Annotated in this window: 49 protein-coding genes and 1 tRNA gene (1 of these 50 running past the window's edge); 18 read left to right on the top strand and 32 right to left on the bottom strand. The window is 42.3% G+C overall.

The features are described 5' to 3' along the window. Both ACTQ53_RS04885 and ACTQ53_RS04880 read left to right on the top strand, forming a co-directional pair. Positions 1-578 carry the 3' portion of an Rpn family recombination-promoting nuclease/putative transposase gene (locus ACTQ53_RS04885; RefSeq protein ID WP_441932266.1) on the top strand. Its footprint begins 295 nt before the window's first position, so 578 of the gene's 873 nt are visible here — the last part of the coding sequence; its start codon lies beyond the left edge, outside the window; it ends in the stop codon at positions 576-578. A 19-nt stretch (positions 579-597) separates the two neighbouring features. Further along, complete coding sequence (locus ACTQ53_RS04880) at positions 598-1,449, top strand: Rpn family recombination-promoting nuclease/putative transposase (RefSeq protein ID WP_441932265.1); 852 nt, start codon at positions 598-600, stop codon at positions 1,447-1,449. A 385-nt stretch (positions 1,450-1,834) separates the two neighbouring features. On the opposite strand, the gene ACTQ53_RS04875 is transcribed toward ACTQ53_RS04880, so the two are convergent. Genes ACTQ53_RS04875 through ACTQ53_RS04845 form a run of 7 tightly spaced genes read right to left on the bottom strand, consistent with a single transcriptional unit; the run spans position 1,835 to position 12,355 of the window. After that, a complete protein-coding gene (locus tag ACTQ53_RS04875) occupies positions 1,835-2,491 on the bottom strand; it encodes a glycoside hydrolase family 15 (RefSeq protein WP_294967656.1) in 657 nt (218 codons plus the stop codon). A gap of 9 nt (positions 2,492-2,500) precedes the next feature. Continuing rightward, entirely contained in the window at positions 2,501-4,654 is a 2,154-nt protein-coding gene (locus ACTQ53_RS04870; protein ID WP_294967658.1) for an AAA family ATPase, read from the bottom strand. Then, positions 4,651-4,878, bottom strand: coding sequence for a hypothetical protein (locus tag ACTQ53_RS04865; RefSeq protein WP_151201805.1), 228 nt, complete (start codon positions 4,876-4,878; stop codon positions 4,651-4,653). Before ACTQ53_RS04865 ends, ACTQ53_RS04870 begins: the two co-directional genes overlap by 4 nt. 20 nt (positions 4,879-4,898) lie before the next feature. Next, positions 4,899-7,124 (bottom strand): DEAD/DEAH box helicase family protein, encoded by a 2,226-nt coding sequence (locus tag ACTQ53_RS04860; RefSeq protein WP_441932264.1) that lies wholly within the window; start codon positions 7,122-7,124, stop codon positions 4,899-4,901. Positions 7,125-7,159: 35 nt separating this feature from the next. Continuing rightward, entirely contained in the window at positions 7,160-8,260 is a 1,101-nt protein-coding gene (locus ACTQ53_RS04855; protein ID WP_441932262.1) for a phosphoadenosine phosphosulfate reductase, read from the bottom strand. 29 nt (positions 8,261-8,289) lie between these two features. Continuing rightward, positions 8,290-11,505: a hypothetical protein gene (locus ACTQ53_RS04850; protein ID WP_441932261.1), complete on the bottom strand. Its 3,216-nt coding sequence runs from the start codon at positions 11,503-11,505 to the stop codon at positions 8,290-8,292. Continuing rightward, positions 11,492-12,355 (bottom strand): DUF4007 family protein, encoded by an 864-nt coding sequence (locus ACTQ53_RS04845; RefSeq protein WP_441932260.1) that lies wholly within the window; start codon positions 12,353-12,355, stop codon positions 11,492-11,494. Before ACTQ53_RS04845 ends, ACTQ53_RS04850 begins: the two co-directional genes overlap by 14 nt. Before the next feature lie 520 nt (positions 12,356-12,875). On the opposite strand from ACTQ53_RS04845, the gene ACTQ53_RS04840 reads away from it, so the two are divergent. Further along, complete coding sequence (locus ACTQ53_RS04840) at positions 12,876-13,409, top strand: hypothetical protein (protein ID WP_441932259.1); 534 nt, start codon at positions 12,876-12,878, stop codon at positions 13,407-13,409. Between the two features lie 418 nt (positions 13,410-13,827). Continuing rightward, positions 13,828-14,283 carry a DUF6078 family protein gene (locus ACTQ53_RS04835; protein WP_441932258.1) on the top strand — a complete coding sequence of 152 codons (456 nt, stop codon included), beginning with the start codon at positions 13,828-13,830 and terminating at the stop codon, positions 14,281-14,283. 557 nt (positions 14,284-14,840) lie between these two features. On the opposite strand, the gene ACTQ53_RS04830 is transcribed toward ACTQ53_RS04835, so the two are convergent. Then, positions 14,841-16,151, bottom strand: coding sequence for a S28 family serine protease (locus ACTQ53_RS04830; RefSeq protein WP_441932302.1), 1,311 nt, complete (start codon positions 16,149-16,151; stop codon positions 14,841-14,843). A 213-nt stretch (positions 16,152-16,364) separates the two neighbouring features. Between ACTQ53_RS04830 and ACTQ53_RS04825 the strand changes: the two genes are divergently transcribed. After that, a complete protein-coding gene (locus ACTQ53_RS04825; RefSeq protein WP_295347996.1) occupies positions 16,365-16,802 on the top strand; it encodes a transcriptional repressor in 438 nt (145 codons plus the stop codon). Between the two features lie 171 nt (positions 16,803-16,973). On the opposite strand, the gene ACTQ53_RS04820 is transcribed toward ACTQ53_RS04825, so the two are convergent. After that, positions 16,974-17,046, bottom strand: a tRNA-Lys gene (locus ACTQ53_RS04820). A gap of 206 nt (positions 17,047-17,252) precedes the next feature. On the opposite strand from ACTQ53_RS04820, the gene ACTQ53_RS04815 reads away from it, so the two are divergent. Both ACTQ53_RS04815 and ACTQ53_RS04810 read left to right on the top strand, forming a co-directional pair. After that, on the top strand, positions 17,253-17,621 hold the full coding sequence (locus ACTQ53_RS04815; protein WP_217761017.1) for a DMT family protein: 369 nt from the start codon (positions 17,253-17,255) through the stop codon (positions 17,619-17,621). A gap of 39 nt (positions 17,622-17,660) precedes the next feature. Further along, positions 17,661-18,944 carry an O-acetylhomoserine aminocarboxypropyltransferase/cysteine synthase family protein gene (locus tag ACTQ53_RS04810; RefSeq protein WP_294967675.1) on the top strand — a complete coding sequence of 428 codons (1,284 nt, stop codon included), beginning with the start codon at positions 17,661-17,663 and terminating at the stop codon, positions 18,942-18,944. A 164-nt stretch (positions 18,945-19,108) separates the two neighbouring features. Here the strand turns inward: ACTQ53_RS04810 and ACTQ53_RS04805 are convergent, their stop codons facing one another. After that, complete coding sequence (locus tag ACTQ53_RS04805; RefSeq protein WP_295347993.1) at positions 19,109-19,912, bottom strand: MBL fold metallo-hydrolase; 804 nt, start codon at positions 19,910-19,912, stop codon at positions 19,109-19,111. Positions 19,913-20,024: 112 nt separating this feature from the next. Here ACTQ53_RS04805 and ACTQ53_RS04800 point away from each other — a divergent pair, with 112 nt between their 5' ends. After that, positions 20,025-20,504, top strand: coding sequence for a hypothetical protein (locus ACTQ53_RS04800; RefSeq protein ID WP_294967680.1), 480 nt, complete (start codon positions 20,025-20,027; stop codon positions 20,502-20,504). Here the strand turns inward: ACTQ53_RS04800 and tamL are convergent. Then, on the bottom strand, positions 20,458-22,650 hold the full coding sequence (tamL, locus tag ACTQ53_RS04795; RefSeq protein ID WP_441932257.1) for a translocation and assembly module lipoprotein TamL: 2,193 nt from the start codon (positions 22,648-22,650) through the stop codon (positions 20,458-20,460). The genes ACTQ53_RS04800 and tamL overlap by 47 nt on opposite strands. Positions 22,651-22,803: 153 nt before the next feature. Here tamL and ACTQ53_RS04790 point away from each other — a divergent pair, with 153 nt between their 5' ends. The 3 genes from ACTQ53_RS04790 to hisB all read left to right on the top strand — a co-directional run bounded on the left by ACTQ53_RS04790 (position 22,804) and on the right by hisB (position 25,449). Further along, complete coding sequence (locus ACTQ53_RS04790) at positions 22,804-23,553, top strand: RNA methyltransferase (RefSeq protein ID WP_441932256.1); 750 nt, start codon at positions 22,804-22,806, stop codon at positions 23,551-23,553. A 113-nt stretch (positions 23,554-23,666) separates the two neighbouring features. After that, entirely contained in the window at positions 23,667-24,344 is a 678-nt protein-coding gene (locus ACTQ53_RS04785) for a hypothetical protein (RefSeq protein WP_441932255.1), read from the top strand. Positions 24,345-24,372: 28 nt separating this feature from the next. Beyond that, positions 24,373-25,449, top strand: a complete 1,077-nt coding sequence (hisB, locus tag ACTQ53_RS04780) for a bifunctional histidinol-phosphatase/imidazoleglycerol-phosphate dehydratase HisB (RefSeq protein ID WP_006849292.1) — start codon at positions 24,373-24,375, stop codon at positions 25,447-25,449. A gap of 90 nt (positions 25,450-25,539) precedes the next feature. Here the strand turns inward: hisB and ACTQ53_RS04775 are convergent, their stop codons facing one another. After that, positions 25,540-26,601: a porin gene (locus ACTQ53_RS04775; RefSeq protein ID WP_441932254.1), complete on the bottom strand. Its 1,062-nt coding sequence runs from the start codon at positions 26,599-26,601 to the stop codon at positions 25,540-25,542. A gap of 350 nt (positions 26,602-26,951) precedes the next feature. On the opposite strand from ACTQ53_RS04775, the gene ACTQ53_RS04770 reads away from it, so the two are divergent. From ACTQ53_RS04770 to ACTQ53_RS04760, 3 genes are all read left to right on the top strand, one after another. Next, on the top strand, positions 26,952-27,458 hold the full coding sequence (locus ACTQ53_RS04770; RefSeq protein ID WP_295347978.1) for an RNA polymerase sigma factor: 507 nt from the start codon (positions 26,952-26,954) through the stop codon (positions 27,456-27,458). A gap of 76 nt (positions 27,459-27,534) precedes the next feature. Then, entirely contained in the window at positions 27,535-28,530 is a 996-nt protein-coding gene (locus ACTQ53_RS04765) for a hypothetical protein (protein WP_441932253.1), read from the top strand. A gap of 14 nt (positions 28,531-28,544) precedes the next feature. Beyond that, on the top strand, positions 28,545-28,967 hold the full coding sequence (locus ACTQ53_RS04760; protein WP_441932252.1) for a hypothetical protein: 423 nt from the start codon (positions 28,545-28,547) through the stop codon (positions 28,965-28,967). Here ACTQ53_RS04760 and ACTQ53_RS04755 read toward each other — a convergent pair. Next, complete coding sequence (locus tag ACTQ53_RS04755; RefSeq protein WP_441932251.1) at positions 28,951-29,637, bottom strand: response regulator transcription factor; 687 nt, start codon at positions 29,635-29,637, stop codon at positions 28,951-28,953. The two genes, ACTQ53_RS04760 and ACTQ53_RS04755, sit on opposite strands and share 17 nt — an antisense overlap. Positions 29,638-29,671: 34 nt before the next feature. After that, the gene (locus tag ACTQ53_RS04750) at positions 29,672-31,090 is read right to left on the bottom strand and encodes a sensor histidine kinase (protein WP_294967695.1); all 1,419 of its coding nucleotides are present in this window, start codon (positions 31,088-31,090) and stop codon (positions 29,672-29,674) included. Positions 31,091-31,253: 163 nt separating this feature from the next. Between ACTQ53_RS04750 and ACTQ53_RS04745 the strand changes: the two genes are divergently transcribed. After that, on the top strand, positions 31,254-33,470 hold the full coding sequence (locus tag ACTQ53_RS04745) for an outer membrane beta-barrel protein (RefSeq protein WP_441932250.1): 2,217 nt from the start codon (positions 31,254-31,256) through the stop codon (positions 33,468-33,470). Between the two features lie 51 nt (positions 33,471-33,521). Here ACTQ53_RS04745 and ACTQ53_RS04740 read toward each other — a convergent pair whose 3' ends face one another. Beyond that, positions 33,522-33,920 (bottom strand): FKBP-type peptidyl-prolyl cis-trans isomerase, encoded by a 399-nt coding sequence (locus ACTQ53_RS04740; protein ID WP_294967699.1) that lies wholly within the window; start codon positions 33,918-33,920, stop codon positions 33,522-33,524. A 144-nt stretch (positions 33,921-34,064) separates the two neighbouring features. Here ACTQ53_RS04740 and ACTQ53_RS04735 point away from each other — a divergent pair, with 144 nt between their 5' ends. Then, positions 34,065-35,351: an NAD(P)/FAD-dependent oxidoreductase gene (locus ACTQ53_RS04735; protein ID WP_441932249.1), complete on the top strand. Its 1,287-nt coding sequence runs from the start codon at positions 34,065-34,067 to the stop codon at positions 35,349-35,351. A 1-nt stretch (position 35,352) separates the two neighbouring features. On the opposite strand, the gene ACTQ53_RS04730 is transcribed toward ACTQ53_RS04735, so the two are convergent. The 12 genes from ACTQ53_RS04730 to ACTQ53_RS04675 all read right to left on the bottom strand — a co-directional run bounded on the left by ACTQ53_RS04730 (position 35,353) and on the right by ACTQ53_RS04675 (position 50,121). Beyond that, a complete protein-coding gene (locus ACTQ53_RS04730; protein ID WP_441932247.1) occupies positions 35,353-36,369 on the bottom strand; it encodes an alpha/beta hydrolase in 1,017 nt (338 codons plus the stop codon). Positions 36,370-36,554: 185 nt separating this feature from the next. Next, complete coding sequence (locus tag ACTQ53_RS04725; RefSeq protein ID WP_294967702.1) at positions 36,555-38,669, bottom strand: outer membrane beta-barrel family protein; 2,115 nt, start codon at positions 38,667-38,669, stop codon at positions 36,555-36,557. A 481-nt stretch (positions 38,670-39,150) separates the two neighbouring features. Beyond that, positions 39,151-39,627 (bottom strand): hypothetical protein, encoded by a 477-nt coding sequence (locus tag ACTQ53_RS04720; RefSeq protein ID WP_294967704.1) that lies wholly within the window; start codon positions 39,625-39,627, stop codon positions 39,151-39,153. 12 nt (positions 39,628-39,639) lie between these two features. After that, positions 39,640-41,838 (bottom strand): peptidase domain-containing ABC transporter, encoded by a 2,199-nt coding sequence (locus ACTQ53_RS04715; RefSeq protein ID WP_218487967.1) that lies wholly within the window; start codon positions 41,836-41,838, stop codon positions 39,640-39,642. 118 nt (positions 41,839-41,956) lie between these two features. Then, positions 41,957-42,745: a hypothetical protein gene (locus tag ACTQ53_RS04710; protein WP_288770562.1), complete on the bottom strand. Its 789-nt coding sequence runs from the start codon at positions 42,743-42,745 to the stop codon at positions 41,957-41,959. 29 nt (positions 42,746-42,774) lie between these two features. Beyond that, complete coding sequence (locus ACTQ53_RS04705) at positions 42,775-44,817, bottom strand: TonB-dependent receptor (RefSeq protein WP_287580034.1); 2,043 nt, start codon at positions 44,815-44,817, stop codon at positions 42,775-42,777. Positions 44,818-44,935: 118 nt separating this feature from the next. Next, the gene (locus ACTQ53_RS04700) at positions 44,936-45,118 is read right to left on the bottom strand and encodes a hypothetical protein (protein ID WP_153140028.1); all 183 of its coding nucleotides are present in this window, start codon (positions 45,116-45,118) and stop codon (positions 44,936-44,938) included. Between the two features lie 2 nt (positions 45,119-45,120). Beyond that, on the bottom strand, positions 45,121-46,959 hold the full coding sequence (locus ACTQ53_RS04695; RefSeq protein WP_287073232.1) for a radical SAM protein: 1,839 nt from the start codon (positions 46,957-46,959) through the stop codon (positions 45,121-45,123). A gap of 376 nt (positions 46,960-47,335) precedes the next feature. Next, a complete protein-coding gene (locus ACTQ53_RS04690; RefSeq protein ID WP_294967711.1) occupies positions 47,336-48,061 on the bottom strand; it encodes a hypothetical protein in 726 nt (241 codons plus the stop codon). 35 nt (positions 48,062-48,096) lie between these two features. Then, on the bottom strand, positions 48,097-49,047 hold the full coding sequence (locus ACTQ53_RS04685) for a relaxase/mobilization nuclease domain-containing protein (protein ID WP_294967713.1): 951 nt from the start codon (positions 49,045-49,047) through the stop codon (positions 48,097-48,099). Then, entirely contained in the window at positions 49,044-49,457 is a 414-nt protein-coding gene (locus ACTQ53_RS04680) for a plasmid mobilization protein (RefSeq protein WP_294967715.1), read from the bottom strand. The genes ACTQ53_RS04685 and ACTQ53_RS04680 overlap by 4 nt, the downstream gene beginning before the upstream one ends. A 184-nt stretch (positions 49,458-49,641) precedes the next feature. Beyond that, positions 49,642-50,121: a DUF3408 domain-containing protein gene (locus ACTQ53_RS04675; protein ID WP_288770417.1), complete on the bottom strand. Its 480-nt coding sequence runs from the start codon at positions 50,119-50,121 to the stop codon at positions 49,642-49,644. Positions 50,122-50,518: 397 nt separating this feature from the next. Here ACTQ53_RS04675 and ACTQ53_RS04670 point away from each other — a divergent pair, with 397 nt between their 5' ends. After that, positions 50,519-50,830, top strand: a complete 312-nt coding sequence (locus ACTQ53_RS04670) for a helix-turn-helix domain-containing protein (RefSeq protein ID WP_008656559.1) — start codon at positions 50,519-50,521, stop codon at positions 50,828-50,830. Positions 50,831-50,912: 82 nt separating this feature from the next. Further along, complete coding sequence (locus ACTQ53_RS04665; protein ID WP_008628594.1) at positions 50,913-51,221, top strand: helix-turn-helix domain-containing protein; 309 nt, start codon at positions 50,913-50,915, stop codon at positions 51,219-51,221. A gap of 232 nt (positions 51,222-51,453) precedes the next feature. On the opposite strand, the gene ACTQ53_RS04660 is transcribed toward ACTQ53_RS04665, so the two are convergent. The 5 genes from ACTQ53_RS04660 to ACTQ53_RS04640 form a co-directional block, all read right to left on the bottom strand. Then, positions 51,454-51,816, bottom strand: a complete 363-nt coding sequence (locus ACTQ53_RS04660) for a hypothetical protein (RefSeq protein ID WP_288770415.1) — start codon at positions 51,814-51,816, stop codon at positions 51,454-51,456. Further along, positions 51,813-53,024 (bottom strand): site-specific integrase, encoded by a 1,212-nt coding sequence (locus ACTQ53_RS04655; RefSeq protein ID WP_294967719.1) that lies wholly within the window; start codon positions 53,022-53,024, stop codon positions 51,813-51,815. The genes ACTQ53_RS04660 and ACTQ53_RS04655 overlap by 4 nt, the downstream gene beginning before the upstream one ends. Positions 53,025-53,088: 64 nt before the next feature. Then, on the bottom strand, positions 53,089-54,321 hold the full coding sequence (locus ACTQ53_RS04650) for a phage integrase SAM-like domain-containing protein (protein WP_294967721.1): 1,233 nt from the start codon (positions 54,319-54,321) through the stop codon (positions 53,089-53,091). A 532-nt stretch (positions 54,322-54,853) separates the two neighbouring features. Then, positions 54,854-57,412: an outer membrane beta-barrel family protein gene (locus ACTQ53_RS04645; protein ID WP_441932245.1), complete on the bottom strand. Its 2,559-nt coding sequence runs from the start codon at positions 57,410-57,412 to the stop codon at positions 54,854-54,856. A 1-nt stretch (position 57,413) separates the two neighbouring features. Beyond that, positions 57,414-57,671 (bottom strand): DUF4974 domain-containing protein (locus tag ACTQ53_RS04640; protein ID WP_441932243.1); only part of this gene is annotated, 258 nt, incomplete at its 5' end.

The raw sequence follows: 57,671 nt of genomic DNA, 5'->3' as shown, positions 1-57,671 counted from the left end.
CTTTCCCGATTCGCGAGCAGGCATCAAAGGGGAGTGAATGGGATTTCAAGCTCAATCATGTCTATACTGTTGCGCTGCTCAACTTCTACATGAATGAGGATGCCTTCGACAAGGAGAAGATTCACCATCATGTACAGTTGTGCGATACCGCTACCCACAAGATTTTCTACGATAAGCTGGAGTTTATCTATGTAGAGATTGCCAAGTTCAACAAGAGTTTGGATGAACTGGAGACATTGTATGATAAATGGCTATATGCACTGAAGAACCTCTATAAGCTTACCCAACGCCCTAAGGAGCTGTGCGACAAGGTTTTCTACCGTCTCTTTGAGGAAGCCGAGATTGCTAAGTTCACACCTCAGGAACTGAGGGAGTATGAAGCAAGTAAGATGGCATACCGGGATATCAAGAACTCTATTGATACGGCGAAGCAAGAAGGTCTTGCGGAGGGTATGGAAAAAGGCATGAACCAGAAAGCCCTAGATATTGCCAGAAATATGCTGGCAGATGGTGTTGACATCAATCTGATCATGAAGTATTCTGGACTAACCCAGGAACAAATCGAGAAATTGAAATAAAATATAAAATGAATATCGTATGAAACAGGTAGAAGAACGATACATCAACTTGCTGACCGATTTTGGCTTCAAGCGAATTTTTGGAACGGCAATGAACAAGGATTTGCTCATCTGCTTCCTCAACAGCTTGTTTAATGGCAGACTGGTTGTGAAGGACGTGTCGTATCTGAACCCGGAGCACGTCGGTGAAGTTTATACCGACCGCAAAGCAATCTTCGACGTGTATTGCGAAGGAGAAAACGGCGAGAAGTTCATCGTAGAAATGCAGAATGCCTACCAGACGTATTTCAAGGACCGCTCCCTCTTCTACTCCACTTTCCCTATCCGCGAGCAGGCACCAAAGGGGAGTGAATGGGATTTCAAGCTCAATCATGTCTATACTGTTGCGCTGCTCAACTTCTACATGAATGAGGATGCCTTCGACAAGGAGAAAATCCGCCATCATGTACAGTTGTGCGATACCGCTACCCACAAGATTTTCTACGATAAGCTGGAGTTTATCTATGTAGAGATTGCCAAGTTCAACAAGAGTTTGGATGAACTGGAAACATTGTATGATAAATGGCTATATGCACTGAAGAACCTCTATAAGCTTACCCAACGCCCAAAGGAGCTGTGCGACAAGGTTTTCGACCGTCTCTTTGAGGAAGCCGAGATTGCCAAATTCACACCTCAGGAACTGAGGGAGTATGAAGCAAGTAAGATGGCATACCGGGATATCAAGAACTCTATTGATACGGCGAAAAGGGAAGGTAGAATAGAAGCTAATATTGAAACAGCTCAACGTTTGCTGGCTATGGGGCTTCCAACAGAACAGGTTGCTAAAGCGACCCAGCTACCTTTGGACATGGTTCAAAATCTGAGCAACTAATAAAAGTGAAAACTAACGTTTTTCTTTTATACTGGATATCATACAAATAACCCCAACCGACTTTTTCAAGCGGGTTGGGGAATTTTTATTTCAATATAAAATATGACGACTGCTACCCTTTCATCTTTACAAACATCAAAGGTCCAATCCTTGTTAAGGAGGAAGATATGGATGCTTATATCAGAAGCCATGAAGATGACTTCATCGGTCAAGCCGAAGAATCCGTGCCAATCAAATCCTGCAGAAGATTATTTGAATTATTCGACATAGATACCGACTGGTTGGATAGGTAGTGTAATTTAAACTATGTCAAGTTTTAAAATACACTACCCTATCCTATACAATTTAGCGCAGCTCTCGATTACAACGCTATTATCAGTATATACTATAACTCATCAGGGGCCTCGTCAGAAGAAACACTAGAAGTTTTCTCTCCACTGTTCGCTTCCCCCAAAGAATCAGCTTCGTCATCAGACATCATGTCGCTACTCCAAGTCATACCTACTTCAGGTTCCTCTGGTAGAAAGGACAGGAATAATTTTAAGAATGCATCATTGTTATAAAAATAATTTGGATTTTCATCTAACAAATCTGCAATCTTCATAAACCCATAATTGGCATATTCCTCCATCGTTACAATCAGCTTGTCTACAACAGAGCGAGGAGTAGCTTTACCTTTATCTACTTCAAGTATATCTATATCTGTTTTAACAACCAAGGCTGCAAACATATACTGAACAATCTCATTATAAGACTTACGATTCTTTCTAGTTTCTTGGTTTCCCCAATACATAATAGGCTGTCCCAAACCTTTAAGTTTCAGCTTATCCTCGGTTAATGGTATACGCTTATCACTGTATAAACCTATGAAAAAGGCAATAATATAAGCCTCATAACCTGCTCCTAGTATTTTAGCCTTATCGGCAGAATACTGAGTCGTACCTTTGCCATAATCACAAAACTGTCTGACTATAGTCTCATCATACTGTATCTCATATTGAGGATTTCTTTTTCCCCACAAAGCAAATATACTTTCTTTCATGATTCACGCTTATTTTATACGTTCAATATTAATACTTATCGTGGAAATATCATTGCTATCAAAATCGTCTACCTTTCTGATACGATATACAGAACACTTCAGATTCTGTAGCTTTTGCTCATTAAGTCGGCTCTTTCCTGTAACAGGATCTCTCTCCAATAAATCTTTAGTAACAATGATACACTGCTTATTGATACTATCAATAATATTATAGAAGAGATCCTCCTTGATTTCTCCAAAAGAAGAAGTAGGAGCATCAAAAATCAACGGATAGTCTTCCTCTCGCTTTCGGGTTGTTATATCAGATATGGCAAACAGGATAGACATATACATTGTTGTACGCAAGGCTCCATTTGGATCCATAATTCGCTCACCATTAGAAACCAAATAGATTCTTGCCTTATCGTCTTCACGAATATCTATCTTAACTTCGCCATGAAAGTCTCCAGAATTCAACTTATCTAGATAAACATTTGCATGCTCTGTCAAATCATCGATAAAATGGCGCAGATTATCCTCACGAGCTCCCTTGAAAGTTTTAAGAATAACAGCCATTACTTTATGAACTTTCTCATAAACCTTTCCCATTCCTGTCTTTGGCTTCAATTCTGAATATTCTTCCTCAAGAGTAGCAAGATCACCTTTATATTTTTCCAGTTCAGCTTTTAACTTAAAGATTTGCTCATCAGCACGTTTCTTTAATTCATAAAATCCTCTGACATTTTTGATATCAGTGTCCATTACAGACTCACTCATGTTTGCTTGAATAAAAAGATTTTTCTTGTCATTTTCAAGCTCATCAATTTGCTCATCTAATTTACGAACCTCTTCTTTTCTTGCAAGCTTAAACTGCATGGTATCACGGATAACCGTCTTCAGCTGAACAATTTCTCGCTCTTTGACACCTCCCAAGCTTGTACTTAATGCCTTCAATTCACTTAGGTAATTGAATGGGAACAAAGGCTTTTCTGCCTCTGTCATTTGTTCATCAATTTTCTGACGAGATTCATGCAGATGCTTAATATAATTTGCAAGCTTATTTTTCAAAAACTCCAATTCAGGACTTCCTTCTGGAGCCTCATGCCCACAAACCTTGCATCGATGATCCTTAATCATCTCTTCCAAGGCATCTTGTCCAGGAATATCCCAATCCAATTCCATCGGTACCTTCTCCATAGCTTTTTTAGCACCAATTAATTGTCCTCTTTCCTCAACATGAGCATCATGCAATCTTCTTCTCTTGCGACTAAAACCACCTATTTTACGCTGATACTCTACAATAATAGGATCAAATGCGCACAAAATCCACAAATCATCCAAAAGAGCATGATTATAATCAATTTTTGATCGATTATATGCAGTTGCTCTATCTTCTTTTAATTTAGCTAAACGATTCTTTATTTCCGTATAGCGAGCACGAAACTCTTCCGTTTTCTCTAAATCTTCCAAACGAACATCAAAATTTTCAGACTCTCTCTGCTGATCCTGTAAATCTTTTTTAGTATCAAAAATCAGTTGCTTAAGACGCTCAGAATTTGCATCAAGTTCGTCCGTTCTTTTCTTTGTTTTCTCATCAGACTTGAGTTCCTTCTTGTAAGCACGATCCGACTTTTCATCCAAAACAGTAACCAAATCAACATACTTGTCAAACTCTCTAATATCAGAGAATTTGGCAACCAATGCCTTCAATGCAGTATCATTTTCAAAAACATTAAGTTCGTTCTCACCTTTGAACAAGCAATATCTTCTCATATCAAAGTCAAAGCACTTGTCTAGAAGCTGTCTACCACCAACACGAGAACGCTCTGCACCTATACACTCATAACCAACAAAACTAAAATCATCTGTTTTTATCACACCATTTATGTTTGTAAAACGAAATGACTTCTCTACTATTTTGTCGCCATCATCATGCTGAAACACAATAGAGACAGAAACTCTATCATGCTCGTCCTCTCCTAATTCACGCTTACGTTTAGCTGAAATATTGGACGTTTTGACGTCCTCCGTACTAGTATTAAACAACCACTCCAATGCTTCAAAGAATGTTGTTTTACCATCTCCATTATCGCCAATAATGAGAGTCAAGCCATCCTTGAATTCAAATTCATTATTGCCATAATAGCTACGGAAATTATTTATAGAAACTTTCTTAATTATCATACATCAATATTATTAATTAAATAATTACTAACTTCATTGTAAACTTGGGTTTCCGTTTTTTTATCACCCATTATAATCATTGCAACAGTTTTTACTATAGCATTATCAGAGCATAAAGCATCCTCTATAGTTTCAAAATCCGTTGGATTATAATCCCCTAATGCAGCAAGACGTTCACTTGCCAATATAGATCTCATGATTCTGTCTTTGTTTGTTTCTTCCATATCAATTCTTTTAAATTTAATCACACATCAAAAATGGATAGACCATAATAATTAATGACATCTTCCAATTCTATTATACTATCACTACTGTTCTCTGACAAAAGAGCAAAGTTTTGGACACGTTTCAATTCGTTTTTCAACAAGTTTTGTTCTGTTTTAAAACTAGCCTGACTTTGATTTATCATCGGTGCTACTACTAAATCATGTATAACAGCAATATGCTTATCAGGATGAGTTCTCAATATACGCCCTCTTCTTTGGATGAATTGACGCGGATTTCCTGTACTAGAACAAAATATTGCCATTTCACTTCGTGGTACATCCACTCCTTCGTCCAAACATTTCATTGAGGTTAATACATCCAACTCTCCATTAGCAAACTGTCGGAGCATTTTGTTTCTGTCTTTTGAGGAAGCTGTAAATTCCCTTACCGTCACACGCTCAGAAATCTCAGAAATAATTTTAGTATATCTATCGATGAGATGTTCTGAGTCTTGTTCTACAATATTATCATTATTTACATGCTCATATTGCTCGTATTCAGGCTCGCCTCCTTCTGGAACATAAACCAACGTATACTTTAAATTATCCTTTTCTTGATAACGTTGACGAATAATTTGTTCAAAGGCTTTTTTCTTATTGGAAGCCTTATGAATAATACGTTTTCTCTTCAACAGCAAAGCAGTCAATATTGGATCATTTTTAAAGCTATCACCTTCTATCGTAAGATACTTTGCTATTTTTTCTGAAAGACTGCTATAAGCCATCATCTCCTCATCTGTCAATTCTACAAGATGAGGATAATAATAGTACCTACACAACACACCATTTTTAATGGCTTCTTCCATTGTATACTCAAAAGTATAATGTTCATGACCAACTCTAAAAAACTCTTCTATTATACGGTTTCCCTCAAAATCAAACTGTCGAGATGGAGTAGCAGACAATCCTATTCGCCTTAAAATATTAACATATGGCAATTTTTCCCTTAGCTGATTAGATCCCATATTATGAGCCTCATCCGCAATCAATAAAACTTGTTTTTTAGGAAGATTATTAAGCAAATCAAACATCTCTTTACGAACAAAAGAAGCATATGTAGAAATGATAATATAATTATTTTCATCAGCCTCATTTGCTAATTTTTCCATCATTGATATTTTGCTGACTTCAGCATACCAGTCCTTGTTTTTTGAACTTGCCAGTATAATGTGTTGAAAATGAAATTTCAAACATTCTTTTTTCCATTGTTCCACTAGCGTTATAGTCGGTACTAATATAATTGCCTTATAATACCCATTCCGCTTATAGATTTCTAACAAACAATTTAAGGATGTTATTGTTTTACCTGTACCAGTTGCCATAGCAAACAAGCCTTTTTGTTTGTTATTTTTCCAATTTTCAAATGCTTGAACTTGATATTCACGAGGTTTATCATATGGAAAATGCGGAGTTATTTTTACAATATGTGGATTCTCGCTAGCAATATAAACCTCTATAGCCTGCTCTACAACTCTTTGCATTCTTATCTTTGCTAAATCCTTTTCGGCTTCTAACAGTTCATCTATATCTGTATTTCTATAACAAGAAGCCACAGCTACAGACAACTGGTCTGGAGATAAATACTCAACATTCTTATGGTCATAATCCATAATAGCCTGAAAAGAATTGCGTTGAGATACAATTCTATTTTGAGTCATCAAATCCAAAGAATCACTTCTATCAATTTTTATTTCTTCGACATTATTAAAAAGTCCATTAATAGTAAAGTTAGCAGACCCTGTAAAAGAAGTTATGCTATCTCCATCACGAAACTGCCCCGACTTTGTATGTGCTATACCTACATTATTTTTAGGTTTAATGATTCGTATCTGTATTCTTTTTTCAGAAATCAGGTAAGCCAAACACTTAAAGAATTGCTCTTGATATTCATCAAAAGTCTTACGCAATTCTTCAAAATTAGTCAAGTCCATACAATCTATTATGCCACCTATTGTACCATTGACAATCGCTTCCTTATCTTTTTCCGATACAATCTGGTTGATGATAAGACGCATAACTCCGCCTTTTGCAATAAACGTAGCAAAGCCTTCTGCCAATACACTAATAGTGGCAGAACTGAAATAGCCCAGTTGCAGATCGAAACTGCAACTGTTCTTCAATCCATCATTAAAAAACCTTTCTGGAGAAAATTCTTCTCCAGGTATATAGGTTCCATCCTTAGCCCATTCTACATCTTTCAACATAGACGTCCCTCCGATTATATTCTAGTTATAAAGTCTTAAATAAAACAGTTGGCACAAACATATTCATCACCGAAGAGTTCGGCAAGACTAGTGCCTTTATTCTTATTTTTGTTTGTTTCCTGTCGCTTGATGATATCCAGTTTCACCTGGCGAATACGCTCTGGTTTTATCAAGTCTGCCAGACTCTCATTCTGAATCCAGGTATAACCATCCTTCTCAAACGACATTGCTTTTTTGTATAAGTCAGGATGCTGCTCATAGAGCCAAATCCATTCTATTTTCTGCTGGAAGAAACAGAAATAGCATCCGCTTCGGCTTCTACAATAGGTTCCCGTCTTACCATCCACCTCGAAAGGAATTTCCTCATAATAAGATGGTACTCCTACTCCACTATCCCTCAGCAGTCTGAAGATATCTTCCTTTACAAGCACCTCGTCGTTATCTATCAAAGGGAATGAATCCAGATGACCAACAGGATAATCCGTAGTCTTCAAATATTCAAAGACGGCATGGTTAAACATCTTCACGTCTATATCCAACAATGCATTCAGCTTTTTGGAATAGTAGAATTGCTTGGTAATCGGTTTCTTCAACACATCTATCAAGTCTTCCTTCATCAATCCCTCAGGGCATAACTTATTGTAGATGTCAATAATCTGCTCCTGGTTTTCTTTGTGCAAAAACTTATTGATGACATCCACGCTCCAGATATTTCTTCTAAAAGGGAAGACAGACTGAATATTAGGTTTAGAAGACACATAACCGTCACGGTCTTCATCACCTCGAATACCAACATATGATACTGCATAGTCATCACCAACATATCTTTCAAACTCATCAAGTTTCATCTTCTTGGTACACCATCGAGCTTGTGGCGAAGGCAAGAATCCACCTGTAGCCTTCAGAAAATGCTCAAAGGGCGTAGGCTCAGGACTGTCTTCAGCAGCCCTAAGTCTTTTGATGTTTCCCAGATAAGCGCTCAATCTATCAATCAGCAATTCCGTCTCAGCCAATTCACAGCCTGTATCAGAATTATAATACTCAATCTTTAAGTTTGGGTATTTCTGCTTGAGATAGATGGCCAAAGCCGCACTATCCTTTCCGCCAGATATTCCTAAAATATTTCTTACTTTCATTTTGCTCTATTCATTTTACGGAAGAGGCTTTAACCCAACTTCTTATTCAATATTTTCAACAATGTACATACCGATACATTGTCATTTCCAATGCCATCAAGTAGCTTGTCGATGCTCTTTTCCAATTCCTCAGCCTTCTGCATCTCGCTTTCTGGCAATCTGAAAGTCTGAGAATGGATACTGCTGCCCTTCGTTGAAACCAAATCCAACGAATAAATCTCATCTGATTCATCCTCTGCCACCTTGGATATGTCAGAATATTTCTCACATTCATGGAAGAGCATAAGCAAACTGTCAATCAGTTTTTCTTCTTGATCGTCGCGCAATCGCTCTAATGGTTGCTCCAATGCCGTATAGCAAATAGACTGATACCACTCATTACGATTATCAAACTCAGCCATCACATGCTGATAGAATTCCTTTAGTCTATCTGTCAGGAGATATGCCTTAACATGAGCCAAACGCTTTCTGATCTCTACCACATATTCAGAATAATCGTATGACTCGATGCCCAATGTTTCCAACAAGCGACCTTCCACACGGTCTATCATATCAGAATAGCAAGAACGAAGTTCCTTGACTGCCCGATTAATGACATAACAGAACTCTTGTACTTTATCAGGATTCTGCAAAGCTTCCTTGTCGTAGCCCAGAGCCTCAGGCAAATCCTCAAAGAATGTCTTCTCCGGGTCCTTTGCCCTAGCCAGAGTATCACGGAATCTTACCGTCTGCTCATGGTTGAACTTACGGGTATGCTTGGCATAATCATTCAATCTCTTGTTATAGAAGAAAAAGAATGGCTTGATGGTTTCAATGAAATCATCGCTCTTGATACTTCCCATGGCTTCTACATTCAGGAACTTGCGGTACTGATTGAATATCTGCACCTTCACACCTGTCACGTCGAATGCCTTGACCAGATATTCTCCCGGATGCTTCTGCAATAACTCGAAGAACTCCATGTTGATATTTGGGATATATGCTCCATTGGTTCCATACAGAGAGAAATCCTGCTTCTTTATATATAAATAGGTGGGAATCCAGAAATCCAGGAATCCCTGCTTCAACTTATATGGTTTTGCTGACAACTTCTTAATCAGCTCAGAAATCTTACGAGGTTTGAAAGTCGTAGATTTCAGGAATTCCTCACATGCATCCCACAAAGGCATGATTCCTTCATTGGATGGCACATCAGCAAACTCTCCATTCACATGAAGTCCCGTACTCTTCAAGAGAGAATAATAGATGGTTTTCTCCGGTGGGAACTTGTCGCCAGGGAATCCTAAGTCCTGTTCATTGCTCTGGTTCAGCAATGCAGCCAGGTACTTACCTTTCGCACTAGAGATTGAACCACTCAACTTATGCTTGTTGAACAATTCATTGTTCATCACAGGAGTCTGAGAATAAATCTCATCGCATACCACTGACAGCAACTGGTTGAAGTCTCTTAAGGAGCAAACCTCTCTTTCCTCTCCCATGAAAATCCAAGTAACATCTCCATTATATGCAAACAAGCTATCACTGATAGATTTATTGAGAACCACTTTCTCATACTCCATCAGATTATTGATTTCGTTGATTGCAACCTTATCAGATTTATCTACCAACACCTTGCTCAATATATATTTGTACTTTTCTATCAGATAGAGGTGAGACACCAACTCGTCTGTATTTCTGAAACAAACAAAGATGATGGCATTCTCACTCTTTTCACTCAGCTCGCAAATCTCCTCCAACACTTTCTTACGGGAAGAGAAGATCAACTGAATATATCCATCAGTATCGCCAGTAGGAGTCTTGTCCACTCCTTCACCCAGCACTTCATACTCAAAGTATCTTGGAGTACCTTTCTGGAAATAGCAAGCCTTGACAGGAGCCACCTTCTTGAAACAATAGTTTCTGATATCATCCACAAAGTTTACAGGACGGCTAACCACCAAACCAGCCTTGCGGATTTCATCTTCTATATTGATATCTGTGCCATCAAAAAGAATGTAGCGGAACTTATAGCTGGCATATCGGATAATCTTGAATTGCTCCAACTTCTTTAAAAGCCCCGTTGGGTTTTCTATATTCAAAGCAGTCTTGGCATACAGAGCAGTATCTTCACGGTTCATCTTAAATGAAGCATTGCCGAAAAGATTCTGTAACCCGATGGCTTTCACCAGCTTGATGGCATCTACAAGGTCTGTCTTGGTTTCCCATAGTTGACCTTCCACTCTCTCGATGGCAACCTGCATTGAACTCCATTGCATGGAGTCGGCATTCGCCTCCTTCAGGTAAGAGTAGAAATTATAGTAGATATAATCATAGCAGCACTGAAGCTGATATATCTTTCCCTCATATTCAGACAAAGAGTTACGTCCCCTTGCATTCAAGAAAGAGAACAAAGAACGCTCATTCTGTCCATATCTCTGAATGGCCTGTGTAATGACGTATGCAGCAAATGGTTCCAGCGGAGCCAATGCCTGTGCAGTTGCTTCTGAAAAGTTTTGAGAAACAAAGCCAGTTTTCTTTGCCAACGAAGCCAGTGAATCAATCAAAGAATCATCATTTTGCATGGTTCTACTGGCATCAATCTGCGTAGAAGCCAGATAGAGAAGTTGCTCTATCGGTTCTACGAATACCAACTCCTGGAAACGCCCCTTTACTTTCGTCCACTCTTCTTTCTGTACTTCATTCAACTTACGGGAGTAGGCGTTGAAATTCTGATGAAGCGTAGTCAGAAGAAGGATATTTCTGGATGGCACATTCACGAACTCAGCCAATTTCTGCATGAAGTAAAGTTCACGCTCCGGATTATTCTTGGCAGCATGCTCCAGCACCTTGCCAAACTCATCAATGAAGATAACCAGGAATTTTCCCTGGCTCTTCAGTTTGTTATATTTGGTTTTGAGTTCATCCAGAATGCTATCAGCAGTGCCATCAACAGAGAGTTTTTGACTCAACAAGACAGACAGTTCCTTATAGTCGCCAACAATTTTAAGAACTTCAAACTTCTTCTCTGAAAGTTCAGAAGGATTCAACAAATCATATTGCTTACCTCCCATCAAGTCTCTTTCCAAAGCCAATAAGAAACTTGACTTACCTGTTCCATAAGAGCCAATGATGGTATAAGAATGAACTCCCGATCGAAATCCATTCGCAATACCCTCTGCCACTTGGCGAGCATTAGGAGTTACGATATATTTGGCCTCACTAGCAAAGCCTTCCTCTATGTTTGCTGATAAACTAAACTGTCGCATTCTTATAATACTTATCTAAAACATCAATGTCCTTCAAAGAAGAACCTTCCTTAAACAATAACTGACGGATACCTGCATTATCACTATACTGTACATACTCTGAATAATGCTCACCTATAGAATGGGCCATATCTATGACCTCTGCATCTGTCATGCAGAACATTAAGCCTATTTCCTGCAATGTATCATATGATACAGACTTATCTTTACCTTTTTCCTGAAGAATGGCATATAAGAAAATCTCCATCGGAACCCTGCGCTTACCTTCGATATTGAAGGCGAACGTCTTACCATTATCTTCAGTTCTTATCAGATCCAAATCAATCAAAAGAGAAGAATAATCCTCAAACGACTTGGCTTTATAAGGCTGGGCATAGTTCTGCAACAGTACACCCACATCTTTCTTGGTGGTATTCACATTAAAGATTTTGTCCTTTCCATCCTCTATCATCAGTCTTTTCACGAAGTTTACCAATTGCTCCCTTTCAAAGACCTTGCGTTCTTTTTGGAATTGCACAAAAGTAATATGATAAAGCGTTGCTTCTTTCAAACTGACCAGAAGGTAGTGAAGCAACCACAAAGTTCCCAAACTTTCAATGTACTTATCTACGCCTTCTGATTCATCGAATAAATAAACTGCTATTCTGCTTGGCTTATCCTGATTGGAAATACCAAACACCTTGAGCCAATATCGGATAGAAGAAACCATGTTTTTTCCCACTCCCAAAGCTATTACAGCATCAGAAGCATTGAAGTTTCCTCCATCTATCATAAAGTTATATCCCTTGGTGAGCCATAAGGTTTTGCAAGGAAAAGATTCATGTCCAGAGAGTGTATATTTGTTGTACATCTATCTTCTTCAAAGCGATAGAATCCCGGTATCGTGAGTTGTGTTAGTATTCTGTTAGGCCTCTATAAAACGGAAACGTGGGATTCTCCTTGCCCATCCCACCACTCGAAGGCCTTCGCATTGCCCTAGTTGAAAGAGACGGACAATGCAGAAAGCCCACGTTATGGTATATGATGATTCCATGTACGAACATATAGTCATACACGATACCAAAACATACAGTTATGGTATGTATACGACAGTTCGCAGCAGGATACTATACACCCACCGTGAACATTCACCATTGTCACATCTACGTCCAACTAAAGGTAAAGTTGCGAAGTTTACGAGTAGTCGCAGACGAACGTTAGTAAACGCTCTATTTCATAAAAGTCACACCCACCCGCTCAGCCCTACGGGCTTTCTGCGGTAGAATGCAATTGCAAAAATAACAATAATTTCCGAAAAACGTGCGCTTATCTCGAATTATTTTTGTATATTTGCAGAAAAAGTTATCAAACCCATAAAAATATAGCAGATTATGACTACATATCTCAGATTCTTTGACTACGATGAAGCCTTCACTTACTATTGCGAGCTCATCGATAAGATGCTACAATGTACTAACAAGAATAATCATACACGCATCATCGCCAAACCAACACTTATCCTATCCATCATAGAGCTGATGGAAAACGGAAAAACGGTCAACCATTTCACTTATGAAGAGATTGCACCTATATACCAAGGCATTTTCGGGAAGTTTTTCTTAAAAGCTCATCAAGAGAACCTTACCCCCTTACATTATCCGTATTATTTCTTGAAATCAGATAAGTTCTGGCATTTAGTCTGGACAAATGCTGAAGTAAAAACGGAATCTCCTTCAAAAGCGTGGCTAGATAGAAATACCCAATATGCCTACATTGATCAAGAGCTTTGGATACTACTCTCTCATCCTACTTATCGAGATAGACTAAAGGACTATATCATAAAGGAAAAAGTTCTAAAAGTATTCAAAGAAGAGAAAGACAAGGGCATATTCAAAACTTTGGTGCAACTACTAATGATAATATAAAACCAAAAGAATCCTGTCAACAAGGCGATAAATGGCAACATCAAACATGCTCGCGCAAAAAAGTTTTTCTCGAAAAAAGTCTCATAGTATCATTTTTCGACCCAAATATAGGATTATATCATTAATATTCAATACTTTAGCAAAATGAGACTTCTCTAAAAAATGGAGGGAGAAGTATCATCGAAGTATCATAAATCAAGGAGAAGTATCATCAAAATCGGGCTTGGTGCTAGAAAAATATGCCGAAATGTGTTTAAAATAAGCATGAAAAAAGATAAAATACTCATGCTCATGGGAAAAAGATAAAATACTTATGCTCATGGGAAATAGAAAAAAGACAAAACACTCATGCTCAAGGCAATAAATACACTTTTTCTGCGTTAAGAGAGAAAGTTATTTATTTAAATACTTACGAAACATGGATGAAAAGGAATTATTGAAAAAGGCTTTTAAGTACGGAAACGTACCTAGCAACATCACCTATTGCTTCACCGAACCATGTCCGATGAAAGACAAATGCATACACTATCTCTCTGCACTCTACAAAAACGAGGAGACTGATAGAGGAGACGCCATCTTCCCTGATGCTCTCAAAAACGGGAAATGCAAGTACTTCGCACCACTCCGTGTCGTGAAAATGGCATGGGGATTCGACAAACTCTTTGCTGAAATGAAAGTAAAAGATGCTCCTTCCTTGCGCGCTGAAATGAGAGACTACCTCGGCAGCAAAGGACAATACTATCGATACAAACTGGGACAACTCAAACTCTTGCCGGAACAGCAGAAATATATCAAGCAACTCTTCGCTCGATACGGATATAAGGATGTTGAGTTCGAGCACTTCTCTGATGAGATTGACTTCACTAAAATCTAACCTTTCTAGAAGTGTCTAGTATTTCAGTTTTATAAAACTGATAGTGTCTACTTTTCCAGTTTATAAAGTATGTCAATACAAACTAGGAATAAGGTAAAAAACTGACAAGTAGGACTAGGAATAATGACCATAAGGAGGTCTGTCACAGCCCGTCAAGCGGTCTATCTGTGCCCATCAGACGGGCACTCAGGGACCAAGTGGTGGGCATCGAGAGAACAAGTAACGGGCACTGATTGCCCGTACCGCGGGCATCTAGTGCCCAAATTGAGAGCCTAAATTTGGGCACTCAATGCCGGTGAGTTGATTGATTGTTATTTTGATTTTAAACATTAAAAACGAATAAAAAAAGAATAAAAAAAGAATAAAAAACGAAGTACCTTGTAAAGAAAAAGTAAAAATCATGATACTTCTATGATACTTTAATGATACTTCTCGGCTCTAAAACCGAGAAGTATCATTTTGTTATCTTTCTATCCATCAAGCCTTTAAGTCAATATTTTCAACAGAAAATGAGACTATGAGACTTTTTTCGAGAAAAAAACTTTTTCGCGTAAGACTTATTCCTTTAACCATCCACTAATCAAGTTGATGATTTCCTGTCTTGTTGGCTCAGGGAATGAAAGGATGCGAGCCTTGTGCGAACCACCAGGACACATATATACATGCAGGTTCTTCTTGTTCTTGGTGAACGGCAAACCATAGATACCGGATGCTCCCCATGGGTCAATGTCACCATAGATATATACCATCTTCGGATCGTTCTTGGTCAGGAAGTCGACAGTATGATTGTAAAGCGCTGGCGAGAACTTCACATTCTCAGCACCCTTTGGTACCATCAATCGCTTCAGATATCCCTTAGCCGTCTTGATGCTGAGATATTTCTTGAACGGTTTGGTATAATAGCCATAATATCCCAACTCTCTTGCAGCCTGCACGTCAAACGAAGCGGTAGCATTATAATTGGTGAAATAGCTTGGCTCACACATATTGATCCAGTAATCAAACACTTTTTTGTCATCCGTATCACTTGCAGGAATCTGATTGATATCCTCGCCCCACTGCCAGAAAGCAAAAGCATATTCAAATACCGAGAAGTCGAAAATTTCTGGCAATGGAGCATTAAAGACATACTTCTTCTCATTGCAATACTTCTCGAACATTGGCAACAAGGCTGCCTTGCGCTTAAAGAGAAGCAACTGGAAATTGAGCACCTTCAGTCTGTTCTCCTTTGTGGATACCTGATACTGCAGGAACTTTTCATGTCTGCCATCCTCTACACCCTTATTGAGCGGTGCTACGTATGGTACTGAGATATCTACATCATCAGGAAAATAAGAACGATAAAACATTGTTGTCTGTCCACCCTTGCTGATACCGGTAGCAATCCACTTGCCCTTATACATCGCATGCAAAGTTTTGTTCACATGATGCAGGTCATAAAGCGAATTTTCTACGGTAAGGTAATCCCAGTTACAAGGATTAGGCATCGACTTATCGAAATAGCGATACTCCACGGTGATGATATTGGTATCGAAGAGTTTGGAAAGTTCCTCGATATATCCCTCATGCAAGGCATAGTTGGCATCATATCCTTCTGTCACGAGAACGGTAGGACGGTCGAATCCACGATGGCACAGAACCACTCTCTGATCAAAGCTACCCTTGGAAGCATCCTTGCCATCCAATTGCTGCTTGATGAAGAACACATATTTCTCCGGGAAATGTGTACTCTTCAGTGTTTCCACATCACTTACTCCTGGCAAAGCTGCCAATCGCTTACCAGCCTCTCCTAATTCTGCCGCCAATATCTGCAAAGGCAGAATCAACAAAAGCAGCATTAGTCCGAAGGCAGACTTCACGCTGCTCATTCGGTTTCTAAAAGTTTTCTGATTCATTATTATCTCTTTTATAAATTCTTATTCTGCGTTTTGAAGTGCAAAGGTACTTCAAAAAATAGAGAATAGAGAACATAAATAAGAAAAAAGCAAATATTTATAATAAAAAAGCGCAAATATCTTATTATATTTCGTATCTTTGCACCTAGATAGATAAAATAATAACAAATACATATATATAATAAGGTGGAAACAGAAGATATTATCCAAAAATTGGAGGCAAAGGGTATTAAACCGACAGCCAACCGTATACTCGTGATGAAAGCTTTGAAGAGCGACTCTCATCCCCAGAGCCTCAGCATGCTGGAACGAAAGATGGTGACGATGGACAAGTCGAGCATCTTCCGTGTGCTTACGCTTTTTCTGGAGCATGACGTGGTTCATGCTTTTGAGGACGGACGAGGTATCCTGAATTATGAGATATGCGAAGAGGACGGCGCATGTGATCATCACGATGGTCATATTCATTTTTATTGTGAATCCTGCCAGCGTTCTTTCTGTATGGAAGACATTCATATTCCGAGTTTCCAGTTGCCCGAAGGTTTCTTCCCCCACTCTGTTTCTTTCGTCATCAAGGGGGAATGCCCTGAATGTAGGAAGAAAGGCTGTGGCAGAAGCATCTAGACTAGAGTATAGTTCATAGTATAGATAAGGCACGGATTACACGGATTTATAGCGCTCATGTAAATAAAGCGCATTTATAGTCTCATAGAAAAATCCGTGTAATCCGTGCCTAAAAACAGAAAGCAAAAAAAAAACTCCGAAGAACAAAAGTTCCTCGGAGTTTTCTGTTTGTACACCCTTAGGGATTCGAACCCTAGACCCACTGATTAAGAGTCAGTTGCTCTACCAACTGAGCTAAGGGTGCATCCATTTCGTAAAAGCGAGTGCAAAGGTACTACTATTTTTTGAAACTACCAAATTTTTTCTCAATTATTTTCACTTATTATGCAAAAAAGTGGTAAAAAGCACTCAAAACAGACTTTTTTTCATCTAAAACACGATGTTTTCGGACAAATCCTTCGTATTTTCGATGTTTTGTAGTACCTTTGCACACATTAAACAATTATTGTTATGAATGGTATATATACTATATTATTATTGGTACTGAGCAATATTTTCATGACATTGGCTTGGTACGGGCATCTCAAACTTCAGCAGACAGGGGTGAGCAGCAACTGGCCTCTGATAGGAGTCATCGCCTTCAGTTGGGCCATAGCCTTCTTTGAATATTGCTGTCAGGTACCAGCCAACCGCATCGGATTCATAGACAATGGCGGTCCTTTCAATCTGGTACAGCTGAAAGTGATACAAGAATGCGTATCGCTTATCGTCTTTGCCATCATTGCCAACATCCTCTTCCAGGGACAGGGATTGCATTGGAATCACCTGGCTGCATTCATCTGCCTGATAGCGGCAGTATATTTCGTATTTATGAAATAAACATATAATACAATAACAACATAAAAAACATAACCGACAATGGAAAAGAAATTGCGTGTTGCTTCCCTCTGCGTACAGGGAGGCTATGAACCAAAGAACGGCGAGCCGATTGAGGTGCCAATCTATCAGAGTACGACATTTAAATATGACAATTCTGAGGAGATGGCGATGCTCTTCGATTTGAAGAAAGAGGGATATTTCTATACCCGACTCCAGAACCCAACTAATGATGTTGTGGCCAAGAAGATTGCTCAGCTTGAGGGTGGCGTGGGCGCAGTGTTGACTTCCAGCGGTCAGGCTGCCAACTTCTACGCTGTGTTCAACATCTGCGAGGCAGGCGACCACATCGTCACCTCTAACGAGATTTACGGTGGCACCTTCAATCTCTTCGGTGTAACCTTGAAGAAACTCGGTATCGAGTGCACCTTCGTAAATCCTAACGACAGCGAGGAGGAAATCCAGAAGGCTTTCCGTCCAAATACCAAGGTAGTTTTTGGTGAAACCATCAGCAATCCTGGCTGTGCAGTACTCGATATCGAGAAGTTTGCACGCATCGCTCATAAGAACGGTGTACCTCTCATCGTAGACAACACCTTCGCCACACCTATCAACTGTCGTCCATTTGAATGGGGAGCCGACATCGTTACCCACTCTACCACTAAATATATGGATGGTACAGCCTCTCAGGTAGGTGGCGTTGTTGTGGATAGCGGCAACTTCGACTGGATGGCGAATGCCGAGAAGTTCCCTGGCCTCTGCACTCCGGACGAAAGTTACCACGGATTGACCTACGTAAAGGCATTCGGCAAGATGGGATATACAACCAAACTGGTGGCTCAGCTGATGCGTGACCTGGGTTCTATCCCTGCACCAATGAATTCGTTCATCCTGAACTTAGGTCTTCAGAGTCTCCATCTCCGTATGCGTCAGCATTGCGAGAATGCACAGAAGGTAGCAGAATTCCTGCAGAACGATGAGCGTGTGGCTTGGGTTCACTATAGCGGACTGAAGGGCGATGAATATTATAATCTTGCCCAGAAGTACATGCCAAACGGCACCTGCGGTGTTATCGCATTCGGTTTGAAGGGTGACCGCGAAACAGCAATCAAGTTCATGGATTCGCTCGATATGATTAATATCGTGACTCATGTGGCTGATGCCCGTACTTGCGTGCTCCATCCAGCCAGCCATACCCACCGTCAGCTTTCAGACGAGCAGTTGAAGGAGGCAGGTGTTGCCCCAGATTTGATTCGTTTGTCAGTAGGTATCGAGGATGTCGAAGATATTCTGGATGATATCAAGCAGGCATTGGATAAAATTTAGAAGAAGAGGGTGGCATAAACTTCTCAGGATATAGATAAGGCACGGATTACACGGATTTATGGTGCCAATATAAGTTAAGCGATTATCATCTCTCATAAAAAATCCGTGTAATCCGTGCCTAAAAACTGCAAAGGAAAGACTTTATGCCACACCTTCCTTTTTATTTACTCCAGTTTATAAATCTCACTAGGCGTCTTCCGCTTCAGCACTTCTAGTTCGAAGTCCTTTCCTGCAACTATTCCTTTGCTTCGCAGAATCTGCTCCACGGTCTTTCTCGCCAGTTCGGGATGATTGTTCTCCTCACTGAGATGGCAGAGCCAGACATGGCGAAGGTTTGGTGTGGCATAATCGGCCAATGCATTGGCACAGTCATCATTGCTGAGATGACCGTTAGGTCCAAGAATTCGATCCTTCAGATACTGAGGATAAGGTCCCTGCTGAAGCATCTCTACACTATGGTTGGCCTCTATCACCAGATAGTTGGAACGACTGATAAAATCGTGCATCTCCTCGGTGATATGCCCCACATCAGTAATGAGACAGAAGGTTACGCCTCCACACTCTACAAAATAGCCCACATTATCAGTACTGTCATGAGGCACCCCAAAAGGAGTCACCTTAAATTCCCCCACATAGAAAGGTACATTTTTCTCGATGACATGCACATGATTGGGCGCAATTTTCTTTCGGACGCAATAATTGCGCTCGATACCTACATGAACTTTACGGGTTGTATATACTGGTAGTTTATAATCAGTACTCAAGCTGCCCACCGACTTTACATGGTCGGCGTGGTCATGAGTGATGAGGATGTGATGTACATCCTCGAAGCGTAATCCATAGTTATGGAAGTGCTTCTTCAGTGTTCTGATTCCTACTCCAACGTCTATCAATATCGAATCCGTATCAGTGTAAAGATAGTAGCTATTGCCACTACTTCCACTGCCAAAGGATATAAATCTTAGCATTTTAATTGTTATTTTACTGCAAAGTTAGCAAAAAAGATTCTTATTACAAAGTTTTTTACTATCTTTGTGCACAAAAAAAGCAAATAAATAGATATTTTAAGAAATAGGAATCATGATAAAAAAACATATAATTGCCATAGGAATGGCTGTAGTAGCCATAACTACAAGCCTTTACACCCTTACAGGATGTCAGGCACACGAAGGTAACGAAGAACAGTTGGAAAACGACCTAGATTCTTTTGCCACCTATTATTATAACTGGCAATTTCCAAAGGCTGTCAAGTTCTGTACTGCCAGTTCAGAACCATGGCTGAAGTATGCTGCCAGCAATGTACATGAAGCAGATGTGGAACTTTTAAGGAACAAGGCAGAGGATGCCACGGTAGAAATCAACGACATCGATTTCGGTGATGACGAAGTAAGCGCCATTGCTGATATCACCGTGCGGAACTTCCTGCAGATGGACAGCATTGGCGAGGAAGCACACCTTGTAGAAGAGGCCGACTTCCTGTTGCCAATGTGTATGGAAAATGGGGTATGGAAGGTTAGAATGGCAAGCCTACCGCAAAGTGGAAAGAAAAATCACGACTAAGCTTTGGGTGAATAATCGCCCAATGCTCATCTCCACTTTCATAGGCAGGATTAATCGCCTTCATACCCATATCCAGACGTAGGATGAAATAATCGAAATTCAATCGGAGTCCCAAACCATACGCTGCAGCTATCTGCTTATAGAACTCATTTATCTTGAACTGTCCTCCTGGCTGTTCGGCATAATTGCGGAGCGTCCAGATGTTACCGGCATCCAGGAACAGCGCTCCTTCAAACTTCCAGAAAAGAGCAGTACGATACTCTGCATTCAAATCCAGCTTCAAATCTCCCGTCTGGTTGATGAAGTCGATTCTGCCATCATTTCCCTTATATTTACCAGGACCCAATTCTCTAACTCCCCATCCTCTCACCGAGTTGGCACCACCAGAGAAGTATCGCTTCTCGAAAGGCAGCACGGTGCTGTTGCCATACGGATAGGCCACACCAAGACCGGCATGCAGCGCCAGGGCATTACGCTTATCCAACTGCAGGAGATGGGTATAGTCGAAATCAAACTTGGCATACTGAGCGTATGCGATGTTCAGGAACGTATGCTGTCCCTGCGAATTGGTTCTGAATCCCAGAGTCTTAGAGAAACCATCGAGCAGATTACCTGCCGACTCCACATTCAATCGGAAAGCATCTACCCCATTGCTATAGGTCAGTCCAAATCCCATCTTCATGATAAAGATATCTTCGTAATTATAGCGCAAGATGGCATTTCTATTATCAACATTGTCGAGATAATCCTTCTTGAAAGTCTCCGAAATCCAAGGCATATATACATAGTTGAGATCGAGCAGGTCGAAACGCCAAGCCAGATGATGACGTGGTTCAGCCCAGCGATAACGCCATGCCGTTGAGAAGACACGGCGATGGAACTCCGGACGGTTCTGTAAATCCCAGCTTACAGACAACTCGCTATTAGCCGTTTGTCTACGACGGAAATTCTTGGAAAGGAAAGGTGCCACGAATCGTGGGAACACCAACTTTCCCTCTACCGAATACTCGGTATAGTTCTGGTCCTGGTATCCCTCCAGACCAGTTATTGCCTCGTAAGCGCCACGGAGTTCGATACTCAGCTGTTCACTGCCACGGAATAGATTTCTGTTGGTATAAGTGAGCGATGCAGCTGCACCAAAATCGCCTGCCGTATTGGTTCCTTCCGGCTGGAAAGAAATAGTAGAAGGCTTATTGGTGCTAACCTGAATATTACAATCCAGCAGACGGTTGGAGTCATCATCACCAGTATTCTGACTTTCTCCTACATAAGCAATTCTGTTACTATCCGGAACTTCAGCAAATCGGATATTGGTATACTTCACCGCTTGCAAACGGGCAAAATTATTATAGGTGCGCTGCAAAGCAGAGGCACTATAAGGTCTTCCCTCCTTCAAGGCTGTAGCATTGAGCAATACCTGACGGCGAAGGTGAATACGGTCACTATCATTGCTGAGATAATTGATATTGCGAATCTGATAACGGGGATGATCAGTTTCGGGTGCATTACTGCTAGCCTTATACTTCGTAAGATGCAAGGTTAAAGCAATATCATTCTGTCCTGCTATCGTATCGGCACTAAAATAGATAAAGTCTTTGTTAAACCTAAAATAACCGTCATCCATCAGCAGGTTGGCAATGCGTTTGCGCTCATTATCAAGCGCCTCTACCGAGAAGCGCATACCCGGCTTGAGGTTCTGGTTGTCGGGGTCATCGAGATGCAGAATGTTCTGTATGTTCTCATCCTCAACATCATACTCCACCTTACCCAAGACATACGGAATGCCGGGATGCAAAATATACTTTGCATCCAGTTTCTTGCCTTCAGTGGTGGTATTGAGCGAAACGCCAGCATGCATGAATCCCTGGTTCTGCATTGCCTTGACAAGGTCCTGACAAGTAAGCCGAGCCTGCAAGGTATCGTAGATGACCGGCTTCCTGCTGAAAGGGTTCTTAAAGAGCGAAAAGAGTTTCGGCTTCTCTTTCTGGCGCACATACTGCTTGAGCGCCCCAGCATCATAATCATCTGAGTCGCTCTCCATCTCTACCTTATTTAATATATACTCTCCCTCTGGCACGTATTTGCTGGAAGAACAAGCCCCCAAGAGCAACGGCAAAGAAAGGATGAAAATCGTTTGTTTCTTCACTAAGCTTATTCGTTATTTGCCTAATAAGACAATGTAAATATCCATTTTAGACTGCAAAGATAATGCAAATCACAGACAATACAAAATTAAATGCGAAAAGAAATCTTAATTTATTTTGTATTGTCTGCTTTTTGCAGTATCTTTGCACGCATAATGATTAGCAAGAATAAGATAAAATACATTCGTTCTCTTGAACTGAAGAAGAATCGTAATAAGGAAGGCAAGTTTGTTGCCGAAGGTCATAAGGTGGTAGACGACTTACTCGTTCTGCAACCTGCCGACCTCATCGTGGCAACAGGTGAATGGCTCAAAGGCAAGCATTTCCCAGCACAAACAGAAGTGATTGAGGTTACTGAAGAGGAGCTGAAGAAAGTAAGTTTCCTGCAACATCCGCAACAGGTTCTTGCCGTTTTCAAACAGGCAACATCAGGAGATTACAGCATCAACACCAATGAACTGAATCTGGCTCTTGATGGCGTACAAGACCCAGGCAACCTGGGTACCATCATCCGCATTGCCGACTGGTTTGGCATCACCCATATCTATTGCAGTCAGGATACTGCCGATGTATACAACCCAAAGGTGGTGCAGGCTACGATGGGCAGCATTGCAAGAGTAAAGGTAGAATATGGCGATTTGCTGGGTCTGGTAGAATCTCTTCCAAATAATGTTCCCGTATACGGAACCTTATTGGACGGTGACAACATCTATCAGCAAACGCTCGAAAACCGAGGACTCATCGTGATGGGAAACGAAGGAAAAGGTATTTCACCTGCCCTGGCAAAAAAGGTGAACCACAAATTGCTTATCCCAAACTTCCCGGAAGGAAGAGCCACTGCTGATAGCCTGAACGTGGCTATCGCAACAGCCATTACCTGTTCTGAATTCAGAAGAAACTTTTAAGGGTAAAAGGGTTAAAAAGTAAAAAGGTAAAAAACTTTTAAAGGTAAAAAAGTAAAAGGGTAAAAAGGTAAAAAAATACAAAAGCGATAATTAGAAATTAAAACAAGATAGTTATGGAAGTAAATGAATTATTTAAGCAGCGCAGCATAACTGCTTGTATGAAAGCATCCTACAATACAGTGACGAGCGACATCAAATCGTTTGTCAAGCAAACTTGGGCTACACATGTACCGTTTGCGGTATTGTTGGCTATCGTACTCTACTTTCTCCTCCCCAACAAGTCGCTTCACGATTGGGGAGTAGTAAATCCGATGGCATCATTCATTCTGCAAACCATCATTTACTTAGCCACCATCGTCATGGCAGTCATTTCGTTCTGGCACCTCATGCCACGAAAGCAACTGTGTGCGAAAGGCGAAAAGGGCAAGGTTGGCAAGTCTTTGCTCCGTATCCTCCGTCATTTCGGAGGTTTCTTCATGACTTGCTTCCTCGGCATCATGATTGTAGGCATTGCCACCTTTATCGCAGCCTTGCCTTCTATCATCCTCATCATCGCCCAGTTCTACTCACAGCTAGGCGCTCTTGATGGCGACCCACTGGGAGTACCAGGGTACTTCACCCCACTCCTCTTCCTCGTCTTCACCATCAGCAGCCTCCTTATCATCTATGCACTGAGCTGGCTTGGCATATCCTTGGCCTACCTTTATGGTTCGTACAAGGTAACAGATGAAGAAAAGCAGAAACAGAAGGACAGCCAACAGATGACAACCACAGAAATAGAAAAGTATTAATCATATTAGCATAAAACACTAAGAGAAAATGAAACAGACAAGATTACTCTTCATCGACCGCGATGGAACCCTGATTCAGGAACCAGAGGATGAGCAGATTGACAGCTTCGAGAAGCTGGTATTCACCAAGGGCGTGTTCCGTAACCTCGCCTTCATTGCCCAGCACACCGACTACGAGCTGGTGATGGTGAGCAACCAGGACGGACTGGGTACCGACTCCTTTCCGGAAGATACCTTCTGGCCAGTACACAACTTCATCATCCAGACCCTGGAGAGCGAGGGCATCCACTTTGCCAAGCAGCACATCGACCGCCACTTCCCTGAGGATAACTCACCAATGCGCAAGCCAGGAACAGGCATGCTGACCGAATACATCGATAACCCTGCCTACGATATGGCAAACAGTTATGTAATCGGCGACCGTGAAACCGATGCCCAGCTTGCAGAAAACCTGGGTTGCAAGAGTCTGATTCTCGGAAAAGACGGCATGGACTGGGATAAGATTGCCGAGATTCTCTTTGCCGGCGACCGCATTGCCGAGGTGAAGCGCACCACCAAGGAGACGGATATCTACATCAAGGTAAATCTCGATGGCAGCGGCAAATGCGACATTTCTACCGGTCTTGGTTTCTTCGACCACATGCTGGAGCAGATAGGCAAGCACGGCATGATGGACCTCACTATCCATACCAAGGGCGACCTCTATGTGGATGAGCATCATACCATTGAGGATACGGGTATTGCACTGGGCGAATGCCTGCTGCAGGCGCTGGGCGACAAGCGTGGCATCGAAAGATACGGCTACAGTCTGCCGATGGATGATTGTCTCTGTCAGGTGGCATTGGATTTCGGTGGCCGTCCATGGTTGATTTGGGATGCCGAGTTCCATAGAGAGAAGGTGGGCGAAATGCCAACCGAGATGTTCAAGCATTTCTTCAAGAGTCTGAGTGATGCGGCAAAGATGAACCTCAACATCAAGGCTGAGGGCGAGAACGAGCATCACAAGATAGAAGGCATATTTAAGGCGCTTGCCCGTTCGCTGAAAATGGCGGTAAAGAGAGACATCTACCACTTCGAGCTTCCTAGCTCTAAGGGAATGCTGTAACTTTTAGGCACGGATTACACAGAGGCTGGCGCTATGAGTTTTTTAAGTTACGCAAGTCAAAAAAATCCGTATAATCCGTGCCTAAAAAAATTAAAACTTTGTCATGAACTCCACAACAATCTTATCCTTTTCTGAAGTCTTGGCAATGCCACCCTTGCGATAGAAATACTTCTCGTAGTTGATACGGATATCCGAGATGAATGGCTTGGCAAGGCTCAGGGTTACACCGCCCGTAACACGATGGCGCTTGTAATCGTTTATCTTCAAGGCATCAAGCTCAGTATCAGAACCGCCATATCGAGTACCATCGCTGTGGTCGCTCATGAAATCATATCTTGCCAAAGGCGAAACCTTCCTGATGATGCTCTTCTGATTGATGACCGGAATGTCATAGCAGATGAAGCCATCGAAAGCATGCACATCGTGGAAAGCATCCTTGCTGTAATGCTTGTAAAGATACTCAGCCTCAGCAATGAAACCACCTTTGTGGAAGGTGATACCACCATCATACATCGTTACCGTGATATCAGATGGCTTGATCTTCTGGGTGCTCAACACCAGGTTCACATTCGGGAAGAGGAACTGTGCCTTGGCAGAATAGTTAACGCCCTTGGTCCAGTAATCCTTCTGGTTGGTCAAGCCCGAACCGTTGAAGATACCGGCATTCACCACGATAGGGAAACCAACATTCCAGGTATATCCTATTTCTGCACCCACGTCGCGAACGTTACCCACCTGCTTGGCGATGAACGAACGGTTGGCAAAGTACTGCTGATGAGGAGAACGGTGAGCATCGATGGTGAATGGCACACGCTCCTGACCGATGGTGAACTGCAGGGTCTTCCAAGGCTTGATGCGTGTATAGGCATCGAGCATCTTGATCTTACCCTCGTCGCAGAGGTCGATTTCTGCCTTGTAGCTTACCTGAGGTGTTACATTGCCAATCACGTTGATGCGGGCTGTACGCACCTCGAATCGACCCTCCCCCTCTTCGGTCTGGTACTCATACTTAGAGCGGATGGTTCCACCAATTTTCATGGTCTTGGTGAATTCCCCGATGCCCTTCTCCAAAGAGCTGTTTCCAGAATTCTGGGCATTCATTCCCATCGACACCATCATGAGTGCCATCAACAAATACGTTTTCTTCTTCATTTCTTACCTTATTATATATACACGTAAATCTGATTTTCTTTATTCCGAATGAAATCTTTTCCGATGATGCGGAAAGACATCTTCTTCATTTTGACTGCAAAGGTAAGGAGAAGATATTTCTACCGTAAAACATAAGTATTACAAAGCTGTTACATCACTGATTTTCTGCACCTGTAATATCATTGTAATAATGGCAAAAACAGAGGAATAAACCACTTCATCCACAAATAAAATAAAAGATATGTCTATATCTCAAATTTTTATGCTATCTTTGCACGGAAATGTACGAAGGTAGCATTTTTTTGTTTACCTTCCGCCTCTTCTTGCGTCATACACATAAAAAGAAACAAATGGAAGAAACAGAATTTGAACATATCGTCCAGGAAATGCGCCCCAGGTTGACGGCACATTGTCAACGTTATCTCTCGGCAGGAACCCTTGCCGAAGAAGCCGATGACATCGTGCAGGAAACCCTGGTGAAGCTCTGGAAGATGCGCGACAGGCTCTCTGAATACCAGAGCATCGAGGCCTTAGGTATGACGATAGCCAGGAATCTCTGCATCGACCATCTGAGACGCAACAAAGCCCAGACGGCATCGCTGGAACAGATGAAGCATCCCGCAGAAATCTGTACGGCAACCGAGCGTACCGACCAGACCATCATCGGCGAGGATACGCAAAGGCGACTCAACAGGGCGATGGACAGGCTTCCGGATACGCAGAGAAGAATGCTGCTATTGAGAAGCGAGGGAAAGAGCCTCGATGAGATTGCCGAAATCTGCGGAGCCAACAAGACGAGCACCAAGACGATGATTTCTGCAGCAAGAAGATCATTGCTGAAAATGATGAAGTCATAAAAGGCTGGTGCTCAAATTGAGCTCTAAATTAAACTTCAAATTGAATTCTAAAAAAGGAACTCTAAAAAGGAAAGAAATGAAGAAACTAGAAGATATAACCTATCGCCACGGGCTGATAGAGCGCTACCTCGATGCTGATACCAGCGTGGAGGAAGAACAGGCATTGGCTGATTTCTATCGCCATTGCGAGAATAAGGATTTAACGGATGAGGATCTCGACATCAGAAACCTGATGCTGGGGATGGAGAACTATACTCCGAATTTCCATCAAACAGAAATGGAAATGATGGAAGAATTGGACGGAAAAGAAGAGATGAAAGAACTGGACAGAAAAAAAGAAGCTGATGGACAGCCGCAAATGAAAGAGATGTCCCTTGCAGCTTCTAAGAAGCACAAAACAAGATGGGTACGCCTCTCTGCCATTCTTCTCGCTACGGCGATGCTGGCAGGCCTCATCTTCCTGCTCTTCCCTATCAAGGATTATTTCTCATCCTCTTCTGAACAACAACCTAGCCTTGCCAATCTGGTTCCTACAGAGCAGGTAGTTCGCTCGCAGCCATCTTCCAAGGATGAAGACGGGAACCTGAACGCATACGAAAAGATGGAACGTGCCGACTCCCTCTTCCTGGCTGCAACCCAGGATATCGTGACCCCGCAGGAAATGAAGTCAAGCAAGATGGCCCTTGCCAAAAGAAAGAATATCGCAGAAAGAAGTGAGAAACATGCAGGGAAGACTGCAGAAAATACAGAAGAGACCTCTTCTGGCAATACGGAGAAGACTGCAGAAAATACGGAGAAGACTTCAAGAAGAAATGAAAAGACTTCCGGCAATGCCGGGAAGACTTCATCTGAAGCAGAAAGAAGCATTCATGAAGATTTCACTCAGATTTATGAAGTAGCCTCTGCCGCCCTGCCTTCTGCCGAGCAGCTGACCATCAACCGCCAAGGCAATAACATCGTTATCTCAACCCTGGACAACGAAGGCAACATGCAGCATTACACCATCAATTCATCAGAGACACAAGATGGTAGTTATCAACTACTTCCACTGGCACAGTTAAACGATTTATAAAACTCTCTACGCTTATGAAAAAGTATATTTTCACCATTGCATTTGCTCTGCTGGGCATAACCAGCAGTATGGCATCGAAGGCAGATACCCTGCGTATCTACAGCATTGACGGTGAGCGCATCCCAAATTTCACCGGCAAGGAGCTTATCGGTAAAACCATCAAGAATTACAGGGTAAACACCACCGTCTTGCCGGCACCCAAAAGCGATGTGATAGAAATTCATATCATCACCACTACCACACCTCCTGCCCCCAAGCCAGACCCTCACTATCTGATCAAGGGCAGAGAGCAGGAGCTGACTAAAGAGGAATTCAACAAGATTTCTTCCAGCAAGATCAGAGCCATCGAGATCTTGAAAGAGGGCACCAAGGCCATTCAGGAAAGAGGTCTGAAAGAGGATGGCAGAAGCTACATCATCGTTACTCTGGAGAAATAACAGACAAAACATATCCCTTTTTCTTCAGCGACTCAATCTTAACGGTTGCATCATGCTGAAGAGCATGGCGGAGATACGTCATCTGCACATTCACAGCCTGGGAGTTGGCATAGCTTACGGTACCCCACACCGCCTCCTGTATCATCTCCTTGCTTACTACATTACCGATATTCTTCGCCAGCAGACGGAGGATGTCGGCTTGTCGGCTGGTGATGAGCACACGAGAGGAACGGGTGCGAAGCTCATTGTTATTATAGCAGAAGGTGGTTTCACCGAAATGATACACCTCCTCTTCTATCGTCTCACTCTCATTCATGGAGAACCGCTCCTCTATTCTTGCCAGCAACTCTTCCGGATAGAAGGGTTTGGCAAGATAATCGTTTGCCTTCAGGGAGAAACCTTTCAGTCGATCGTTCTTCTCCGTACGGTCGGTGAGAAAGAAGATAAGCACCTTCGGGTCGATGGTTCTGATGCGCTCAGCCACCTCATAGCCATCCATCTCCGGCATATTGATGTCGAGCAATACCAGGTCGGGCTTCACCTCCGGGAACTGCTCCCATGCCTTCTTGCCATTGCCGGCATAAGTCACATCGTAGCCATGCTGCTGCAGGAAACTCTTCAGCAACATGGAATACTTCAAGTCATCGTCTGCAAATAATATCTTGATCATTTTTTCTGTTGTTTATAGCGTTAAATCGGATGCATCAGGAGTGTTGCGGGATGACGATTGAAATTCTGGTTCCCTTGCCCACTTCGCTCTGCATCATTTTTCTGCCCCCATGGGCCTTCACAATCATATCCACAAAACTCAAGCCCAAGCCGATGCCCGGCTGCATCATATCCGGGTAAGTATTGCTGCGATAGAACTTCGTCCAGACTCTCTGCTGCTCGTCGGGAGAAATTCCGATACCATTATCTGATACAGAAATCATGACTTCCTCCTTCCCGGTATCTCGGCAGGCAACATGGATATTGACAATATCGCCGGAATACTTCACCGAGTTCTCCATCAGATTGCTGACCACATTCAGAAGCTGCTCTCTATCTCCCATCATCCGGTTGGAAGTGCGCTGGTAATCGAGCGAAACATTCACCTCCTTCTGCTTATTCTTTCGATAAACTGCCACCAGATTCTGCAAAGCGGCATGGATATCGAAAGAAGTTATCTGGAGCGGGATATGTTCCTCTGCCCTTATTACTTCCCGGAGTTTGGCGAGATAGGCGGTCAGGTTATCGCTCTCCTCTCTAACCGTCTCCATGATGAGGGCATTCTCATCCTTTTCATCTGTCTTTTGGGCAGAAAATACGGACACACACATCTTCAGCGTCTGCACGGGGCGCTTCAGCTCGTGAATCATCGTATGCACGAAGTCGCTTCGCATCTTATCCACCTTCTTCTGCAGGAGCATCACCTTGATGAGATAAGCTATGCTCAGGAGAAGCATGATGGTAACCAGGAGACTTCCTATCATCTGGCACATCATTCCCTTCAGGATGGGCAGCATCGGCACCTGCATCCTCATCTGCATCGACTGATACTGGATAGGATTGAAAGGTACTTCCACCAGCATTTCGTGATGAAACAAGGTAGGAGGCTCTACGATTCTTGTCTGCCACAGACGATGCTTTCCCGTCTTCATCTCTGCCCCGATGAAATCATTGCCCAGTTTCCTACTGATGAAACGGTCAAAATGCGCCTTGTCAAAACGGGTAAGCTGGTAAGTAATGTAAGTATTCAGGCAATCAAAAGAATTGTTGGAATCCGTCTCACGCAAATCGAAAGTATCTCTCTTCTCCATCACGTTGCCGAATCCCGGCTTGCTATACACCACTCCACCAATGATTGTATCCGTATCCAGCGGAGAGCAAATCGTAGTACAGGGACGCTTGAAGTCTGAAAAATATGCCGTGACGACATAACCGATATGTGATTTTTCTTTTACCGCCGCTCCGAGATCTGTCTGATAAGTGACTATTGCCTGTTCCGCCTTTTCGGCATTTTTCTTCCCCATCTCTCCCATCGAATAGGTCACGCTATTATAGAGCCAATAGGTCTGCAAGCCTATCAGCAGGAAAGAGGAAAGGATGGCGAGCAGCCAGACTTGTTTGATTCTTCTATTCATATCATTTTTTCTTTTTTCGATGCAAAGGTACAAAGATTTCACTATATATAATTAAGGTGAAGCAAGATTATTTTGCCAGCGTAATGTTTCAGTAATGATTATTTGCGATTTTGAGCCCGAAAAGCTGTTCCTTTGCAAACGAAAACAAAAAACAAGGAAGAATATGAAGAAAGAAACTGTTTTATGGGCGATGCTAGCCACCGCCACCTGTGCAACAGCACAAAACGGGAAATTCCCGACATCCGGAGTTTCCGCAGACTCAGTACAGACGGAAAAAGATTCGATCAAAGCAGATAAGGAAGCAGAGACAAAAGCTGATAAGGAAGCCGAGATTCAAGCCGTAACCGTAACAGGTCATCGCCCGATGTACAAGATGAGGAACGATGCCCTGGTTACCCGTGTCCGCAACACTCCTTTGGCAAAGGAGCCAACGCTGGATGATGTATTGAAGCACATCCCCGGCATGAAACAAACCTCCGATGGAACTCTGGAAGTAAACGGGCTGGGAGCACCCATCATCTATCTCAACGACAAGAAGGCGACTTCAGCCGAACTCGCTCATCTCGATGTGAAGCTGATAGATGAAATAGAACTCATTACCACTCCTGGTGCAAAATATGATGCAACGACGGGAGCCGTACTGAGAATCCTGACGAGAAGAACAGACGAGGGTATATTCGGCAAGATGCAGGTGTATGATAAATTGAGCGAGGTGAACACCAACCACGAGGAATTGACCCTGGGTTGGGTAACGAAGAAGATTTCGCTCACAGGATTTTACGGCTACACAGACAACCGATACAATGTGCATCAGCCACAGGAAGCGCTCGTAAGAGCCAAAGATGGCGAATATCTCTTCGGAACCGACCGCCATGGCAAGAACAAGGCAAATTATAACGCTACAGAACTCAACTTCGACTGGTTGCTCAGCAAGCAACACGAAGTGGGAATACAATGGGAAGGGCTTTGGCTGAATGGCGGCAGAAGCGAGAAACAGCAGCAGTACTATCGCTATCCTAACCCAGCAGGAGAAGATACAAATAGAGAGATGAAGCTTTCTGATGCGGATGGCGAGATGAAGTATGTTGATGCGGAGAGCCAGCAATGGGGACACCAGCGCAGCCACCACTTCAATCTCTTCCATCTGGCTAAATGGTCGAAACATCTCTCATCACAGATTTATCTGGACTATGCAAGGAACAAGGATTCTGACAGACAGCCTATCACGGAGAAAGAAGGTAGCGAGATGCAGGAAACCCTCAACCGCTCTAATTCCAACTACGATATCTATAGTGGAAGAATCGAAGTCAAGCAACTCATCTCTGATAAACATTCCATCAACTATGGTGGCGAATGGAGCCTGATGGAAGGCAAGGGAAAAACCGAAAGTTCTGCCGATATGCTTGGAACTACGGAATACAAAAACCACGATACCAAGACGGCTGCTTACCTGCAATATCAGGGTGAAGCTGGCAGATGGAGCTGGTGGGCAGGCATCCGATACGAGCATCTCACATCCCGATACACCAATCTGTCGGAGGAATCTCCCGACAATATGGAGCGCCATTACGACCAGTGGTTTCCATCGTTCGGTATCACTCTCAAAGAACCGTCGTGGCATCACTCGCTCAGCTTCCGCACTACCACCGCCCGACCTTCTTTCAGTCAGCTAAGCGGGAACATCTACTATATCTCGCGCTTTCAGTATCAGATCAGCAATCCGAAGCTACAGCCTGTCAACACCTATCGTCTGACCTACTCGGTGCAGTGGAAAGATTTCATGGGAATGCTGAGATACACCCGTACCGACCACTCCATCATGTATGTGCATAAAGTACCGGAAGACAAGCCCGTAAGATACGTGAGTACATTCATGAACTTCAACAAGATTCAGAAATACATGGCCTATCTCAACTGGGGGCACGTCTTCGGCTGCTGGCGCCCAAATGTAAATGCAAGCATCACTTACCAGCGCTTCTCCGTAAATGATCATGGAGAGCTAATCAGCTATAACGGAGCAACTTGGAATTCATCGTTTGACAATTACTTCACGCTACCAAACAACTATCAGCTGTCGCTCTCCTACAGTTTTGACAACGGAGGACAAGTGGGCAAAACGAAGTTCAGCCCCACTCAGAACTGGAGTCTTGGTGCCAACAAATCGTGGATGGACGGCAGATTACAGGTTGCCTTCAGTGCCAACGACCTCTTCCATCAGCAGCTCTTCAAGGAGCGAATCCACGAGCATGCCGTTGACTTCTCCCAGACTGAGGATTACAAGCTATGGAGCTACAAGTTGACCGTAACCTGGAAATTCAACAAGCGCAAGGGAAGATACAACGGCATGAACAGTGCGGAAGATGAATTGAACCGACTATAGCCGGACAAGACTCTCTTATCTTAATGATCTTTATAATTTCAAGTATCCGGGTTATCCCACTCCCAGCAGTTCTACTTCGAATATCAAGGTAGAGCCGCCTGGGATGCCCGGCTGCGAGAACTTGCCGTAACCCATTTCGGCTGGGATGTAAAGTTCCCACTGGTCGCCAACGTGCATCTGCTGCATGGCAACAATCCAGCCATCTATCAGGTCGCGCAATCGCATGGCGAACGGCGTACCGCCACGGCTGGAATCAAACTTCTTGCCATTGATGGTCCAACCGGTGTAATGGGCCGTCACGATGCTGCGTCGGCTAGGCTGTGCTCCCTTCGGGTCGCCCTGCTTCAACACCTTATAATATATACCACGAGGCAGCGCCATAACGCCCTCCTCCTTTGCCTTTTCCTCCAGCCAACGCTTGTTGGCCTCAACATATTCTCTTTTTGCCATAAATCTATTTGATACTTGATATACTATGATTTTTACGCAAAGTTACAAAAATCTATCGTATCTGCAAAAGAAAAAGAGGAACTTTTCTTCTTTTATCAAAGAAAAGCAGTACCTTTGCACCCTAATCATCCAAAAAAATACGATATGCCACAATCACTACATATTGCAATTATTGGTGGGGGTGCCGCAGGATTCTTTGCGGCGATAGAGGCCAAGCGCAACTTCCCTCACGCCGACATCACGATTTTCGAGAAGAATTCGAAGGTTCTCGCCAAGGTGGAAATCACGGGAGGAGGAAGATGCAATCTTACCAATTCCTTTGAGGAGATTTCCGACCTGAAACAGGCGTACCCTCGCGGACATAAACTGATGAAGCGACTCTTCAAGAGATTCGACTACCAGCATGCCTTCGACTGGTTTGAGGAGAACGGCGTACCACTGGTTACGCAGGAAGACCAGTGCGTGTTTCCGCAATCGCAGGATTCGCACAGCATCATCGACTGTCTGGTGAATACCGCCAAGCGACTGGGCGTGAAGATACAATGCAACCACCAGCTCACCGCCATCACCGAACTGGAGGATGAGCGCCTGCTCCTGGATTTCAAGGTTTCAAAAGAAAAGGGAAATCTATCGGGTGCATCTTCTGCCTCTCATCCCGTTTCCGAAATCAGGCAGATTGCCTTCCACCGGGTAGCCATTACCACAGGCGGTCATCCGAAGCAGGAAAGCTTCAAGCATCTCTCAGACCTGGGACATGCGATAGAGCAGCCTATCCCATCGCTCTTCACCTTCAACATTGCCGACAAGGCTTTCAAGAATCTGATGGGCACGGTGGTTGAGCCGGTATATACCAGCATTCCGGGCACCAAGCTGAAGGCTGAGGGTCCGCTCCTCATCACCCATTGGGGCATGAGCGGTCCTGCCGTGCTGAAGCTCTCATCCCATGCAGCCCGTTATCTGCACGAGAACAACTATCAGATCAGGCTTTCCGTAAACTGGGTACACGAGAGCAACCGCTCGCTGGTGGAAGAGAACATCCAGGGCATCATCATCGCCAACCCACAGAAGCAGCTGGCAAGCATCCGCCCCTACAATTTGCCATCCCGCCTCTGGCTCTTCCTGATTCAGAAGATGGGATATGCACCCGAAAAGAAATGGAGCGAAATGGGAAAGAAGGGTTGCAACCTGCTGATAGAAACCCTCACCAACGACCTCTATCAGGTGAACGGAAAGGGAGCCTTCAAGGAGGAGTTTGTTACCTGCGGCGGCATCAGCCTCAGCAACATCGACCTGCATACCCTGGAGAGCAAGGTGTGCCCTCACCTCTTCTTTGCCGGCGAAGTGCTCGACATAGATGCCATCACCGGCGGCTTCAATCTGCAGGCAGCCTGGACCACAGGGTATGTGGTGGGACAACATATCGGAGAATAGCCTATTCCTCTTTCGAAACAAAGTCTTTTACGATGCGGGTATATTCCTCGTGATGATCGCGATATGCCATAGCATGAACGGAGCCTTTGGCGATGAAGATGGCTTTTCTGCCCTTCGTCTTTGCCTCGTAAAGCGGATGAAGCATGGCGTAGGGCACGAAGGCATCCTTATCGCCATGGATAAAGAGCATCGGTTTGGTGCTCTTGCGAACCTGCTCTATCTGCTGCGCCTCGGCAAACGACCAGCCGTAGCGATGCTGGCAAAGGGCGGAAGTGGTATTCATCAGCGGGAAGGCAGGCAAGCCAAACTGGTCTTTGAGCTGAGCGGAAAACTCATCCCACACGCTGGTATAGCCGCAGTCCTCCACAAAGCACTTCACGTAATCGGACGTTTTCTCTCCCGATACTGCCATCGTGGTTGCCGCACCCATCGAAATACCGTGAATCACCTGACGGGTATTCTTCGCTCTTCGGTCTTCACCCTTCGCTCTCTGTCCTTCACCCTTCACTCTAAAAATCTCATTGGCGATTTCCGACCATCTGATCACATCCCATCTATCCTTCCAGCCCATCTGGATATGGTCGCCCTCGCTCTCTCCATGTCCATACAGATCTGGCAGGAGCACATTATACCCCATATCGTGATTATAGAGATAGGCGATGTGCAGCATTCCCTCGGAGCGCACCTGATAGCCATGCACCACCACGGCAGTCTTTTCCGTAGCCTCCGGTGCATAGAGATAGATGGCATGGGCCTTGTAGCCAGACGGCATCACGACAAAGGTATCCTTCACGCAATGGTGCTGATACACGGAGTCCATCCAGCCAATCATCCAGGGGCACTCTTTCTTCATTCTGTTCTTCCAGTGCTCAGACGTCATTCTCTCATCCTTCGGATAGTTGAGCGAATAATTGAGCATATAGTTGCTGGCGCCATACAGTCCCAGCACCACGAGCACCACCAAGCCCAGAGCCGAAGCGATGCCTATCTTTCTCATCTTTTCCTGTTTCATCTTCATTCTTATTGCCATTACAAATATCTATTATAGAGTTTCCGCTGCAAAATTAAGGAAAAAGATGGAAATGGCAAAGAAACGGAGGGAAAAATCCTGTTAAATTGAAGCATAAAGCTGCATTTATAAGGGTATATGAACTACGACAAACAATCGATAAGCATATCCCAGAAAGGATAGAGTTTAAACAGTTACAATCTATCCATTTCCTTTTTCCCTGCCCCTTTACCTTTATATTTTGTTTTAACTGTATTAAACTTATATCTTACGATACATTCCACTGCCCTTACAGACGCAGCCTTTTCAATATAGACATCATTCATTCCGCTGAAAATGGTAAAAGTATTTTTGCGGGCAGTATTAAAGATGTCATTTGCAGACAACTTGACATTCCATTTTTCAGATAAGTCCTTAGCCAAAGAAAGATTTATCTGTCCAACACTCCCCATCTTAATATTCTCACTATTTCCCTCACTACGCCAACTGTAATTTACTGTCGCCATATAGTTGTTATGGAATTTGAAAATATTATTGAACTTAACTACAACCAAAGGATTGTCCACGTGCTTTATATCTCCTCTGTAATCAATCTTGTAAAATTGCGAGACAACACCACATGCCAATACGGGATAATAGCATTTCCAAAGGAATCCGGGCATAAAAGAAGCCATTATCTGTAAGTTAGACAGACTGTTTCTAGAATTTTCCTTTTTGAGCAAAGCAATAGTCTTCGCATCATCATAATATGTATATGATGTTATTATTTGGTTTTGCACCTTTTTATAATTAGCAGTTAATGCCAGCCAGCGATACCTCAAATTTAAAGAGATGTTGTCGCTATAGGATGGTTGCAAATACGGATTTCCACTTTGATAGAGATATTTGTTAACATAGTGAACCGTGTTGCTCAACTGAGAGTACAATGGACGATAGCATTGCTTAGAATAGCTCAGCTGCACCATAGTTTTTCCAATGGGCAGAGACAATGAAGCAGTCGGGAAAAACTTATCATAAACATGTGACTGTTCGTGATTTTTTCTGCCACCTATAAAATATTCACTGTTCACATGCTCATACCTGCCACCGATACGGAATGTTACATTGCCTAAATGCTGCATAGTTTCAACGTAATATGCCATATTCAGCTCCTGTATTTTATTGTTCTCGCCTGCCATAATGCTATTTTCACTTTCTGAATTTTCCTCACGGCTACTATTGGTGAAATCTACTCCAAAGCTAAAATTACCTTTAAGAAATGGGTGTGACGCATATAATTCCGTTGCCATTAACCTAGCATGCCCAACATCTTTTATTCCGAAATCCTGATTGATGCCGGTTTGCTCTATAACGTTTTGATTTTCACGTGTTTTTTTCCACATTAAATCAAAAGTCATTTCCAAATTCCATTTTCCCCAAACCCCATGGCAATATCCATCTAACAAATGTTCCAAATCTCTTAATTTGATATCCTTGTATGCAGAAGTCTCACTTTCAATTACATCATCAGAATATAATGATGACATAATGCTCGAATTGGTCTTTGTTGGAGCATAAGACACTTGGTAAAATGCGCCAAATGAGAGTTTTGGAGACGAGGAAAAATCAAATCCCCATTTACCATCAATCAACTTTGAGTGCTGTGTCGATTTCATAGTCGTATTCTGCTGATGATGTGACGAGAGCCATGAATTCTGAACATTTTTACTAGAGTTCGTATTCTTGCCTTTCTCAAATCCCAACGTTCCAAAAACATCCAAATTGTCAATTCTATAGTTCAAGTCCAAATTGTCTTTGCCATACAGATAATTACGATAACCAATAGTAGCGATGTTATCAAAAGAGAAACCATCCCCAACCTTTTTAATGGTTGTTATCTTTATGATGGAACCTACGGTTGATGCATAACGTGAACTTGGATTCGTTATAACTGTTATCTTATCTATTTGGTTAGCCTTCAATTGCTCAACTTCTATATTATTGCGGACAATATGTCCATTAATATAGAAGACTGGTTTTCCCTTGCCAAAAACTTCAATGGAACCATTATTATTCAGTACACCAGGCAACATACCCATAACGTCTTTTGCAAAACCAAGTTTTTCCAAAACGGTACCTTTGACTTCTGTCACAAAGCCTTCGCTGTTCAACTTTGCCAAAGGGCGGGTTGCTCTAACAACAACCTCCCTTAATTGCAAAGTATCCTTTCCGAAATTTTGGTCAGCGATACCAGTCTGAGCTAAACAGATTTGAGCTAAAATCAAATGAAATATAATACCAACAAATCTTTTTACCTTAAAATCTAACATTTTCATCCGTTCCTATATCTTTTGTTTTATATATGTTTTTATTTCATCATTATCTAGTACAAAAGTACACATTATTATCCAAAACCATTACATCTCTTCCGTTAAATTTGTATAACTGCATCAAATTACCAATTCCATCCAGTTCTTCATCCCTCCTAGCCTGAATGTATTCCCGTTTTTTGTCATACATCATCTCTTAACGAATTCTAACTCGCTCTAAATTGGACTTTGATTGAAAATCAAGAAGTTGGGCGTTTGCCTATTTTATATAGGTAACAATATGGAAACGAGCGGACTTCTGCTCGTTTCTGTATTTTGCAATATGCAAAGAACGCCTCAATTCGGGGACAAAGATACGACAATTTTCTAAATATCCCATAACTAGCAAGGAGAAATTTACGGAATTTAGAACTTTTTGAGTTAAATCTGATGCTTACCAACAATATGTATCCAAAAACAAACAGCAGTATTCGGATATAGCTTATCCGAATACCTGCTGCCATAACGTTTTGTTGCTGACGATGATTCTGACATCGGCTTTCATGTACTTTTGCAACACAGGGGACTTTTGTCCCTGTGTACTCACTGTGGCTATAGCCATAAAATAGTTACCATCTTCCCTATGTATGAGCTTGGCATTATGGCTTATGATGTTGCAGTTATAAGATGCATTGTCGTTGCCCTCGAAAGAAACATGAGCTGTCCTTGGCTCATCGAAAAGATGCAAATACTTATATGGTACAAACACTTGCACTATTCTTTGATTGATGACCTCACCATTAGCCTCTATGGATATAGGATAAGGTATCTTGTAGAAAGCAACTGCGAGAGCGAGGACTATTATGGTAATGATAACTGTCCCCAAGCTGACGAGGCGAGGAGGAACTTTACCTATTACGTTCCTCACCTTCTCGCTTCTCAACTCGATATTATCTGATTCTTTTTCTTTCTGTTCCATGTCAAAAACATTTTAGTTTCCCAATTCCAACTGATTCTTCACAAGGTTATAGTATGCCCCTCGCTTGGCGGTCAAAGACTCATGATTGCCTACCTCAACCACTTTTCCATGATCGATGACCACGATTTGGTCGGCATTCTTCACCGTGCTTAGGCGATGAGCCACAATCACAACAGTCTTACCCTTATAGAATTTATCCAAGTTCTCCACAATGCTTCTCTCATTGTTGGCATCGAGCGAGTTGGTTGCCTCGTCAAGGAAGATGTAGTCAGGATTCTTATACACCGCCCTCGCTATCAAGATGCGCTGTTTCTGTCCTTGGCTAAGTCCCACGCCATCACGCCCAATCTTGGTGTTGAATTTCAGAGGCAAAGCCATCACGTAATCCTTGATGCAAGCTATCTCAGCAGCTTTCAACAATCGCTTCTTATCTATGTCGCCATCGTCAACAGCAATGTTTCGTGCGATACTCTCCGAGAAGATAACACCATCCTGCATGACAACACCACATTGTCTGCGCCACCACTTTTTGTTGAGTTTGTTAATGTCTGTATTTCCAATGTTGATTTTTCCCTCCAAGACAGGATAGTAACCAAGCATCAAACGGATGAGGGTGGTCTTTCCACTGCCAGATGCGCCAACGATGGCTGTTACCTTACCTTGCGGAATGTGAATGTTCACATCATCTATGGTCTTGCGCAAAGCATGTGGGTCGTACTTGAACATGATGGTCTTGATGTCAATGCCATCATTCTTGTCCTCAATGGAAGTTTGCAAACCTTCCTTTCCGTTCTCATCATCCATTTGGTGAATCTCGTTGATACGCTCCAAGCTAATCTTCACATCTTGCAGAGAATAGAAGAAGTTCATCAGTTGCTCCACTGGTGAGTTGAGTTGTCCGATGATGTATTGTACGGCAAGCATCATACCGAGTGTCATTTGTCCATGAATCACGGCTGTTGCAGCCACTACCGTGATGATGATGTTCTTCACCTCATTGATGAAGATGCTTCCTGCCTCCTGAGTTTGTTGGAGCTTGAGCGATTTCATCTGCACACCGAACAAGTCTGCTTGCGTGTCCTCCCATTCCCATCTTCTACGCTGCTCACAATCCTGCAACTTGATTTCCTGCATGGAGGTGATAAATTCGTAGGTCTTGTTGTTGTTGATGGCTTGTTGCTCGAACAGTTCATAGTCGAGCACCTTTCTCCGCTTCAAGAACAATGTCATCCAGCCTCCATAGAGGATGCTTCCCAACAGAAAGATGGCAAACACCAACTTGTTGTAGAAGAACAGCACTACGGAGAACACCACGAAGGTGAGCATGGCAAAGGTGATGTTGAGCGTCTGCTGCGTGAGGAAGTTGTTCACACGGCTATGGTCGTTCATTCTCTGCATCAAGTCGCCCATGAGTTTCGTATCAAAGAAAGACATTGGCAATTTCAAAAGCTTAATGAAGAAGTTGCTCACTAGCGAAATGTTGATGCGCAGCGAAATGTGAAGCAGCAACCACCTACGGATAAAGTCGATAGCCGTTCGGCTGATAGTGAGAATCAACTGCCCCAACAGGATAAGCCAAACAAACCCTATGTTTTGATTCTTGATGCCAACATCAACTATAGATTGGGTAAGGAAAGGCAAAACAAGTAGCAAAAGGCTTCCAATCACTAATCCCAAGATGATTTGTCCGAAATACTTGCGGTATTTCTTCACATACCCAAAGAGAAACCGAAAAGATCTTTTTTCTTTGACATTCTCTTCGCACTCCATATTATAGGTAAAGAATGCAGGAGTTGTTTCCAGAAACATAGCAATGCCCTTGTCTTCACCATTGGAACTGGTGCTTATCCAATGTTGTTTGAACTCATTTAAGCTATAAGTTACCAATCCTTTTCCAGGGTCAGCCACATAGAATTTCTTTTTCCTTTTAACCTTATATAGGACAACGAAATGATTTTGATTCCAATAAAGGATGCATGGTAGTGGTTCATTACTTAGCATATCAGTAGTTGCTCTCGCACATACAGTATGCAGCCCAAGAGTATTTGCAGCCTCATTGATACCTAGCAGAGAAACCCCTTCAGTTGTGGCAAAACAAAGTTTCGACAGAGAGTCCACCGTATACTCTCTGCCTAAATATTTACATATCATTTGCAAGCAAGCTACGCCACATTGCATGGAGTCATGTTGCTTATAAAACAGAAGACTCATTTCTCAATATATGATACAAGGTAACATTTATAAATGCAGCTTTTCTTATTCGGCTAGATGTTCATTGGAAACATTTATCCTATAAGACACTATCTGACAACCTCAATTGGTTAGAATCTTACTTTCCAAATATGCCATATATTATTTGTCCCACAGGTAGTCCTATTCCTATTTTCTTCTTTCCATGTCCTACATTTATGTATGGCGTAACAATTGGTTCCATTTCATAATGGTTTTTGGGTCCCATTCGTTCAACGACTTGTCCTCCCATCTGTATTCCAAAATGCTCTGATGGGTTATAGTTAATATAACCGCCAAACCTAGAAACTTCATAATAGCCAAGCATAGAGGGTGTCATAAAATCCCCATTTGGCATTAATGGCATAACATTATTACCATAGTAATATGCAAATGCTGTAAATGAAAACGGAGACGAAAGTTGATAAGTTAATTGCCCGAAGATACCTAACTGTCTAAGCAAACTGTTATAATAACCATATTTGTTTACTATACCAGATACTTGAAAATGTAGTTTTTCTTTTCTGAAAGAAAATCCTAACATCCCCTCTTCTTTATTCATCATACCAGGATATGCAGTAACTGCAACCATCCCTGACAATGTCATGTCATGACCTTGATATATTATTCCCTGTTCGGCAGACGAACTACTATATATAGGGATTCTACAATAAGATAATAATACTAATGGATGAATTGGGGCTATGGACCACAATTTTGGACTATAGGTATTAATACTATAATTGTTATAGAGACTATCTATCTGTTCATTATGGAATTCTTGAGTAGGAATATTATTCTCTCGCATCAAAATGATTTTTCTATCTTCCGACTGTGCATGACAACTAATTGCTACAAAAAAAGTAAAAATAATTTCTATATATCTCATAATTAAACGATTTACAAGTGAAAAATATTCTATTTGCCCGTTCCAAAGCGTGATGTGTCAATGCTATAATCCTTAGGCTTAAAGCCATTGAAACGCCAAATAAAAGTCAGCTTAAGATTACTAGTCATATCAAATACCTTCATTTTGTAATCTTGCCCTTTGTCGTTGATGGTCATTGTTGGTGACCACTGATTAAATATATCATCGACTTTCAAATCAAGTTCACAGCAAAGCTTTCTACCGAATAGCCATTTAGCTCCCGCATCAGCCTTCCACATACTTGACATGTTTGCAATCCCTTGTAATGAAGGTGATATGTATGAAAAATCTACGCTCAATGAAATGGGACTATTTTTGCTAAATTTTAAAGAACTATTAAACTTGCCATAGAAAATCCATTTATCGTTATCGAAACTTATATCATGGAAATGGCTTGCTTTTTCTCTCTGATTAAAAAAATTGGCAGTGGTTGTTACATTCCAAACATCCCCAATATTGAATGGGCAGTGTAGATTGATACCTACCAAACGTTTGTAATTCATATTTATAGTCTGGTAGATTAGATTCTGCGTATTCGGAGACTGGTATGGCAACCAAACTGTTGCTTTGTCATCATATTGGAAATACAGCGTAGCTACATATTTCTGTTTAAAAATGTAATTAAACTGTGTAGAATAGTTGACATATGGCAGGAGAGATGTATTTCCTATGGACACAATATAATTGTTTATATAATTTGTTCCACCATGAAGTTCCCAATATAATGGATATATACGTTGTGAACTAAGATTGACTTGGAATATACTTTTGGGATTCTTGTGATATGTAACACCAAGTTGCGGAATAAAGCTCCAGTTGTTCTGATAATTATTGTGGCAAAATTCACCTTTGCTCGAAATATTGAATGACAGTCCCCAATCAAAAGAACGCTCCGTGCCAACATATACACTGACTACATCTTCATTTAGTGTGTTCTTGAATTTACCCATTTCTACAGATTGATATACCTGTAAACTATGGTCAATTGAGCGCTGGTATTCAACGCCATAATTTAGTTTCCATTTTTTCAACAGATGCTCTTGGTCCACATAAAGATGAAAGCGATTAATAATCTGACTATTTGTCGAATTTAACAAGTCTGTAAAATTTTGAGAAAGGAATTGTTCCCTATTTTCATTATAATAGGTATAATCACCTCCGACTGTCATACCAATAGGAGTTTCGTATCTTAATGCTATGTTGTGATAATTTATTGGTGACTCAAAATTGTAGTTATTGTTAAAGCGACCAAGGGAGCCTACATATAAACTTCTTATTTTTGAATCAGATACAATTTGCCCATTATAGGTCAATTTTAATGATTTCCACCCCATTGATGTGTATATAGTATTCGCCCAGTTATTTCCAATTCGGTGCATATCATCTTCTATCATTGTATATGTTCCGTTAAGTAGATGGTTAGAAAATGTATGTTCGTGTCCCCAAGATTTAGTTCTTGACAGACCATAATTAAGGTCAAATGTCCAATCCTTAATGGCATATGTAGCAGACAAAGCTCCACCATAAGAACAATAATGAGCCTGATTATAACCTGTGCGAAGTTGCCCTTGTAATCCATCAAGTGGCTTTGGTGAATTTAAAACAACATTAATAACTGCTCCATTGACATGATACTTTGCAGGAGCAGAATACATAATTTCAACATTCTTTAAACGGTCAACAGGTGTTGTATAGAGCAACTGATAAAGATTTTGCAATGGCATATTTGTCAATTCTCCGTTAACAATAATTGTGACATTAGACGCTCCTGTCAGCCAAATCATGCCATTATTATTTGTGACACCAGGCATATATCCAAGAGCCTCCAATATATTGCTTACAGGTTTATCTTTGACAATTTCAGTTAAGTTCACAACTAAAATGCCATTTTCATCTTTTATATGAGGCTTATTGCTTTTGATGATAATCTCATTAAGTTGTTGAGTTGGTATTGTATCACAGTTGTTACTTGCACACATTTTGATACCAACAAAAACTAATATTAAAAGAAATAACAAACGAAGATGTCTCATATTACCATTTAAATAGATACAAGAATAGCCCTGTCATAACTTTAAACTGCAGTGAGTTTAATATGCAAAATGGCCGAGACTATTCTTGTCGTTTTGTTTAACCATTCTTATACCTTTTTTAAATATAGAAAGAACCGTGTACCCCGGGTTCCCCTTTGTAAGGTGCAGGAGCAACAATACTATGCTTATTAGTTTGGACATCATTGGTGAATGGCTTAACGGTCTGTCCACCTTTAAGTGAAGCAGCTTCTTGGGCAAGAATATCCAACTCCTGCACCGAGATTTTCTTAATTTCTTTCATACCTAAATTATTTTATTCGTATTTATTATGCTTACGCATTCTTCTCTGAAAATGCTATAATAAAGAAGCCCTTGACTATATAGGGCAGTTATTGTATCTTTAATATCTGTTTCCGAAGTTGCTTTAAAATGTTCTAAAATTTCTGTTATTGACCGAACTTTTTCATTACAAAACATCAATATTTTCCAATGAATACCGTTCCTTTCAAAAGATAAAGTATTAACCTCTATGTTATCTCGTCTCTCTTGATAAATTATTGTATTATTTGATAACACAATCAACTTGTATGAGAAGGTATGCACATCAAAAAAATGGTCTGTTGCAACAAAATTATTCCAAAGTGGATTTTGATATTTCCTTACCAATTGATAGATTTTAAATTCATCGTCATGACGAACATACCCCTTAGGTAGTCGTTCCATTACAGGGTCATAATACATTTCGTTCGTCTTTCCGTTTGAACATATTTCCTTATAATAGCGTGACATTTCATTAACAGCTAGCATAGACACATTATGCTTGATGTTGCCTACACTTTTATAAAACCTCATAAAATACAGATTATCAATACTTTCTAGTATATCTGCATCTGTTTCGTCTAATAAACCTCTTAGTACATTTAATCCTACTACGTTAATGTCATACTCAATTGCCCATTTAATGAACAAAAGATTGCTAGCAAAACTATTTTTCTTGTTAATCTTTACAAGTATATTGTCACTGACGGATTCGTATCCTATTTGAACATAAACGAAACCAGCCAAGGCCATTTCTTTTACTTCCGTCTTGGAAATACCTCTTGTAATAATTTCTGCCAAATTAATCTTAAAATTAGGATAATCTTGCTTTAAACCAGATAACAAGGTTAATAGGTTATGAAAACGAGAATAATCATTGCCAATAACATCATTATCAAGAAATGAAAAATTGAACACATTATATTTGGATATCAAAAAACGAATTTCGCTTATGATATCTTCTGGCGATTTTACTCGATAACGATAACCTTGATTCAAGAAACAAAATTTGCATCTATTCCAATGACATCCACGACTGCTTTCAATTGTTAAATTTATTTTATCCCTCGTTCCCTTATATACATTGAAATAATCATCGAAATCACTATTGAAGCAGTCATTTAGTGAAGGATAACTCTCAATACGTTGAAGTGACAATTCGATATTGTTATTTTTTACACGATATGCCATATGAGGAACAATCGCAGGATTATCCAAATTAAATGCCAATTTCACAAGACTAATTTCTCCTTCTCCCCATAATGCAAAATCAAATTGAGGAAAATTTTGGAGAAAAGCTTTTGCCAGATTTGGATTACCAATTCCTCCAATAGCAATCTTACAGTTTGGGTAAAGAATCTTTATTTCTTTTGCTAAAATTGAAGCAGGAATCCATTGAAAAAGATTCATAGAAAATCCCATCATAAAAGGAGTCTCTTGTAACTCAGAGCTTAAGACTTCCTTAATACGATTTTTCAATAATGACACAGCATCCCTTATATGCTTTTTAAAATCAAAAGAAGAACTAAAATAGTGTGGATTTAATGATTTTAAAATAATCTCTTGTTTTAACAAAGCATCCTTATCATTTTTCTCTATTGCGATGTAGGCATAAAATACTCCTAAATAATCAACTTCTGATATTTTGTCCATTGAAGACTCTCGCAAATAAAATCTTATAATATCCTCAAAGAGAATATTCCAATATAAGATTTTACAATTAAAGCCAGCTTTTTGTAATGCACCTTTCAGTACAGTCATGGCCGGTGAAGGCATGTCTGTACTAGCAGGAGGAAGCCAATTCAATACAATTTTTTTATTCATAATGCTATTGTTATTAACAAACAAATTAATGCCTATTATTTTACTAAAGTCTTTTTCCTATATGTTGCAATCTTTTAAAAAATGAACAACTATTACTTAAAGACTATTTCATAATGCAAATATAAGTATTTTTTCAGAGTTATCACATATTTTTTATGTTAAAGATTAATAAACATGCATATAAAAGGTGTTTTTCTAGAAATAGGCATAGAGAATGCTATTGCCTATTTCTATTATAAATTGTAGGTAGCTATTTCAATTTAATCTTTATTTTAGTAATGTTCAAAAAATAACTTGCGCAGAAAATTAACGATAGTAGTGTGCTATTCCTAAGAGTGTACGATAAAAATTGCACAAGATATTTTTTACATGTTACTTAGTGAAATCCTCGTAGGTTTTTATAAACAACGCTGTCTTTATATGTACCCATTTTTACCATTTCATAGTGACGAAGGATAGAATCCTCATAAAGAGCCACTCGATTTCGAACATCGTCAATAACATTTTCATCACGTTGCACAGAGAAATGCTTTTCTATGTAGCGAATATTCGGGTCGTCAGATGGCAATACCATTCGCAATGCTCGATACTTCAAGTCTGCCTCTTCCCAATCTTGATGCTCTCGCCATTGGGTGAGATTGCCCCAAATGGAGATAACAAGAGATAGAGCCAAGCCACCAATGAAAAGAAGAACAGACTTTGAAGTTGGCTCGAAGCGATGGGTAACAATCTTCTTCTGAGGTGCATTGCTTATGTTGTCAAGTCGCTCTTGCAGGTCTATTGATGCAGCATCTTGCTCTTGCTTCAGCTGCTTAACCGTATCAAACAAGAGCTTGCTTCGCTGTTCTCTGTTACTTGCTTCTTTCTTGGTAAGGTCGGTAAAGATACAGATAGCCTCTCTTAATCTTGCCAATTTGTCAATAGACTCCCCTTCTTTTACAGCTATAGAAAGGATGGCTTTTTCAAGCTTGCATGTATCAACACTTACAGGGACAGGAATGCTTCCAGCCTCTGCATTCTTTGGTGAAGCAGAAAGTTCATCGACTTTCTGCTCCAATCTCTCAACTGTGCCGTAGATGGCTTCCAATAGTTCTTCTTTCATATTTCTTTTGTTGTTTGAATGGTTTGTAACTTGCATCAAAGGCTAAAGCCTCTTCTGCGTTTCTTCTTTTTCTTCTTGACTGATTCATCCTCTGGGAATGGCTCAAAGGTCTGTACGTTGGCAGAAGCAAAAAGCCCAATGGAAGAAATACCATTCCAAGGATCCTGACTGCTCTCCGACATGAATGGCATCTGCTCATTCTTGTGACAGCCCTGCTCATATTGCTGAGCAGATTTGGCTCTTGCTGATAAAAGGTTCTCCGTTCCCTCAAATCTCGCATTCAGTTTGCCAAAGCTATAGTCTCGGCTAATCTGTGTACCCTTGAAGCTATATCCATCCTTGCAGAAACGGATGCCTTGAACCTTGGTTTGCTCCTTGTCCTTATATACAAGTTCCAAATGAACACCTTGTTTTGCGAGTTCATTCTTGAACTTCTGCCAACTACCTGCGGCTTTCAAGACATCCTTGACAACATTGTGAATCTCGTATTTGGCTCGCTCAGCATTGCGCAATTTGCGAGTGTTAGTCTTGCTTTTGTCCGTTCCGTAAGTCAGCCCATACTTGGATTTTAGACTCTTGGTCACTTGCTCATTACGCCTGTAATCATTCCTATCTGATATGAGTTTGCCCTCGTTATTAATGCGGTTGTACACGATATGACAATGTGGATTGTCCGTATTGTGATGCCTTACGATGATGAATTGTGTATCGGTGATGCACATCATCTGCATATATTCAAGGGCAATCTTAGTCATAAACTCATCCGTCAAACGTGGCTTGTCCTCTGGTTTGAAGCTCAATGCAATGTGTCCCACAGGCTTCTTAATCCTTGGATTTAGCTGCCTCTGTAGCTCGAAACTTTGCGTTATCTCGGCATTCGTACCGAGTAACACACCATCCGAGGCGATGATTTTCGCCTCGTCCTTGCCTGTAACATAGCGGATGCAACCACCAAATGAGCTGCCCTTCTTTAGCTTGCCTATCATGTAGCATCCTCCTTTCTGCCTATTCCGCATGGCTTCGATTTTGGACTTGCTTGGCGATACTCGCCAAGGATGGCTTTCAATCTTCTCAACAAGTCCACCACATACACATGGGTTTCGTGGAAACCTCTCTGATGCGACAGCTTGGTAAGTTGGTTGAGGTTGTTCGCCATGCCAATGAGATTCTTAGCGATGGCTATCGTCTCAGCGTTGTGTCCGCTGACCACCTCGCCGTTCAAGGCGGACTCACGGATGTACTCCGCCAACTTGCGGTTGGCTTTTCTCGCCCTCAGTCTCAATGCCTCGTAGCTTGGCTTTGAGAACTTCACCGTGACAGACTTCGACAATTTGCGAACCCTGCCTGCGGGCGGTCTTCCGCCCTTTCTCTTGTCCTGTTCCTGTATGCTTGTCATTCGATATACTGTTTACAGTTGGTACACTCACTTTCTGCGACCGTCGGGAGCAAAATTTCTCCGCCCTCATGGTGGAGCGAGGCGTTTTGGGGTTTCCAAAACATAACCTCGCTCCCTCTCAGAACACGTTAGTTGGAACTACAGCCTTTCAGCTATCCACGTCCAAGGTCGCAGACCTTAATTCTCACAATTTGCGCCAAGCCTCGAAGTCCTCTTCATAAAGGCTTAGGTGGTGGCGCACGATGTTCTCGATGATGCCCGATACGCTCATGCGTCTCCCTCCGAGGATGCGGACGACACGATCAAGACGGTCTCGTACATCGGAACTGACGAAGACTGGCTTGCGGTCGTCAATCCTTGGAACTTGGAGGAAGGTCTGCTGATACTCCTCCAATGTCGCCTTGCGCTGCTTGCCACTGATGCGCTTCTGCGGATTCGGTGGCGATTGAACCTCGTTCGTCAGCTCGTCCTCCATGTTGGAGGTTGTTGCAGCCACATCCTCTGTCACAACTTCTAAATCGGAGTTCTCCACCTCTTCAAAGAAAGAGCTATGTTTTTGGGCATAGTCTTTACCATAAGTGGATGATTGAAGCGAAGCCACCACCTCCTGTGTCATTTTCTCCTGCTGTTCAGGAAACATTTTCGTTTCTTTTGTTCTTGCCATAGCTTAACTTGTTTAAATTGTTGGTATAGTGGTCACGGTTTGCACCATTGACCGATTGTCGGATGCAAAGTAAGTGTACTGAGTGCAGCCATGCAACTGATTGGGTGTAACGTGGCAATTTAGTTGTGGCTTGCTTATTTGCATACCGAGATAGTTGTGAGAACTTCAACGTATTTCTCAACTCATCATTGTTCATGTATCCGTTGCAGTCGTGCAAGTTTTTCTTGTTGTTTTTGGCGTTGAAGTCGGCAAACCCCGGCAACATACTGCCACAGAAATTGAAAACGCTTGTTTTTAGATTGCCGTGCCTTATCTTTGCACTCACAAACGTGGAGCACAGCATATGCGTGGAGCTTTGCGACATATAACATAGTATTAACTTAGAAAAAAGAAAAGTATGGGATTCATCGTATTCGAGGAAGAGGCATTCAACTATCTTGATGCCCAGTTGGAGAACTTCGTGAAGCGCATGGACAGAATCCGTGAGCGCAGTGAGGACAAGACCATGAACAAGTGGCTCGACACGCAGGACGTGTGTCAGACGCTCAACATCTGCCCACGGACAGTGCAGACGCTTCGGGACAACGGAACTTTGGCTTATACGCAAATCAGCCACAAGACCTACTACAAGCCGGAGGACGTGATGGCTATCGTAGCAGTAGTGGAGGACAAGAAAAAGGACATGCGCTTTCGCAAGCGCACAGGTTAGGCTGTCAATATACAACAGCCACTTAATCCTATGCAGCAAGTAAACCGAGTAACGTAAGTATCAATAATAAAACGAGACAACTATGAGCAATGAAGTAATGACAAGAAACAGCGAGTGGATGAACCACATCGTGAACCACCTCAACCGAATGGTTGACAATTTTGAACGTGCCGTGATGAACTACCGCCCCATGCTTGGCGGTGAGCGGTTCATGACGGACAAGGAACTTTGTGCCAGGCTGCAACTGAGCAGAAGAACCCTGCAGGACTACCGAAACAACGGTGTCATCCCGTATATCCAGCTTGGCGGAAAGATACTCTACCGCGAGTCCGACATTCAGAAGATTCTGATGGCTAACTATCGTGAGGCGTACAGAATGAAAGGTGTATAGGAGAATATCCTTGATGAGTGTGTGAAATGAACAAGGCGACAACGTATAACTTACCGAGCGTGGCTGTTATAGGTTGTCGCCTCGTTTTATTGGCTATACCGAGTTGTTCGTGTTTGCCGGGTATCATTTGTGTTACCTGTATAAATCTAATACCATGCTAAAACACACTGCGGTGGTTCGCCCAAGTGGCTGGAGGCGCAAAGCCTCCAAGGAACGTTGCTTTATGGCAGGTCTATGCCATTGCATTCTCTGTAAAGATACAGACCAGTTTAGTGCGGCTTGTCTGTCTGCCGATGACGGACTGCATGATGAACTCCCGAAAGGCTCTGCTCTCAATGCTGTCAATACGGAAGGATACCGCAATGACGAGTTCAAGACTATACACATCATAGCTGATGCGGTCGTTCTTCCTGACATGACGGCGTACACCCTGCTCTTTCAGAATGCCGTCCTTGAATACAGCCTTGACAGCCTTGCGCACATAGCAGCCGAACACATTATACATGTCGGCAATCTCCTGCATGGTCATCCATACAGTATCGGTCGGCATGGATACCGTTCCGCTCTCGCTGATAGTTATAACTCCTCTGTTCATTTTCCAATAGTTTTTTCGTTCGATAATCTGTTCCTTTCTCGCTTGGCAATAAGCTTATCCATGTCATTTGAAATCTTCTGCTCCGTCACCTGCGCATAGACCTGTGTGCTTGTGATGTCTGCGTGTCCCATCATCTTGGCTATGCTGCCGATGGGAATGTCCTCGTTGAGCATCAAGACTCCGAATGTATGGCGGCTGGCGTGGAATCCCAACTTATTACTTATGCCAAGCACCATTCCAAGGGTATGCACATCAAGATAGATGTCTTTCTTCTCACCCAGTGGAAAAACAGGCTTGCTGTCGTCCGTGGTATTGTAGAGCGAAAGAATCTTCTCGGCTATCGGATGGAGCGGCACGAAGAACTCCACGCCTGTCTTCTCTCTTTCCTTGCGGATGAACTTCCTACCCTCGGAGTTCTCCCCGATATGGTGAGGGTACAGTTTCTTTACATCTATATAGGATAAGGAGGTGAGCGAGGCAAAAATGAAACATCTGCGTGCAAGCTCCGTTCGCTCGTCAGCCATCGGGGTAGAGAGCATCTTGATGAAGTCTGCCTTGCTGATATGGGTCATTTTCGGGGCTGCCTTCTTCTCATACCCTATCCTGGCTATGGGATTGAAGCGGATAATGCTCCTGTCCACTGCCTTGTACATCAACATGTTCAGCCAGAGAAGGCAATGGTTCACGTAGCTGTCGATGCGTCCCTGGTCTCGTTTCAGGAATAGCTTGTATTCCTCTCCGAAATTCTCGTCTATGTCCTCAAAGGCGATGTCGTCCTTATCCAACGAATGGACAAAGGCTCTCAGGTTCTTCTGCCATGTTCGCTTGTGCAGAAAGGTTTGTCTGGCTTTTGAGGTTCGATACCATTCCACGATGGTATCACCAAAGTTCAGCAAGAACCTTCCTGTCGTGTCCTTGTCCTTCAACACAGCCTTCAGCATTTCCACGGTGATGATGCCATTGGCGGTAAGAAGTGAGTTGTATTTATCCTTGACCTCAGCAAGGAAACTTGCCAATCGTCCGTTGTCCCTTGCGTTCCGTACCTCTCCCTTCTTGGCGTTCCACTCCTGTGGTGTACAGGATATGCCTGTGGAAATGGCTGCGCTTTTGCCGTCAACGGTGATGCGGCAAAGTATGTTGGCTGTTCCGTCTGCCTTCACCTTCTGTCTGTTGATGTAAGGCAAAATTGAAAATGTACTTCTGCTCATAGTTGTTGTCCTTATAATATAATAATGTAGTTGAAACTGTAAAAAGAAAAGTTGAAAGCCTTGTTCATAATGCGAGAACGAAGTCCTTCTCGGTTGCAGCGATGAACTTGTCCATGTCCTCAAACAGCTTCTTTTGGGTCACTCTCGCATACCGCTGCGTCATCTTCACATCCTTGTGACCGAGCATCTTGCAGATGGTCTCCATCGGCACACCAGCCTCCAGCGTAATGAGGCTGGCGAACGAGTGTCGTCCCGAATGGTAGGAATAGGTCTTGCTCGTTTCCGCCAACTTGCAGATGGTGATGAGATCGATACGAACACGATTCGTGCTCAGCAATGGGAAAAGGGTATCTCTTGCCCCGTCCTCGTATCTCGCCACCAGCTCCAACGCCTCGGGCAGGAGTTTCACCCTGGCAAGTGTTCCGGTCTTCTTGCGGTTATAGATGAGCCATTTGTCGCCATCCTCCAACACCTTGACATTGGCTTTCGTGATGGAAACGGTGTCTATGAAGGCTGTTCCTGCATAGCAGGCGAAAAGAAACAGGTCACGGCTAACGGATAGTCTCGGCTTGTCTTCGGGCAGTTCCGCATCACGGATTTTTATGAAATCAGACATGCTGAGAGCCTTGGGTGTCGTAACCTTTGGAGTGCCAACCCGATAATGGGCGAACAGCAGGTTCTTGCACAAGCCTCGCTCAAAGGCGATGCGGCACATCTTCTTGAAGAGCGACACATAGATGGTGATGGTTCCTGATGAAAAGCCTTTCTCGTCAAGCAAGTAATGGTGAAAGTCACTGATGAAAGGCTCGGTCAGCTGTCCGAAAGCCAAATCAGTCAACCTATACTTCTCCCCGATGAACTCAGCGAGATTCTTGCGAATCTTTCTGTAAGTCCAGACACTGCTCTTCGACATATCGATGCCCTCATGGGTGCTGAGTTCACTGATATGCTCGTCCACGAAGGAGAGAAGGGTGGTCTGTGTCTTGACGCTGCCCTGCAAAGCCTCCTTGACATCCTTAGCCTCGAAGTCCGTTCTCTTTTCCACAAGCACATCGAAAGCCTTTTGGATGGAAAGCAACAACTGCCCGATGTCCTTGTTGGTTTCCACGGCTTCCTTGCTCTTGCCCTCCAATCGGCTGGCACGAGGATTCCAAAGCGATGGAGTGCAAGACAACTTGCAGGAGAACTGCGCCATAGTCCTGTTCACCGTGATGCGTCCCATGATGGGAGCTTTTCCATTCTTGTCCATTCCGCTCTTTTTTAGGTAGAGCAACACCTTGAATTTTTCGATTTTCATAACGCTTACATTTTGAGTGTGCAAATATAATCATTTTGTAAGCGTTCCTTGATACGCAAAACATTGAGAATCAGCGCAATAAAATCCGTTGATGCACAAAGTTGCCTTTCCGCATTGTTACCTGCTTTGCATAGGTAACTGTGGCTCACGATTTAGTAACTGAACTACTTCAATATTCCTCACTCGCTTGCTTTATGCCGATTTGGCAACTTTGTGCAAATCTACTCATTCCCAACTGTTTACGTTCCAACCTCTCTTATTCTCCTTTGGCTGCTTTAGAGCTTTATGTTAACGAATCTAACTCATAGAGTTAACATCCAAAAGTCATAGAGTTACGGGGAGAAAAGCTATAGGAAACAAAGCTGAAAAAGCCTGATTTTGACTCCAAAACCACAGAAAAAAATAACACGGACAAATTGAATTTGTCCGAACCCTTTGTCCGTCGGCTTATAATATCCTAAATATCAGATACTTAGAACCAACCGGACAATTTGTCCGGACAAATTCAATCTGTCCGTGTTTTAAAAATGAGCTATAATCTGCTCTTTTCTGCATTACCAGCACCCGTACCCTTATACTTGCTCTTGGTGGCATTGAAGTTATAAGATAAGCTCATACCTACACAACGCTCATAGCCATAACAATCTTTTTCCATTACAGTATGGCTGCCATACATTGTCCATTGTTCCGTGTCGGTCTTGAACAAGTCGTTGGCATAAACGCCTATTACAAGAGCGTCGTTGAGGAACGACTTTGTGAATTTCATATCCACACGAGCAAATGACTTTGTTTTTTGCAGGTCATTAAGCCTACCCGTCTTATATCTCATATTGAGAAAAGCCTTTAGTGTAGGCGTTATTTTGAAACGATTGTTTAGACGGAAGTTGAAGCATGGTCTGTTTGACAGTTTGTTGACATCAAAACCGTCAGTACACAAGAACGACTGTGTGTAGTCTATCTCTGCCATAGGATTATACCAACCAAAACGGGGCGAAGCCACTATCGAAACATACACATCCTGACTATTATTGAAGTTGACATTGCGTAGAAAAACAATGTCTTTGCCTTGATAGAGTGTGGCTACCCACACCATCGGCTTGTCTATATAGTTGTAGCCAGCATTCAACGACAACCTGTCGTACGCCACATTCAAATCAACATTATTTGTTATACATGGACGGAGATAAGGATTTCCCCCCTCATAAGTATAGCGGTTGTCATACTGCACCTCATCTCGCAGACTGTTATAGCTTGGGCGCCGTGTCTTGCAGGTATAGGCAAGTTGCAATGCCCATTTGCCACTGTTCCATGACATGGAAGCAGAAGGAAACCAATCGGAATATCTACGACTCGGCTCAGTCTGCAATTCCCCGAAATAATAATAATCGGACTTTACATATTCGTATCTTACACCTGCATTTGCAGAGAATGCTCCAAACTTCAAACCATACTCAGCAAAGCCGGCTATGCTCTGTTCGTTAATCTTTGTATTCGATGCATCTACATATTGCTCGGCATTGGCATATTCGCCACGAATACGGGATGAAATAAATTCGGAGCCTACACTTAGTGCTCCCTTCCAAACGGGGTAAGACAAAATGAGTTTGGCAGCAGCCATGTCACTATGCTGTCTGTTACGTGTATGTACGTCGCGACTCTCAATATCTGCGCTGCTTTCTTTGATTGACATAGTCCTGCCTTTCTTTTTCCAGAAATAAGTGGCGTTGAAATCCACACCCAATTTACCAATCTTACCCACATAATAGGCGTTAGCATTATGCACCGGACTAAAGCAATCACTTATATTGGTCGCTTCGTTTACGAATGCTGTTTGCACCCCGTCTTCCATTATCTTCTGATAAGAGTCGGTCGTTCCTCCTTTGCCCGAACCATACTGATTCTCATAGCTCAATCCAAATGTATTGTCATCATCTATAGAATAAGCAAAAGCAACCTTTGCGCCAGTTCCCTTTGAGCGATACTTAATCGGTGAAGTCTGTTCTATAAATATATTCTTCGTGCCATTGATTTTGGTAGACAACACATTATCCTCACCGCCTGGTGTCGTTGTTCCCCAAAGTTCGCCAAACACTTCTGCTTTTCCTGTGCGATATGTTGACGATAGGTATTGCGAACCACCCCACCACTTGTTGAACTTTGTAGTAGTATAGTTCTCGCCACTCCATCCTTCGCCTTGACGGCGAATTGTCCTGATACGAATTACAGACTTAATCTCCGCATTGTATTTGGCACCAGGAGCGGTTACTATCTCTACATTCTTAATATTATCCGACTTCAGTTGATGAAGCTCTTTGAGATCGTTCACCTGTCGGTTGTTGATATAAATAATCGGTGAACCTTTGGCAAACACATTCACCGTTCCATCCGAACTGACATCAACGCGAGGCATTTCGCGCAACACATCAGTTGCTGTACCAATTTTGTTTAGCTCTGAGTGCTCTATATCCACAAGCATTCCCTCTTTGCCCAACTTTATATTCTGGCGTATAGCTTTTACCTTCACGCCTTTAAGGTTTATCGTATTCTCATGCAACACGATAGTTCCTATCTTACCTGTATTATAAGTATCAACAGCGGTATGATAGCCCACGCAACTTACTCTTACTATCGCCTTTCTGGCTCCGCAGGGAATCACGAACTGGCCGTTCTCATTCGTCACGCCGCCATTTATCAATGAAGAATCACGAACATTCAGCAGGGCTACATTGGCGAAATCTACAGGGCGTTTCTTATTGTCGATGATGCGACCTATCATCTTGGTGGGAGTCTTCTGCGTACACTCCACAAAGATGTTTTCGCCATCTATCGTCATCTTCATCGGATAGAAACCCATGATCTGGCGGATGGCATCCGGAGCTGTTCGCTTCACGATACTTGTGGTAACCGTGAAATCTTCCAGTTCATCATACATAAAGTTGATACGATAATCCTTGGTGCTCTTGGCAAGGATGGTGAGCGCTTCTGACATAGAAGTGTTGCGGAAGCTGCGGGTGATGCGTTGGGCATAGATGGTCTGAAGAGAAAGGCTCATCAGACCTGCCAGCAGCATGATATATCTTAATCTTTTCATCTTATTCTACGATTAAAGTTTGACCTTCATGACGAATATTCACTTTCTCGAAATGATTCAACAGTTCGATGATATCATCCAGACTCATGTTCTTCTCCAGTTGCAGGAAGAGACGGATATGGCGAGCCGACTCGTTCTGATAAGTTAACTGGAGATGGAAATGCCCGGCTATAGGAGTCAGTATATTCTGAAGCTCAGCGTTTTCGTAAACCAATGGGAACTGGGCAAGACTTGCAGAATCTGTCTTTTCTTCTATGTT

Origin of the sequence: Prevotella sp. Sow4_E9_plate, from assembly GCF_052116205.1 — a bacterium.
GTDB lineage: Bacteria > Bacteroidota > Bacteroidia > Bacteroidales > Bacteroidaceae > Prevotella.
Note: the sequence above shows the minus strand (reverse complement) of the source record. Positions and strands in the feature narration are given on the sequence as shown.

Bases quoted from the DNA above. Each gene is read 5' to 3' on its own strand.
- ACTQ53_RS04725 (WP_294967702.1), bottom strand. From the start codon at position 38,669: ATGTTAGATTTTAAGGTAAAAAGATTTGTTGGTATTATATTTCATTTG.
- ACTQ53_RS04800 (WP_294967680.1), top strand. From the start codon at position 20,025: ATGATAAAAAAACATATAATTGCCATAGGAATGGCTGTAGTAGCCATA.
- ACTQ53_RS04665 (WP_008628594.1), top strand. From the start codon at position 50,913: ATGAGCAATGAAGTAATGACAAGAAACAGCGAGTGGATGAACCACATC.
- ACTQ53_RS04650 (WP_294967721.1), bottom strand. From the start codon at position 54,321: ATGAAAATCGAAAAATTCAAGGTGTTGCTCTACCTAAAAAAGAGCGGA.
- ACTQ53_RS04775 (WP_441932254.1), bottom strand. From the start codon at position 26,601: ATGAAGAAGAAAACGTATTTGTTGATGGCACTCATGATGGTGTCGATG.
- ACTQ53_RS04790 (WP_441932256.1), top strand. From the start codon at position 22,804: ATGATTAGCAAGAATAAGATAAAATACATTCGTTCTCTTGAACTGAAG.
- ACTQ53_RS04690 (WP_294967711.1), bottom strand. From the start codon at position 48,061: ATGAAAGAAGAACTATTGGAAGCCATCTACGGCACAGTTGAGAGATTG.
- ACTQ53_RS04760 (WP_441932252.1), top strand. From the start codon at position 28,545: ATGAAAAAGTATATTTTCACCATTGCATTTGCTCTGCTGGGCATAACC.
- ACTQ53_RS04835 (WP_441932258.1), top strand. From the start codon at position 13,828: ATGGATGAAAAGGAATTATTGAAAAAGGCTTTTAAGTACGGAAACGTA.
- ACTQ53_RS04855 (WP_441932262.1), bottom strand. From the start codon at position 8,260: ATGAAAGTAAGAAATATTTTAGGAATATCTGGCGGAAAGGATAGTGCG.
- ACTQ53_RS04660 (WP_288770415.1), bottom strand. From the start codon at position 51,816: ATGAACAGAGGAGTTATAACTATCAGCGAGAGCGGAACGGTATCCATG.
- ACTQ53_RS04770 (WP_295347978.1), top strand. From the start codon at position 26,952: ATGGAAGAAACAGAATTTGAACATATCGTCCAGGAAATGCGCCCCAGG.
- ACTQ53_RS04840 (WP_441932259.1), top strand. From the start codon at position 12,876: ATGACTACATATCTCAGATTCTTTGACTACGATGAAGCCTTCACTTAC.
- ACTQ53_RS04685 (WP_294967713.1), bottom strand. From the start codon at position 49,047: ATGATAGGCAAGCTAAAGAAGGGCAGCTCATTTGGTGGTTGCATCCGC.
- ACTQ53_RS04710 (WP_288770562.1), bottom strand. From the start codon at position 42,745: ATGAGATATATAGAAATTATTTTTACTTTTTTTGTAGCAATTAGTTGT.
- ACTQ53_RS04735 (WP_441932249.1), top strand. From the start codon at position 34,065: ATGCCACAATCACTACATATTGCAATTATTGGTGGGGGTGCCGCAGGA.
- ACTQ53_RS04880 (WP_441932265.1), top strand. From the start codon at position 598: ATGAAACAGGTAGAAGAACGATACATCAACTTGCTGACCGATTTTGGC.
- ACTQ53_RS04745 (WP_441932250.1), top strand. From the start codon at position 31,254: ATGAAGAAAGAAACTGTTTTATGGGCGATGCTAGCCACCGCCACCTGT.
- ACTQ53_RS04875 (WP_294967656.1), bottom strand. From the start codon at position 2,491: ATGAAAGAAAGTATATTTGCTTTGTGGGGAAAAAGAAATCCTCAATAT.
- ACTQ53_RS04740 (WP_294967699.1), bottom strand. From the start codon at position 33,920: ATGGCAAAAAGAGAATATGTTGAGGCCAACAAGCGTTGGCTGGAGGAA.
- ACTQ53_RS04730 (WP_441932247.1), bottom strand. From the start codon at position 36,369: ATGAAGATGAAACAGGAAAAGATGAGAAAGATAGGCATCGCTTCGGCT.
- ACTQ53_RS04755 (WP_441932251.1), bottom strand. From the start codon at position 29,637: ATGATCAAGATATTATTTGCAGACGATGACTTGAAGTATTCCATGTTG.
- ACTQ53_RS04705 (WP_287580034.1), bottom strand. From the start codon at position 44,817: ATGAGACATCTTCGTTTGTTATTTCTTTTAATATTAGTTTTTGTTGGT.
- hisB (WP_006849292.1), top strand. From the start codon at position 24,373: ATGAAACAGACAAGATTACTCTTCATCGACCGCGATGGAACCCTGATT.
- ACTQ53_RS04810 (WP_294967675.1), top strand. From the start codon at position 17,661: ATGGAAAAGAAATTGCGTGTTGCTTCCCTCTGCGTACAGGGAGGCTAT.
- ACTQ53_RS04860 (WP_441932264.1), bottom strand. From the start codon at position 7,124: ATGTTGAAAGATGTAGAATGGGCTAAGGATGGAACCTATATACCTGGA.
- ACTQ53_RS04675 (WP_288770417.1), bottom strand. From the start codon at position 50,121: ATGGCAAGAACAAAAGAAACGAAAATGTTTCCTGAACAGCAGGAGAAA.
- ACTQ53_RS04850 (WP_441932261.1), bottom strand. From the start codon at position 11,505: ATGCGACAGTTTAGTTTATCAGCAAACATAGAGGAAGGCTTTGCTAGT.
- ACTQ53_RS04700 (WP_153140028.1), bottom strand. From the start codon at position 45,118: ATGAAAGAAATTAAGAAAATCTCGGTGCAGGAGTTGGATATTCTTGCC.
- ACTQ53_RS04805 (WP_295347993.1), bottom strand. From the start codon at position 19,912: ATGCTAAGATTTATATCCTTTGGCAGTGGAAGTAGTGGCAATAGCTAC.
- ACTQ53_RS04830 (WP_441932302.1), bottom strand. From the start codon at position 16,151: ATGAGCAGCGTGAAGTCTGCCTTCGGACTAATGCTGCTTTTGTTGATT.
- ACTQ53_RS04765 (WP_441932253.1), top strand. From the start codon at position 27,535: ATGAAGAAACTAGAAGATATAACCTATCGCCACGGGCTGATAGAGCGC.
- ACTQ53_RS04845 (WP_441932260.1), bottom strand. From the start codon at position 12,355: ATGTACAACAAATATACACTCTCTGGACATGAATCTTTTCCTTGCAAA.
- ACTQ53_RS04750 (WP_294967695.1), bottom strand. From the start codon at position 31,090: ATGAATAGAAGAATCAAACAAGTCTGGCTGCTCGCCATCCTTTCCTCT.
- ACTQ53_RS04680 (WP_294967715.1), bottom strand. From the start codon at position 49,457: ATGACAAGCATACAGGAACAGGACAAGAGAAAGGGCGGAAGACCGCCC.
- ACTQ53_RS04720 (WP_294967704.1), bottom strand. From the start codon at position 39,627: ATGGAACAGAAAGAAAAAGAATCAGATAATATCGAGTTGAGAAGCGAG.
- ACTQ53_RS04715 (WP_218487967.1), bottom strand. From the start codon at position 41,838: ATGAGTCTTCTGTTTTATAAGCAACATGACTCCATGCAATGTGGCGTA.
- ACTQ53_RS04695 (WP_287073232.1), bottom strand. From the start codon at position 46,959: ATGAATAAAAAAATTGTATTGAATTGGCTTCCTCCTGCTAGTACAGAC.
- ACTQ53_RS04865 (WP_151201805.1), bottom strand. From the start codon at position 4,878: ATGGAAGAAACAAACAAAGACAGAATCATGAGATCTATATTGGCAAGT.
- ACTQ53_RS04670 (WP_008656559.1), top strand. From the start codon at position 50,519: ATGGGATTCATCGTATTCGAGGAAGAGGCATTCAACTATCTTGATGCC.
- ACTQ53_RS04815 (WP_217761017.1), top strand. From the start codon at position 17,253: ATGAATGGTATATATACTATATTATTATTGGTACTGAGCAATATTTTC.
- ACTQ53_RS04785 (WP_441932255.1), top strand. From the start codon at position 23,667: ATGGAAGTAAATGAATTATTTAAGCAGCGCAGCATAACTGCTTGTATG.
- ACTQ53_RS04870 (WP_294967658.1), bottom strand. From the start codon at position 4,654: ATGATAATTAAGAAAGTTTCTATAAATAATTTCCGTAGCTATTATGGC.
- ACTQ53_RS04655 (WP_294967719.1), bottom strand. From the start codon at position 53,024: ATGAGCAGAAGTACATTTTCAATTTTGCCTTACATCAACAGACAGAAG.
- ACTQ53_RS04645 (WP_441932245.1), bottom strand. From the start codon at position 57,412: ATGAAAAGATTAAGATATATCATGCTGCTGGCAGGTCTGATGAGCCTT.